We start from the raw sequence: 54,531 nt of genomic DNA on the forward strand, positions 1-54,531 counted from the left end.
CTGAATGGTGCAGATATGTTCGTATCAGCCCAAGAATCAGCGACCTTGTCGGCACGAATGGCCCGCGCGACACGGCGGAATTCTGGTTGCAAAAGCAATACAGGCTGAATGTGATGCCTGGACCGCTGCGACGACCGCCCGAAACGCAGGCACAAGGCCCGATTTTGATGGCCAATCCCTGCGCTGCGCGGCACTGTTGTGCCATGTTAGCGCCCTTCACGTGCAATTTACCTTTTCTTGACGGTTGCGGCAGAAATCCGCCTCTGCTACACCGCTTCAAAATTCAGGCGCATGCATAAGTATGCGCCTTGGGATGCTCTTGTGTCGTGCGTTGAAGATGCGCTGCGGTACGGGGCTTATTTCGGAAGGGATGACGTGTCAGAATCAGCTTCGATCTCCTCCGGCATTGCTGCCCGCTACGCCACCGCTCTTTTTGAGTTGGCGAAGGAAAGCAAGAGCCTCAAGGCGTTGGAGGGCGACATTGATGCCCTTGATGCCGCCTTGCACAGCTCTGCCGACCTGAGGGCCTTGATTGCCTCGCCGGTTTATAGCCGCGACGATCAGGCGGGTGCGATTGCCGCGATTGCAAACAAGATGGGTTTATCAACCCTGATGGGCAACACATTGGCATTGATGGCGTCAAAGCGCCGTCTCTTTGTGCTGCCGCACCTGACCAGCATTGTGCATGATTTGATCAGCAGTGAGAAAGGCGAGGTGACCGCCGAGGTTACATCCGCCGCCAAGCTGAGCGCTGCACAGGCCAAAGAACTCGCCGCGACGCTGAAAGCGCGTGTCGGCAAGGATGTGAAACTGAAAACCGCTGTCGATGAATCCCTCATCGGTGGTCTGATCGTCAAGCTGGGCTCCACCATGATCGACACCTCGGTCAAGGCGCAGCTCGCGGCACTCCAGAATGCAATGAAAGAGGTCGGATAAATGGGTATCCAAGCAGCTGAAATTTCTGCGATCCTGAAGGACCAGATCAAGAACTTCGGCAAGGATGCCGAAGTTTCCGAGGTCGGTCGGGTTTTGAGCGTTGGCGATGGTATCGCCCGCGTTCACGGGCTGGACAAGGTTCAGGCCGGTGAGATGGTCGAATTCCCCGGTGGTATCCGCGGCATGGCCTTGAACCTTGAAGTTGATAACGTCGGTATCGTTATTTTCGGCGATGACCGTTCGATCAAGGAAGGCGACACGGTAAAACGTACCAAGTCCATCGTGGACGTTCCGGTGGGCGATGAGCTGCTGGGCCGCGTTGTTGACGGCTTGGGCAACCCGATTGACGGCAAAGGCCCGCTTGGCACAACCAAGCGCGCGATTGCGGACGTGAAGGCGCCCGGCATCATTCCGCGCCAGTCGGTGCATGAGCCGATGGCAACCGGCCTGAAATCGGTGGACGCGATGATTCCGGTTGGCCGTGGCCAGCGCGAGTTGATCATTGGCGACCGTCAGACCGGCAAAACCGCGATTGCGCTTGATACCATTCTGAACCAGCAGTCCTATAACAAGGCCGCTGGCGATGATGAAAGCAAGAAGCTGTATTGCGTTTATGTGGCGATTGGGCAAAAGCGCTCGACCGTGGCGCAGTTGGTGAAGAAGCTGGAAGAAACCGGCGCGATTGCCTATACAATCGTGGTGGCTGCAACCGCATCCGACCCGGCACCGATGCAGTTCTTGGCACCCTATGCCGCGACCTCGATTGCCGAGTATTTCCGTGACAATGGCCGCCATGCCCTGATCATCTATGATGACTTGTCCAAGCAGGCTGTGTCTTATCGTCAGATGTCGTTGTTGCTGCGCCGCCCACCAGGGCGCGAGGCCTATCCGGGCGACGTTTTCTATCTGCACTCCCGCCTGTTGGAGCGGTCGTCGAAACTCAACGCCGATCATGGTTCGGGTTCGCTGACGGCGCTGCCGATCATTGAAACCCAGGGCGGCGACGTTTCGGCGTTTATTCCGACCAACGTGATTTCGATCACCGACGGCCAGATTTTCCTTGAGACAGAACTGTTCTATCAGGGCATTCGTCCGGCTGTGAACACCGGTCTGTCGGTGTCGCGGGTTGGGTCTTCGGCGCAAACGGATGCGATGAAATCGGTTGCTGGCCCGGTAAAGCTGGAATTGGCGCAATACCGCGAAATGGCGGCCTTTGCACAGTTTGGGTCCGACCTTGATGCCTCGACCCAGGCTTTGCTGAACCGTGGCGCGCGTTTGACCGAATTGATGAAGCAGCCACAATATTCGCCGCTGACCGGCGCGGAAATTGTTTGCGTCATCTTCGCAGGCACCAAGGGCTACCTGGACAAGATCCCGGTCAATTCCGTGGGCCGCTATGAGGCGGGCTTGCTCAAGCATTTGCGTTCCAACCATGCAGATCTGTTGGCCGATATCACCAACAATGACCGCAAGGTGAAGGGCGAGCTTGAAGACAAGATCAAAGCCGCGCTGAACGCTTATGCCAAAGATTTCGCCTAAAGGGGTAGGTCAATGCCGAGCCTAAAGGACTTAAAAAACAAGATCACGAGTATCAAGAATACTCGCAAGATCACCAAAGCCATGCAGATGGTTGCTGCGGCAAAACTTCGCCGCGCGCAGGAAGCTGCCGAAGCGGGTCGGCCCTATGCCGAACGGATGAACGCCGTTATGGCGGGGTTATCGGCCTCGGTCGCCACCTCTGACTCTGCGCCCCGACTGCTTGCCGGGACGGGGAGCGACAAGGTGCATCTGCTGGTGGTGATGACGGCCGAACGCGGGCTTTGCGGCGGCTTCAACTCTACCATCGTGCGGCTTGCACGGGTAAAGGCGAACGAACTGCTGGCGCAAGGCAAGACGGTCAAGATTTTGACCGTCGGCAAAAAAGGCCGGGAACAGTTGCGGCGCGACCTTGGGGCGCATCTGATTGGTCACGTTGACCTGTCAGAGGTGAAACGGGTGGGCTATGCCCAGGCGCAGATGATCTCCAAGGATATTCTTGCGCGCTTTGACGCGGGCGAGTTTGACGTGGCAACGATCTTCTTCAACCGCTTCCAGTCGGTGATCAGCCAGGTTCCGACCGCACAGCAGGTCATCCCCGCGAAATATGACGCGGTAGAGGCCGGAGGCGCGACCGCTTTGTACGATTACGAGCCGTCAGAGGAAGGCATCCTTGCCGATCTTTTGCCGCGCGGTGTGGCGACGCAAGTTTTCACCGCTTTGCTTGAAAACGGGGCCTCGGAACAGGGTGCCCGGATGAGTGCGATGGACAACGCGACCCGCAACGCAGGCGATATGATCGACAAATATACGACGATCTACAACCGCTCGCGTCAGGCTGCGATCACCAAAGAACTTATCGAAATCATCTCGGGCGCTGAGGCGCTCTGACCCGCTTAACGGAGATTTGACACATGGCGAAAGCACCAACAAAGGCCGCAGGCAAGATTACGCAGGTAATCGGCGCGGTTGTGGACGTGCAGTTTGAGGGTGACCTGCCGGCCATTCTGAACGCACTTGAAACAACCAACAACGGCAAGAAACTGATCCTCGAAGTGGCGCAGCACCTTGGCGAAAGCACTGTTCGCACCATTGCGATGGACGCGACCGAAGGCTTGGTTCGTGGCGAAGGCGTGACCGATACCGGCGCACCGATTTCGGTTCCGGTTGGATCGGCCACTTTGGGCCGTATCATGAACGTAACCGGCGATCCGGTTGACGAAAAAGGCCCGGTCAACTCGAAAGAGCGCCGCTCGATCCATGGTGAGGCGCCCAGCTTTGCCGAGCAGTCGACCGAAACCCAGATCCTTGTGACCGGCATCAAGGTTATCGACCTGTTGGCACCCTATACCAAGGGCGGCAAAATTGGTCTGTTTGGTGGTGCGGGCGTTGGCAAGACCGTTTTGATCATGGAATTGATCAACAACATCGCCAAAGTACACTCGGGCGTGTCGGTGTTTGCGGGCGTGGGCGAGCGGACGCGGGAAGGCAACGACCTGTATCACGAGATGATCGAATCGGGCGTTATCGTTCCCGATGATCTGGAAAAGTCGAAAATCGCGCTGGTTTATGGCCAGATGAACGAGCCTCCTGGCGCGCGTATGCGGGTGGCTTTGTCGGGCTTGACGCTGGCCGAGCAGTTCCGTGACGATACGGGTTCGGACGTTTTGTTCTTTGTTGACAACATCTTCCGCTTTACCCAAGCGGGTTCGGAAGTGTCGGCGCTGCTGGGTCGTATTCCATCCGCCGTGGGCTATCAGCCGACGCTGGCAACCGACATGGGCGCGATGCAGGAACGCATCACCTCGACCAAGAACGGCTCGATCACCTCGGTTCAGGCCGTCTATGTTCCTGCCGATGACCTTACCGACCCTGCACCGGCGACATCCTTTGCCCACTTGGACGCGACGACAGTTCTCGACCGCTCGATCTCGGAAAAAGGGATCTATCCGGCTGTGGATCCGCTGGGTTCCACCTCGCGTCTGCTTGACCCGCTGATCATCGGCGAAGAGCATTACAGCGTGGCGACATCTGTCCAGCAGATTTTGCAGCGCTACAAGTCGTTGCAGGATATCATCGCGATTTTGGGTATGGACGAATTGTCGGAAGATGACAAAGTTGCCGTGGCCCGTGCGCGCAAGATCGAGCGTTTCCTGAGCCAGCCGTTTGACGTGGCCAAGGTATTTACCGGCGCAGACGGCAAGCAGGTGCCTTTGGAAGAAACCATTGCCTCGTTCAAGGCGGTTGTGGCCGGTGAATATGACCATCTGCCAGAAGCGGCCTTCTATATGGTTGGTGGCATTGAAGAAGTGATCGCCAAAGCGCAGCGTCTTGCTGCGGCTGCGGCATAAGGGGGCAACATGGCCGCGACTGTGCAATTCGATCTTGTGTCACCGGAAAAGCGGCTTGCCTCATTTCAGGCGACCGAGGTGCAAATTCCGGGCGCTAATGGCGATCTGACGGCGATGGAGGGGCATGCCCCCACCATCACCACCCTGCGTCCGGGGATTTTGAAAGCGATTGGCGCTGATACGACCTTGGCATTTGCTGTAACCGGCGGTTTTGCCGAGATTACGGCAGCGGGCGTCTCTGTACTTGCCGAGCAGGCTATTGCTGTCGATGATTTGTCTGGCACCATGCTGGACGCGATGATCGAACAGGCCCGCGAATTGGCATCTATGGCGCTGCCCGAGGACAAGGATGCCGCAGAAAAACTGGTCCAGGATATGATGGTTTTGCGCAATCACCAAGCGCATTAAGAAAATCATGTAAACGCAAGACGGCCCCGAAGTTTTCGGGGCCGTTTTCATTCCAGGCGGTATTTTTTCAATACCTGCAAAATTATGCCTTTTTTCACGGTTAAAAGATATTGCGTGAGTTGGCTTGGGTCATGAATTATGATTCCTAGATATTTAGATTAACAGCTTGTACACGCGCGGGGGGATCAAGCTGAAAATGGGGCATTTGGCTATGAAACGATTTTCTGCTCATACGATGGGTGTTCAGCAGGGCTCACGCGTATTGTTCTCTGATTTTGCGGATGGTGGCGCAATGTGGACCGGGCAGGGCCCCCGCGAAAGCCGCTATCGTGTACAATTTCCCGAGACGTTTATGGGCGAGCCAGCGGTCACCGTGTCAATTTCGATGTGGGATATGGACCAAAAAAGCAATTCCCGTGCCGATATTTCGACCCAAGAGGTCACAGCCGAGGGGTTTTACCTGGTTTTCAAAACCTGGGGCGACACGCGGGTCGCACGGATCCGGGCGGATTGGATGGCGATTGGCCGGGTAAAAGATGAGGATGATTGGGATCTGTATTAAGCAGAAAAAGCGGGGGGCGGTGGATGATCAGCCACCGCCGGTTTGCGCCTCAGCTGCGATACATGCCTTCATAAATCGGGCTTAGGGTTTCGGTTTCGAAAAGCGATGAGACCGAGGTACCGTTCCAGATGTTGAGAATTGCCTGCGCAAATATCGGTGCGGTCGGGACGATGCGGATGTTCTTGCAGGTCTTCACGGCCTCTGAAGGTGCGATGGAATCGGTGATTACCAGTGATTTCATCACGGAATTGGTCACACGCTCTACGGCCGGGCCGGACATCACACCATGGGTGATATAGGCGTGAACCTCGGAGGCGCCGTTTTCCATCAGCACTTCGGCGGCTTTGCACAGGGTTCCTGCCGTGTCGCACATATCGTCGACGATGATGCATTTCTTGCCTGCCACGTCGCCAATGATCGTCATTTCGGCGACTTCGCCTGCCTTTTCACGGCGTTTATCGACGATGGATAGCGGCGCGCTGATGCGTTTGGCCAGTTCCCGCGCACGGGCAACGCCGCCGACATCGGGCGACACCACCATCATATCCGACATGCAGCCGTTGAACTGCGCCATGATGTCCAGTGCGAAAATCGGCGAGGCGTAGAGGTTATCCACGGGAATATCAAAAAATCCCTGGATTTGCGCCGCGTGCAGATCCAGCGTCAGAACCCGTTCAATCCCGGCTTCTACCATCATATTCGCGACAAGTTTGGCCGAAATAGGGGTGCGGGCCTTGGTGCGCCGATCTTGGCGGGCATAGCCGAAATAGGGAATCACAGCCGTGATGCGGGCCGCAGATGACCGGCGCAGCGCATCGGTCATGATCAGCAATTCCATCAGGTTGTCATTGGCAGGGTTGGACGTGGGCTGGATGATGAACATATCCTCGCCGCGCACATTTTCAAAAACCTCGACGAAAATCTCACCATCGTTGAAGCGTTCTACCCGCGCGTCGACCAGCCCCACGCTCATACCCCGGTGTAGCGACATCCGCCGGGCAATGGCAGTGGCCAAGGGCATGTTCGCATTGCCGGAAATCAACTTGGGTTCATTGAGGGTGGCCATGGGGATGTCCTTTGAGCGGTGATCTGGTGGGATTCGGGCTGGCGTTGACACCGCTTACCATCGGGCTAGGGTCTTGAAAACCGTGCTCGGCAGGAGAAGCAGTAAAATGACCCGGATTGACTATTACTTTGCCACGATTTCACCATTTGTTTACCTTGCGGGGACTAGGCTGGAAAAGATCGCAGCCAGGCATGGCGCGCAGATCATCTACAAACCGCTAGATGGCCCGGCGCTGTTTTCGCGTATGGGCCGCCCGGCACAGGTGCATCCGGCGCGGGGCGAGTATGCGGCACAGGACCGGAGGCGGCAGGCAAAGAAACTGGGGGTCAAGATTTCGGAACGGCCTGCGTATTTCCCAACCAATCGCGCGCCATCGGCCTATGCCGTGATCGCAGCGCAGGCGGCGGGTGGCGGCGATATGGGCGCCTTGGTGCAAGCCCTGGCCCGCGCCTGCTGGCTGGAAGATCGCAATGTCGCCGAGGATGATGTGATTCGCGCGGCGCTGAATGAGGCGGGGTTTGATCCGGGCTTGGCAGATAGCGGGCTGTTGGCTGGGGCCGAAACCTATGCGGCCAATCTGGAGGAGGCGGTGGCGCGTGGCGTTATCGGCGTGCCGTTTTATATCCTGGGCGAGGAAAAGTTCTGGGGGCAGGACCGGCTTGAGGATCTGGATCAGTATTTGTCGGGTAAGCTGTAATGGCTGAAGGTGTTTTTGGCGGGGTTGCGACGCATTATCGGGTGTTCGGTTCGGGCGCAGCGCAGGCATTGGCCTTGCATTGTTCGCTGGCGCATCAAGGGGCCTGGGCAGGGCTGGCGCAGGATTTGCCGGGGCTGACGATTACCGCGCCGGATTTGCTGGGCCATGGCCGCAGTTCGGATTGGGATGGGCTGAGCGATTTTCATAGCCTTGCGACGCGACAAGCGATGGGTTTGCTTGCGGCGATGCCAAGCGGGCCAGTGCATTTGATCGGCCACAGTTTCGGTGCGACCGTGGCCTTGCGGATGGGCTTGGAGGACCCAGGGCGGATTGCCAGCCTGACCCTGTTTGAACCAGTGCTGTTTTCTGCGGCGCGGGCTGCGGGTGGGCCTGCCTTTGCCGCGCATATGGCAGCGCATGACAGCTTTGCCAAGGCGCTGCTGTCCCGCGACAATGCGGCGGCTGCCGAGGCGTTTCAGGCGATCTGGGGCCGGGACACGCCCTTTGACAGCCTGCCGACTGCGCAACGGCAGTATATCATCCAGCGGATTCCGCTGATCGCCGCGCAGAACGCAGTCTTGGTCGAGGATGTGGCAGGCATCTTGGCCTATGGCCGGTTGGAAGGGCTGGGCGTGCCGGTCTTGTTGGTCGAAGGTGCAGACTCGCCGCCGGTCATTGATGCGATCAACACCGAGCTGTCGCGGCGGCTGCCGCAAGTGACGCGGGCGGTGGTTGCGGGGGCGGGGCATATGCTGCCGATAACCCATGCCGCCGAATGTGCTGCGGTGATGCGGCCCTTTCTTGCGCGCGCCACCGATGGCGTGCCGGGCTGACTGGGCCCTATCCGCGGAAGGCGGCAAGCAGGGCGTCCACCTCCTCGGGGGGTGTGCACCAGGCGGTGACAAGGCGGCAGTCGCCACCGCCCATAGCGTAATAGACGGCCCCGGCGGCCTTGGCGCGGGCGTGGGCGGCATCGGACAGCCGGGCAAAGACTATATTGGCCTGAACCGGGTGCAGCAGCGCTGCCCCCTCTGTTTTGCCAAGCCCTGCCGCCAGGCGGGCGGCCATTGCGTTGGAATGACGCGCCAATTCCAGCCAGTAGCCGTTTTCCAGCCATGCCTCCATCTGCGCCGCAACATAGCGCATTTTTGAGGTGAGATGGCCCGCGCGTTTGCGGCGCAACTCCAGCTCCCATGACTTTTCGGGGTCGAAAAGCACGATAGCCTCGGCGCCCAGAAGCCCGTTTTTGGTGCCCCCCAGCGACAGCACATCTACCCCCGCGCGCCATGTCATATCGGCGGGGCTGGCATTGGTGGCGGCCAAGGCATTGGCAAACCGCGCCCCATCCAGATGGGTAACAAGACCCTTGGACCGGGCAAGAGCCGCAAGGGCGGTAATTTCCGCCACGCTATAGGTGGTTCCGGCCTCGGTCACATTGGTCAGGCTAAGCGCCGAAGGTTGTACCGAATGAACCGAGCCGCCGGATTGGGCCAGCGCCTGTTCAAGCGCCGCGGGCGTGATCTTGCCGTGGTCGCCGTCGATCAGCAGCAGCTTTGCACCGCCCGAAAAGAACTCGGGTGCGCCACATTCATCCTCATTGATATGGGCGTGGCGGTGGCAAACTATGGCACCGTAGGGGGGCGTATAAAGCGCCAGCGCCAAAGAATTTGCGGCGGTTCCCGTGGTGACCAGATGAACCTCGGCTGTGGGCGCCTCAAACAGATCACGGATCTGGTCGCGCAGCCGGGTCATGGGCAGATCGGCCCCGTAGGACAGGGTTTGGCCGGTGTTTGCGCGCAGCAGCGCATCCATGATCGGCTGCGGCACAGGCGCACCGTTGTCAGAGGCGAAGAACATCAGGGCCGCTCCTTGATAATATAGTTTTCCCAGTCATCCTCGGATACCGAGGTTTCCGGCACAGTCCACCCACGGACCGAGGCCCCTTCGATATGGACGGTTTCGGGGTCACCCGAGATCAGCGGGTGCCAATCGGGCAGCGGCTTGCCTTCGTGAACCAGACGATAGGCGCAGGTTTGCGGTAGCCAATAGGCGATTTTCTCTAGCTTTTTGGGGGTAAGCTGCACACATTCAGGCACGAACTGGTGCCGAATGGCATAGTTTGTACAACGGCAGGTGTCGCCATCCAACAGCCGACAGGCAACGCGGGTGAACGCAACTTCGCCATCGTCTTCATATTCGATCTTGTTCAGGCAGCATTTGCCGCAGCCATCACAAAGCGCCTCCCATTCGGCGCCCGACATCTTTTTCAACGGAACTGTTTCCCAATAGCGCGGGCGCAAGCCGGTTGCTGGCGCGATCGGGGGAAGTTTTTCGCTCATGGTGCGGCCTCAAGAATTTGGCGGGCCCGATCACAATCGGCATGCATTTGCGTGATGAGGGCGTCGAGGCTGTCAAATTTTTCTTCACCGCGCAGCCATTCGACGAAGGCGATGGAAAGATGTTGGCCATAAAGATCGCCCTTGAAATCCAGCAGGTAGGTTTCAAGGTTGGGGCGGTTTTCGCCAAACATCGGGCGGGTGCCAAGATTGGCGGCACCAAGGTAATGGCCTTTTTGCGGCCCGGTAAGGATATCGGCATAAACTGCGTAGACGCCATTTCGGGGCAGGTGCAACCCGGTCACATCCATATTGGCGGTCGGAAAGCCCATCTGGCGGCCGCGCTTTGCGCCATGGATTATTTCGGCGTCGATACGGTGCCAGTGGCCGAGCATATGGCGCGCGGCCTTGGTATCGCCTTGGGAAAGGGCCGCGCGGATGCGGGTAGACGAAATCTCGGCCCCATCGACCTGCATCAGATCGGCAAGATGAACGGTAATGCCATGGGCCGCGCAGAGCGTCTTGAGATCAGCAGCGCTGCCGGTGCGGCCTTTGCCAAAGCAGAAATCCGCGCCTACAGTAACATGCGAGACGCCGAGCCCCTGCGACAACACCTCGGACACGAAACCTTCCGGCGTCAGGCCGGCGAGGGTTGCATTGAACGGAAGTTCGAACAGCGTTTGCACCCCGAGTTTGGCAAGGCGGTTGGCGCGGCCTTCGGCATTCATCAAACGGAAGGGGCCGGAGGTGGGCGCGAAATAGCTGCGGGGGTGGGGTTCAAACGTAATGATGCCCAAGGGGCCATGCGTGGCCGCCAGCGCAATAACATGCTGGTGACCAAGGTGAACACCGTCAAAATTGCCCATGGCAACAGAGGCACCGCGGCGGTTTGGGGGGATCCCTTGCCAGTGTTGATAGATCTGCATGCCCGTCCTTACGGGCACTGCCCGATGTCAATCAAACTTGCGGCTGGGCGCCAGAACCAGCGCTTCGCCCTTCAAGACAACGGTATCGCCCACAGCGCAGTGGGTTTCAAGGGTGACACGGCGGCGGCCAATATCAATTGCGGTGACTTTCACCTGCGCAAACACCCGGTCGCCGGGGCGCACGGGTGCCATGAACTTCAGGGATTGCGCCAGATAGACCGTGCCATGGCCGGGAAGCTGTTCGCCAATCACCGCTGAAATGAGGCCCGCAGTCAGCATGCCATGCGCGATGCGGCCTTCAAAAATCGTATCACGGGCATAGGCATCATCGAGATGGACCGGATTGCGATCGGTCGAGATCTCGGCAAACAATTCTATATCGTGGTCGGTCACAGTTTTCGTGAGGTGGCGGCACATTCCGATTTCGATATCTTCGATGCAAATGGTCCCGCGTGGATGATTGTCAAGCATGGCCGAATCCCCCCTGGTTCACCGAGGAATGCATAGCAAATGCTGCAATGCGGCGCAATCGGGCCGGTAATTTATTTTCCTTTTATGTGCGGATGGGGTAATTTTATTACGCAACAGATTAGCGTAACATACCCATCACATAGGTCGGGTTACGCTGTTCGGCCAAAAGCCAAGCTGTCAATGCGGTCTTGTCCAATGCATCGGCGGTGCCGAACTGACCGGCATTCAAGCCCTCGGTCAGGAACAGGCTATCAAGATTTTCCTGCATAGCCCCGAGGATGTCGGTGTTGATTCCATCACCAATGCAGAGGATGTCTTCATCTGCCATATGGCCCTTCAACGCCGTCAGACGGCGGCGTGCAAGGTCATAAATCGGGGGATGTGGCTTGCCGAAATACAGCACCTCGCCGCCCATCTCCTCGTAAAGGGCTGCCAAAGCACCGGCGCAATAGATGCGCTTGTCGCCGTAATCGACGACGATATCAGGATTGGCGCAGAGCATCTTCAACCCGTTGGTCTTGGCCAGCAAAAAGGCTGCACGGTAGTCATCGGGGGTATCATCGAATTCGGAATTGGGGCCGGTGCAAATGATACCCTCCGCTTCGGCTAGCGGGACAAGATCAATGGGGTTGGCCGCAGCCATATCGGCCAGGATCGGGTCGGCGAATTCATCAAAGAACGGCTGATCCTTGGGCATCGGGCCGATGTGATGAACCTTGTGGCCCGCCGCCGCTGACAAAAAGGCGTATTGCGTGGCATCGCCCGAGGTTATCACCTCATCATAGGCATCGCGCGGCACCCCGATACGGTCAAGCTGCGTAAGGACGCTGGGCTTGGGGCGGGGGGCGTTGGAGACAAGGATGACGGTGCCGCCGTTTGCGCGAAAGGCCTGAAGGGCGGCAACAGCACCGGGAAAAGGTTTCACACCATCATGCACACAGCCCCAAAGATCGCAGTATACGGCGCGGTAGCGGGAGGCGATTTCAGCGAAGGTTGTGATGATCTGGGGCATGGGGCCAAGTTTCCATTGTGAAGCGTAGGGGCCGCGAATTTTCGTCGAAAATTCAGATTTTTCGACGAAAAATCGAGGGCCCTTACGGTTGGGGTCAGAGTTTCAGGGCGGGGATGATCTGCTTTTTACGGCTCATCACGCCCGGCAGGACTACGGTATCGCCAGTGACGGTGACGTCAAACGAGGCTTCGGCCATTTGGCGCACCAGATCATTGGGCACCAAAAGCGTGGCTTCTTCTTGCAAGATATCCACCACAAACAGCAGCACCTGGTCGGCGCCATCTTGTTTTGCTACATCATCCATCGCGGCCATCAGACTGGCTTTGCGATCCAGCACCACTTTCGGGGCGGTGGTTTCCAGCACCGAGATTCTCAGGTTTTTGCCCGAAACAGTGTATTCCTTGCTGTCCATGCGCAGCAATTCCGCATCAGAAAAGGCCGAGACATCCGATTTCGCGGTAAAAAGCGCGGCTGCGTGGTCAGGAATGGAGGTCCCCAGATCAGCGGCCAGCTTTTCGGCAACAGCGCGGTCATGCGGGGTGGTGGTCGGGCTGCGGAATTGCAGCGTATCGGACAGAATACAGGACAGCATTGCCCCCTTGATACCGCGCGGAGCGCGCGCAACGGCATCGCCCATCAGGTCATGCATGATCGTGGCGGTGCAGGCCAAGGGGCGGATGGTGATATCAATCGGCGATTTTGTCTTGAGCCCGCCAACCAGCATATGGTGGTCGATAATGCCCACCACATTCGCCTCATGGATTGAGGCAGGCAGTTCGGCAGGGTTGTTGGTGTCCACGATCCAGCAGGTATCTGTAGTTGAAACATCGGTGATGATGTCGGGCTTTGTCAGGCCCCAGTGCTTCAGCATGAAAGCGGCTTCGGTATTGGGCTCGCCCAAAAGCACCGGCTTGGCCGGGGTTCCGCTGATGTCAGACAGATACCAAGCCCAGATGATGGGCGAGCCAGTGCTGTCAGTGTCGGGTGATTTGTGGCCGAAGACGAGTATGGTCATTGCGCGAAAACCTGTAGGATGATTGATTTACCGCCTTATACGGGGGGGCGAAGGGAATGTCACGCGGGGGGGCCTGCTTATTGGTCGGGCAGTGGGGTAACCGCAAATCCGCGCGCCGTGAGCAGCGCCAGCACCCCATCCTTGCCCGATAAATGCAGTGCGCCGAATGCAGCAAAGGCGGGGCCGTCCTGCAATGCGGCCTCAATCCTCGGGATCCATGCGATATTTCGGTCGACCATCAACGCCGTTTCAGTCTGGGCGAAATCGGCATCGGTTTTCTCGGGCGTGGCACCGGGGGCTTGATTGGCAATGAGGCGCGAAAACTCCCAGATCAGGCGGCTTTCGCCTGCAAAGAAGGCGTCTGCGGTTGTGGCAAGAAAATCGGCGGATTGCTGTTCCACCAGTAAAGCGTTTCGGATCATCAGGATTTGTTCATCAGCGCTCAGCCCGTCAAACAGCCCCAGCGCGGTATCAAAAGGTTCCAAAGCGGTGACGGGAATGGTGCGTTCGGTTGCCGCAGCGATAAGGCGTTTGTCCAACCCGCCCCCTTGCGCGGCCAGTTGCAGGGCGCAGGGCGGAATGGCCAGCATCATCGACACGAACCAAGGCCGCAGTTTTTCGGCGATTGTACTGGGGATGCCGCGCTGTAAAAGCGCGTCGGTCAACTGCGTCCATTCCTCGGGCGACAGCATGTGCTGGAGGCCAGACCCAGCCATATCCATCATCGCAGCGGGGTCTTTGGCAAGCTTTTGTTGCAGTTCCGCTTCTTCCTTTGGGCCCGCTTCAACCAGCAGCGTCCTGGATTGGGCAAGGTAGGGCAAGAGCCGTTGCATAAGCGCATCATGGCGCGGATCATCAAGGTGGAAAGTGCCCGACAGAAAAAGCGTCTCATTGCCGCGTGTTGCCTGCCACAGGTTTCCGGTGGCATTGGGTTGGGCGTGGGCCGCGGCCAGCAGCGTTTGGCGGTCACTTGCCGGCAGCGCATCAATCAGGTTCTCGCCGACACATTGCGCCTGCGCCGTCGCAAAAAACATGCCAAAACCCATGCCGGCCACAAGCCCGACAGCCTGCCGTGCGATAGAACGAAATTTCATGACCAAGGTGCCTTTTATGATCAATGCGCTGCAGCAAGCTGCCATGACCGGCTGCGCGCGCCAAGGGGGCAAATGGCGGCATGGTTTCTTTTGGGATTTTCGCAAATTGCGTAGATCTGATGCTTGACAGACTGATCTGACATGCCTACCTCAGGCTCGTTAGCACTCGACCCGGTTGAGTGCTGATCGAAATCAACCTGGAACCAAAGGGAGTGTTCTCAGATGGCATTTAAACCGCTGCATGACCGAGTACTGGTTCGCCGCATCGAAGGCGAAGACAAAACCAAGGGCGGCCTGATCATCCCCGACACCGCCAAGGAAAAGCCCGCTGAAGGCGAAATCATCGCCGTGGGCGAAGGCGCACGCAAAGACAGCGGCGAGCTGATCGCGCCCGGCGTCAAGGTGGGCGACCGCGTTCTGTTCGGCAAATGGTCGGGCACAGAAGTGACGCTGGAAGGCAAAGAACTTCTGATCATGAAAGAAGGCGACATCATGGGGATCATCGGCTGAGGCCGATAGCGCAGAACTGTGCACAAGCACAATCTGCGCATCCTTGTTTCGCTTAAACAACTGAAATTCAAGACAAACTGGAGCAAGCAAAATGGCTGCTAAGGACGTCAAATTTGATACCGATGCCCGTGACCGTATGTTGCGCGGCGTCAACATCCTTGCCAATGCGGTAAAGGTGACTTTGGGCCCGAAAGGCCGCAACGTTGTGATCGACAAATCTTTTGGCGCGCCGCGCATCACCAAAGACGGTGTAACGGTTGCCAAGGAAATCGAACTGTCCGACAAGTTCGAAAACATGGGCGCGCAGATGGTCAAGGAAGTTGCTTCCCGGACCAATGATGAGGCTGGCGACGGCACCACCACGGCGACCGTTCTTGCACAAGCGATCATCATCGAAGGCCTGAAGGCTGTTGCCGCCGGCATGAACCCGATGGACCTGAAGCGCGGCATCGACACGGCCACCGCCAAAGTCGTTGAGGCGATCAAAGCTGCGGCACGTCCGGTTTCGGATTCGGCCGAAGTTGCACAGGTTGGCACCATCTCAGCCAATGGCGAGGCCGAAATTGGCCGTCAGATCGCCGATGCGATGCAGAAGGTTGGCAACGAGGGTGTGATCACCGTCGAAGAAAACAAGGGTCTGGAAACAGAAACCGAAGTCGTCGAAGGCATGCAGTTCGACCGTGGTTACCTGTCGCCCTATTTCGTCACCAATGCTGACAAGATGCTTGTCGATCTGGAAGACGTGATGATCTTGTTGCACGAGAAGAAACTGTCTTCGTTGCAGCCAATGGTTCCCTTGTTGGAGCAGGTTATCCAAAGCCAGAAGCCGTTGCTGATCATCTCGGAAGATGTTGAAGGCGAAGCCCTTGCGACTTTGGTCGTGAACAAGCTGCGCGGCGGATTGAAAATTGCGGCTGTCAAGGCACCGGGCTTTGGCGATCGTCGCAAGGCAATGCTGCAGGACATCGCGATTCTGACCGGTGGTCAGGTGATCTCTGATGATCTGGGCATGAAGCTGGAAAACGTTGGCATGGACATGCTTGGCCGCGCCAAGAAAGTGACCATCACCAAAGACACCACAACCATCATTGATGGCGCTGGCGAAAAGGCCGAGATCGAAGCACGCGTTGCCCAGATCCGTACCCAGATCGAAGAAACCACCAGCGACTATGACAAAGAGAAACTGCAAGAGCGTGTGGCCAAACTGGCCGGCGGTGTTGCTGTGATCCGCGTCGGTGGCATGTCTGAAATCGAAGTGAAAGAGCGTAAAGACCGCGTTGATGACGCGCTGAACGCAACCCGTGCTGCTGTGCAGGAAGGTGTTGTTGTCGGCGGTGGCGTGGCGCTGGTTCAGGCTGGCAAAGTGCTGATCGGTCTTGAAGGCGCCAATGCCGACCAGACCCGTGGCATTGCAATCATCCGCAAGGCACTGGAAGCACCGCTGCGTCAGATCGCGCAGAACGCTGGTGTTGATGGTTCGGTTGTGGCTGGCAAAGTGCGCGAGTCGAATGACCCCAAGTTTGGCTATAACGCCCAGACCGACGAATATGGCGACATGTTCAAGTTTGGTGTTATCGACCCGGCCAAGGTTGTGCGTCACGCGTTGCAAGATGCAGCCTCGGTTGCATCGCTGTTGATCACCACCGAAGCGATGATCGCTGACAAGCCGTCGAAAGACGGCGCTGGCGGCGGCGGCATGGGTGACATGGGCGGCATGGGCGGCATGGGCGGTATGGGCGGCATGATGTAATTTCATGCTTGCATGAAATGATCAGGCCCATCCGTGGGACAATTGGAAAAGGGCACCTTTGCGGGTGCCCTTTTTCGCTTTTTGCGATGCGTTGCGCCAACCTGGTTCGGTTATTGGGGCGGCCAAGGTGCCATAAAACATTTTACCTTAAATCTGACCCACATATCGCCGCCTGAAATCAAAGATTTCAACGCGTTATGCGATAGGCGTGTTTCAAGTTACAGGCCAAACGCATCAGGTAGTCTTGCCAGGATAAAGCCGGGCGGTTGCGCAGTGTCAAATCGGGCAATGGGGGCGCTGTTTTTGGCCATCAGGGCGCTGCGGTCGGCGCAACTGTCAAGGTGCCAAGGGAAATCTCGATCGCCTCAGTCAGGGGCAGATCGGGTTTGAACGCGCCTTTGCGCAGAAACAGCACGGTTTGCGCAATAACCAAGGGGTTCAACATCATGAAAGTATGGGTGACGGGCAGGGTGATATGGGCCGTCATGCCATCAAGTCTGGAGCTTTCAACCGAAACCTTGCCATCATCCGGCCCGTCGATCAGCGCTGATGAGGCAGGATTTCAGGCTGCGGTTCCCCGCGATGATGCCCAAGGGGTAATCAGGGGCCGGCAGTTGGTTGGGAAAAGATGTCGCATCGGTGCCAAGCTGTACGCCCGCGGGCCCGTTGAGCCATTGATACAGCGACAGATCCTCCAGCAGATCGACCAGTTCCGAGCCATGATTTGGCGGGGCCAACATCACCACCCGGCCCAGGTTTTCAGGGCGGTAGCGGGCCAAATAGGCGCGGGTAAGGATGCCGCCCATGGAATGGGTGACAAAATGCGTGCGTGCCGTGCCGCAAGAGGCCACGGCGGGGATGACATTTTCTTCGACCAATGTGGAAATGGGGGCATCCGTTGAAGGGTAGCCTTGATTGATCACATGAAAGCCCTGAAAGCCAAGCGATGTCTCCATCGCCAGCAAAGAGCTTTCGCTGCGGGCCAGCCCGTGCAAAAGCACAACACAATCAGGTGTTTGTGCGGCAAGGGGCAGGGGGGCAAGCAGGGCAAGCAGGGCGAATATCTTCATGTGGTTCAAGCTAGGCATCGCGGCGCGGTTTGCAATGGGTATCGCAGGCTTTGGGCTGGACAATTCTGCCGGGGCTTGCAAGCTTGGGCCATGAAACCGCGCTTTCCTCGAATGGCCGTCAGGGCCTTGATCTTGCAACACAACCGGTTGCTGCTGGTGAATGCCTATGGGGGCGGTGTGTCTGATCTGTGGTGCGCGCCGGGGGGAGGGGTGAACCTTGGCCAAAGCCTGCCCGAAAATCTGATCCGTGAGGTGCATGAGGAAACCGGGCTGACCGTGGCCGTCGGTGCGCCTGTTTTGGTGAATGAGTTCCATGCGCCTGATCGCGGGTTTCATCAGGTTGATATCTATTTTCGCTGTGACATCGTTGCAGGCGCGTTGGATGGCGCGTGGCGTGATCCCGAAGGTATTGTGACAGAGCGGCGGTTTTTCAGCCGCGAGGATCTGGCCGGGATAAGGTTCAAGCCGGATAGTTTGCCCGAGGCTGCCTGGGCTGGACCGACGCAAGGGGCTGCGATGCTGTATGACCCGCTAGAGGTGATTGTGCAATGAGCCGGGCCTTTGTGAAAGAGGATGGGCCGGACAATGCGCCCTTGCCTGATCTGCCGATCAGCCCCTATCCAAACTATGTGACGCCGCGCGGTTTTGCACAGCTGCAGGCCCGTTTGGCCGAGGCGCAGACGCGGCTGGCGGGGTTGCGTGCACGGATGGACCGGCTGGACCGATTGCCAGAGGCGGCGGCCGAGCGTGACATCCGCTATGTCGAGGCGCGGTTGAAATCGGCATTGTTGATGACGTCTGAAGGGCGAGGCTGCGAAGAAGTTGTGTTTGGTCACCGCGTCAGCGTCGTGGATGAGGGCGGAGCCAAGACCGCCTATACGATCGTTGGTGAGGATGAGGCCGACGCAGCCACCGGCCATATTGCGCCCCAATCACCCTTGGCGCGGGCGCTTTTGGGCACGCAACCCGGCGATGTGGTGGCTTGGCGCAGACCGGCGGGTGTGGTGGAACTGGAAGTGCTTGCGATTGCGTGGCCATGATGGAAAACCTGTCTATTTGCTCTTTTGTTCAGGGCAAGACTGGGGCCGATAGGTTCGATTTGTTCAAGCACCGCAGGTCATTGAGTTGAAAAAGAGCAGCGATCCCATCGCGTTTCAAGTAGAAGTCGAAACGCGATGGCCAGCCTTGACAAAATGCCGGAGCATCCGGGGTTTGGCATGGCGCAGCCCGCTTGGGCGCGTCGATCGGCTTGGCCGCGCATCTGGTCTGCGAATTTGCCCGAAAGCTGTTACAGGCCGCGCGTGATCCGGTTCACATGGCCCATCTTGCGGCCCGCCCGCGCTGCGGGCTTGCCGTACATATGCAGCGCCGTGTTCTTTTCGGCCAACAAGGCGGGCAAGCGATCAATATCATTCCCGATCAGGTTTTCCATTGTAACATCGGCAAAGCGTGACCCGTCGCCCAAAGGCAGGCCGGCAATCGCGCGGATATGCTGTTCAAACTGATCGACAGCGCAGCCATTTTGTGTCCAATGCCCGGAATTATGCACCCGTGGCGCGATTTCATTCACGATCAAACCCTGCGGGGTGATGAACAGCTCAACCCCCAGAACGCCGACATAATCCAGCGCGTTCAGGATGCGCGCCGCCAATAATACGGCGTCGGTGCGCTGGCTTGGCGACAGTTTTGCCGGGACCGTGGTGCTGTGCAAGATGCCATTGCGATGCACGTTCTGGCCCGGATCATAGGCCGAGACTGAGCCGTCAAGCCCGCGCGCCGCGATCACCGAAACCTCATGCGAGAAGTCGATGAAACCTTCCAGCACGGCATCGGCCCCGGCCATCGCAGCCAAACCCGCCGCTGCATCGCCCTGCGCCATGATCCGCGCTTGGCCCTTGCCATCATAGCCCAGCCGTGTGGTTTTCAAGATCGCCGGGCAGCCGATGCTGGCAATCGCAGCCTGCAAATCTGCCATTGTGCTGACGGCGGCATAGGGGGCAACGGTCAGGCCAAGGCCGGTTAAAAAATCTTTTTCGTGAATCCGATCCTGACTGATCGCCAAAGCCCGCCTGCCGGGGCGAATCGGGCGCTGTGCCTCCAGCACATCCAGCGCTGAGGTCGGGATATTCTCAAACTCATAGGTGATGATATCAACCGCCTGCGCAAACGCGTTCAGCGCGGCGGTGTCTTCATAGCTGGCAGTGGTGACGGCATGCGCCACATCACCCGCAGGCGGGTTTGCCCCTGGTTCAAAAATATGCGTCCGATAGCCAAGCCGCGCCGCCGCGACCGACAACATGCGGCCAAGCTGGCCACCGCCCAGAATACCAATTGTAGAGCCGAAAGGCAGAAGATCACTCATCGCGCGGCTCCTGGGGGATAGAGGCAGACAGGGCGGCGCGCCAGGCATCAAGCCGCGCGGCAAGGGCGGAATCATTCAGCGCCAGAATGCCTGCGGCCATCAACCCCGCATTTGCGGCCCCGGCAGCGCCAATCGCCATGGTGGCAACCGGATAGCCGCGCGGCATTTGCAAGATGGAATAGAGGCTATCAACCCCTGAAAGGGCGCGGGTTTGCACCGGCACACCGATCACGGGAATACGCGTCTTTGACGCCATCATGCCGGGCAGATGTGCCGCCCCGCCCGCGCCCGCGATAATCACCTTCAGCCCGCGTTCTGCGGCCGTTTTGCCATAATCCCAAAGCCGGTCGGGCGTGCGATGTGCCGAAACGATCCTTGCCTCATAGGGAATTTCAAGCGCGTCCAACAGCGTTGCCGCCTCTTTCATGGTTGGCCAGTCCGACTGGCTGCCCATGATAAGCCCCACTTCAATGGTCATACCGCCAGCCCCCTTATGCCGCCTGTGGAAAGCGCGCACTATAACGGTGAAAGATGCAGGAGCAAGGCAGAATGGAGCAAAGCCCAAGCCCGGTGCGTTTCGTGTGAAAAAAGCTGGATAGGCCTATCGCCGGCCGCTTGGCCCCGTTGGAAGGCTGGCTATGTAAGCATTCTTGGTGGGTTAGGCGATGATGTCGGGAATCAGTTCATCCTCAATCTTCACGATCTGCTCTTTCAGGCCAAGCTTTTGCCTTTTCAGACGGCGCAGCATTAGCTGGTCCGGGTTCACGCGGGCCTCAATTGCCAAAATGGCCTCGTCGAGATCGCGATGCTCACGTTGCAGCACGGCCAGACGAATGCGGAGCATTTCGTCAAAATTCAGTTCAGAAGATACGTTCATATGGGTGTGATCACTGAGTTGGTTATTCCATTGCTGGTGACACTATAGCGCAGATCAGGAAGAATTGTGCGAAAACTGTTGGCAGATGCAAAGGGTCGCACCTCTTGCAGCGCTGTGCGATGCCCCCCATATTCATGCTGTGCGGGTGCCTGTGATCTGGGGCCCGGAATGACTGAACTGTCGCTTTGTAAAGGACAATTCCGATGACGAAACTAAGCTTTGGGGCGCATCCCCATCTACTGGGCTTTGAACAACTGGAGAGGCTGGTTGAACGGACCGCCAAAACCGCAGCCGAGGGCTATCCGCCTTTCAACATAGAGGCGGTGTCGGACAATGATTATCGCATCACGCTGGCCGTCGCAGGGTTTCGTGATGCCGACCTGAGCATCACAGTCGAGAATCGCCAGTTGGTTGTGCGGGGCCGTCAGGCCGAGGATGACACCGAGCGGCTATTCTTGCATCGCGGAATTGCGGCGCGCGCGTTTCAGCGTTCGTTCGTTTTGGCCGAAGGGGTGGAGGTGGCCCGCGCCGGGTTGGAGCATGGCCTGCTGCACATTGATCTTCGTCGTGCGCTGCCGGATGTCGTTGTGCAAACTATCCCGATTGATCGTCGTTAAGAAGGAAAGGAAACGCCATGGATACGCCTTTCGAAAAACTGCGACTTGCGGGTGACAAGATTGTTTATGTGCGCGCGGTCGAGGTTGCCGACCTGCCGCGAGAGCTGCGCGAACAGGCCGAGGGTTTGACCCGGATTTATGCCGTGCATCGCGGCAATGGCGATCGGCTGGCGCTGGTTGCCGATAAGACCCTGGCCTTTGCTTTGGCCCGCCAACATGATCTGGCCCCGGTAAGCGTGCATTAAAGCAGGCAACTGGCCGAGGTTTGCGCCTCGGCCTTTTGTGTTTCAATCCAGTTCAGCCAGAAACCGTTCGGCATCCAGCGCCGCCATGCAGCCCATACCCGCCGACGTGACGGCTTGCCTGTAGACGTGGTCGGTCAGGTCGCCAGCCGCAAACACACCGGGAATAGAGGTCAGCGTGGTGCCCGGCTTTACCTTGACATAGCCGCCGTTGTGCAATTCAAGCTGATCCTTGACAAGCTCTGAAGCTGGGGCGTGGCCGATGGCAACAAAGAAACCGGTGCAGGGAATATCGGTAACCTCGCCGGTGTTCACGTTTTTGGCCCGCACTGCAGTCACCCCCAATGGGCTTTCATCGCCCAGCACTTCCTCGACCGAATGGTTCCAGAGCATTTCAATCTTGGGGTTCTTGAACAGCCGGTTTTGCAAGATCTTTTCGGCACGCAAGAAGTCGCGGCGATGGATCAGCGTTACTTTGCTGGCGAAATTGGTCAGGAACAGGGCTTCTTCAACGGCGGTATTGCCACCGCCGATCACGACAACCTCTTTGCCGCGGTAAAAGAAGCCGTCGCAGGTGGCGCAGGCTGAAACGCCAAAGCCCTTGAACTTTTCTTCCGATGGCAGGCCCAGCCATTTGGCTTGTGCGCCAGTGGCCAAAATAACCGCATCGGCGGTGAAGGTGGTGCCGCTGTCGGCTTGCGCGGTGAAGGGGCGTTTTGATAGATCGAGGCTGGAAATATAATCCGAGACAACCTCGGCACCCATTGCCTTTGCATGGTCTTCCATCCGCACCATCAGGTCGGGGCCCTGAACCTGGGTATCGCCGGGCCAGTTTTCAACCTCGGTCGTGATGGTCAACTGCCCACCGGGCTGCAAGCCCTGAACCAGAATCGGGTTTGTCATGGCACGGGCGGCATAGATGGCGGCGGTATAGCCTGCCGGACCCGAGCCGATGATCAGGATTTTGCTGTGACGCGTTTCGGCCATGATGTCCCCCAAAGGAATTGCTTTGCTACCCATATAGAGGCTGAGGGCAGGGGCGAAAACCCCCCAAGCCGCCGCAGGAGGGAGATGACAATAACTTGCGCAATGTTGAAATATTATTGCGCAAACCGGGTGGAAAACATATGGTCCGCAGCGAAACGCTGCAACATAAAGGAACGAAATGTATGGCTGGCTCGAAACTGGATTTGATCGACCGCCAGATCCTTGCAGAATTGCAGGCAGATGGGCGCATGACCAATGTGGAATTGGCAAAACGTGTTGGTATTTCCGCCCCACCCTGTTTGCGCCGCGTGCGCACCTTGGAAGAGGCGGGCTATATCAAAGGGTATCACGCCAATATTGATGCGCGTGAAATGGGCTTTGAGGTGCAGGTCTTTGCCATGGTGCGCCTGCATAGCCAGGCCGAAGGTGATCTTTCGGCCTTTGAGGCGCGTTGCCGTGCTTGGCCGTTGGTGCGCGAATGTCACATGCTGAACGGCGAGATTGATTTTATTCTGAAATGCGTCGCGCCGGATCTTTCGACATTTCAAAGCTTTCTGACCGGTGATTTGTTGAAAGCCGAAAACGTGGCCAGCGTGAAAACCAGCCTGGTGATCCGTGGCGCCAAGGATGAGCCGGGTGTCCCGTTTGAGGTTTTGGAAGAACGGCTGAACCGGAATGCCTGAGGGCCTGCAAGGCCGTGTTCGGCACTGGGCTACCGCCAAAAACGGATAGTCCGGCGCAGGCGACAAGCAGCCAGCTTAAATGATCGTTCAATACAAAAAAACGGCCCCTTGATGACACGCCAGAGGAGCATGTCAGGGCCGCCTTTTTTGAAACCTGGCCGTTTTGACGGGAAGGGTGCCTTGGGCCTTGATGCCCTATGGTCTTACCGCTCTTGCCGCCCGAACCTCCGTATCGCGACACGCTTTGGCGCGTCACCCTTGGAAAATGGCGTAATTGAGGCGGGTTGTCAAAGTTTATTCTTAGTTTAACGGATTGTTGACGACAATCGCGGTGCTACTTTGGCATTGTTGCCACAACAGCATAGAAGGTGGCGGGGCCGAGGCTGGAACCTGGGGAACGCCCTGCATTTGATTCGGGCTATGGCTTTCGGTGGCTGTGCGCGTTGGGAATAAGCATGGCAGCCTTGCTGGGGAAAAAGACCGGATCGCGCTTTGACCATGATTTGAAACCAGCCTGGCGCGTGATATGTTGAAAGGGCTGACCTCAGGCAAAGCCCTGCAAGCCACCTTGGCGGGTCTTTGAAACGGATGGCACAGGTGTTGGGGCCACACCCAATTTGAAGGCCGCCGTTCTGCGGCGGTTGCTATGCTGAAAGGGCAAGGCTGGATGCGCGCCTTTGCTTGCGATGATGATGGATGTAAGCCAGCGGTGCTTGGTCATGGTCTGCTCCTGATTATTTGGTTTTATGCGTTGGCGACGGTGGGCGTGATCAAGGCGATTGTGGCAGGGCAATGGGGCGTAGATGGGGCAAGATTTGCCTTACTTTGAAAATATCGGCATTGGGGCTGGCCAGGATAGGGTGTTGCGAAACACATTGCGGCCATTTGCGAGGTCAGTGGCTTGTATGCCCCGCCTTGCCGTCAATCGGTATCAGATGGCAGGCAAGGGGCGCGACCGAAACAAGATGAAATTCGGGATTCTCCGCGCATGGAGCGATGGAAACTGGCAATGGATGGCGTCGTGCCGCTGTGGCACCCTGGCCTGATTATAACCGGATCACCGAGATCAACCGCCCGTAATCCGCCTCACCCAGATGCGTGGTGCGACGGTATGAAAAAAATCGGTCGGGGTCGGCATAGGTACAGTGGTGGGTCCATTCGGTATGGCCAATCCCCGCAGCCCGTAACCGGGCAAGGCCGAAAGCCGGCAGGTCAAACAGCGTGCGATCGCCCTTTCCGGCAGCAAAGAATCGGGCGTGTTCGGGAGAGTCGTCGATGAAGGCTTCGACAAATTCCGGGCCTACCTCATAGGCCGCTTGCGAAATGCAGGGGCCAATAACGGCGGTTGTGTGGGCGCGATTGGCCCCCAATGCCTCCATAGCGGCCAAGGTTGCCTCCAGCACGCCATCCTTGACACCGCGCCACCCGGCATGTGCGGCCCCGATAACACCTGCCGCCGGGTCAGCAAACAGCACCGGCTGGCAATCGGCGGTCAGAATACCCAGCACCAGCCCCGGTGTTGCCGTCACCATCGCATCAGCATGCGGGCGGTTTTCCAGCGGCGCGGTCAGGGTGACAACTTTGGCGGAATGCACCTGATGCAGGGTTTGCAGATGCTCTGGTGCCACCTCCAGCGCTGCCGCCACACGGGCGCGGTTGATGGCAACCGCCTCGGACAGATCGGTGCTGCCGGGCCCGCAGTTGAGCCCTTGAAAGATGCCCGAAGACGCACCGCCTTTGCGGGTAAAAAACCCGTGGCGAACAGGGGCAAGCGCGTCAGCCGTCAGAATCTCAAGCATGTCAGTCAAACCCCGGTGGCGCTGGGCTGTGGGCGGCGTAAAGGGCCAGCGCTTTGAACAAACTTCCCATTTCCTCGGGCCGGGTCAAGCGTTGTGTGGCCGCGAGGTGGTTTTCCAGGGATGCCCCCGTCAGATTGCGGGATAGACGTTCGGCCCGCGCGCCGATGCCCAGACGCGCCAGCAGCGCGCCTTGGTCCGTAAGGCCCGTGGCGAGCGCGGGGTGTGCCGCCTGTGCCAGCGCTTCAAAATCCACATGCGCTGTCAGGTCGGCGTGGCCCGCTGCGGCAAAAGGGTCGGCAAAGCTGTGATTGCGCAGCGCTTGCAGCGTGTCGCCCCTGGACCGCCAGTTGCCATAGTCGATGATCAGCGCGGCACCGCCATGGGCGGTTATCTGCGCCCCGATTCGCGCCAAAATTGGCGTGGCCTCGGGCCTTGTTTCAACCACATCGCCGGGCTTGGTGTCATCCAGCCGATGGGCCAGGGCAGGCAAGGCCAGCGGGGCGGCATAGCCCTTTGCCAGCGCGCCTTGCGCCACCCCGACAATGGTTTCGCACCAGCCGTCGATATGGCGGGTAAATTGGCGGATCGGCAGGGCATCAAAAAACTCATTGGCGATCAGGAAAAGTGGGGCGTCATCCGGCAGGGCTTCAATGCTGTCGGCCCAAGTCACCGAAAAACCGGCGAGGGCGACTTGCTGTGCGTTGCGCAGGCTGGGCGAGGCCTCGACCAGATGCAAGCCTGCGGCGGCATGAAACCCCGGCACGGCGCGGGTGGCCCGCAACAGGTCGGCCATCAGCGTGCCCCGACCGGGGCCGAGTTCGGCGAGGATGAAACGGGGCGGTGCACCCTGATCAACCCAGGCCTGCGCAAGGCAAAGGCCCAAAAGCTCTCCGAACATCTGGCTGATTTCGGGCGCGGTGACAAAATCGCCTGCCCGGCCCAGCGGGTCGCGGGTGGTATAATAGCCATGCGCGGGGTGCAGCAGGCATGTCGCCATATAATCGGCCAGCGCTATGGGGCCCGAAGCGGCTATCCGGGCTTTCAGCAGGGTTTCAAGCGCAGTTTCGGATGTGGAATCAGGCTTTGGCACGGCGCGCCCACCAGATCAGGGCCAGCCCCACGACAATCATCGGCATTGAAAGGGTTTGCCCCATCGTCAGCCCATATCCGCCCATATGAAACGCCAGCCCAAGCGGGTTGCCCTGGCTGACAAACTGCGCATCGGGCTGGCGAAAAAACTCTACCAAGAACCGCGCCGCACCGTAACCGGCAAAGAACAGGCCCATGATCTGGCCCGGACAGCGCAGCCAATTGCGCGCATAAACCAGCCACAGCAAGGCGGCGCCCAGCAACAGCCCCTCTAACCCCGCCTCATAAAGCTGGCTGGGGTGGCGGGCGCAAACGCCCAGCACATCGGGGCAATATTGCGCAGCATCGCCGGGAAATGCGACGCCCCAGGGCATGTCTGTCGGGCGGCCCCAAAGTTCGGCATTGATGAAGTTCGCGATCCGGCCCAGCAGCAGGCCGGGCGGGGTTGCAAGCGCCAAAAGATCGGCTGCGGGCAAGAGCGGAATTTTTTCGGACTTGAAGAACAGGTAGGCTGCCACCACAACGCCAAGAAATCCGCCATGAAACGACATGCCCCCCTGCCAGACTTTCAAAACCTCAAACGGATGCGCAAGATAGTAGCCGGGCTGATAAAACAGCACGAACCCAAGCCGGCCACCCAATATCACCCCCGCAATCACCCAAGTCAGCAGGCGTTCCACCTGCTCAGACGTCATCGGTGGGGTGCCCGCCCATAACCGCGGCGTGGCAATGGCATGCAAGACCAGCCGCCAGCCGATAACCAGCCCTGCGATATAGGCCAGCGCATACCAACGCAGCGCAAAGGTCATGCCGCCAAAGCTGATCGAGAAAAGCTCGGGCGAGAGATTGGGAAAGGCGATATAGCCTTGCATTGCGAAATCCTTTTACGGCCGGATAGCCCCGGTTGGCGCTGTGGTTTCAGGGGAAGCCAGGGCCTCGGTTCGGTGTGGCAGGTTGTCGGGTGCGGGGGCGGTGATGTCAACCAATTCGCTGTGTGCCGCTTGCCCCGGCGGCGATGCATCGCCATATAGGAAACAGAGATGAACAATGATCCCGGCATCACCAAGGAGGCCCCAATGCAGACCCGCAACAAGTTTTTTGACGACGTGTCGCAACTGATGACCAATGCGATGGGCGTGGCACAAGGTGCCAAGACCGAGGCCGAAACCGCGATGAACAGCATGGTCGACCGCTGGCTTGCCGCCCGTGATTTCGTGACCCGCGAAGAATTTGACGCCGTGCGGGCGATGGCGCAAAAAGCACGCGAAGAAAACGAGGCGCTGTCGGCGCGTCTGGCAGCATTGGAAGCCAAATCCAGCTAAGCTGTTCGCGCTTGGCATTGGGCCAAACTGTATTGAAAATCGCTGAACCCTGTGTCGCTGGGATCGACTATGCAAACCGATGCGCGCCCCCTTGTGAATGATCCGCTGGTGAACGCCCCTTTCGTGATTGGTTGTGACGGCGGTGGCACAGGTTGCCGGGTTGTTGTGGCCGATGCCTCGGGGCGGGTTTTGGCGCAGGCCCAGGGGGGGCCGGCAAATGTGACCTCGGATTTCGCGCTGGCGATTGTGAACCTGCGGGCAGCGTTGACAGGGGCCGCCGCGCAACTGGGCCTGGGCCTGCAAGACCTGTTGGGCGGCGTTGCGCATTTTGGCCTTGCCGGCATGCAGACGCCGCAAGACGCTGCACGGGTTGCGGCCGAGTTTCCCTTTGCACGGGTTTGCGTGACCGAAGACAGGCAGATCGCGGTTGCGGGCGCTTTGGGCACTGCGGACGGGGTTTTGTTCGCCCTGGGCACGGGTACGATTATCGCCGCGCAGCGTAGGGGCCAAACGATGCGGATTGGCGGCTGGGGCCTGCAGCTTTCTGATGATGCGTCGGGTGCCTGGCTGGGGCGGGGTTTGCTGCAACGGGTGGTGCTGGCCCATGATGGGATGGCCGGGTTCAGCCCGCTTGCATCGGCTTGTTTCAAGGGGTTCGGGGATGACCCAAGGGCGCTGGTGGCTTTTGCCGCCACGGCTCGGCCCGCCGATTATGCGCGTTTTGCCCCTGAAATAATCGCCGCAGCGCAGGCTGGCGATGCGGTGGGGCTGGCGCTTATGCAGCAAGGGGCGGCCTATTTGGCCCGTGCGCTGGATGTATTGGGGTTTGCGCCGCCCGATGTGCTGTGCCTGTCTGGTGGCGTAGCCCCGCATTACGCGCCCTATTTGCCCGAGCATGCGCAAAAGGCGATCATTGCGCCTTTGGGGCAAGGCGCTGATGGGGCGCTGCGTTTGGCCTTGAATTTGACGGCACGGCCCTGACGGCGCAAGGCCGAACGGCAGGGTATGGGGGCTGCAGCCTGTTCGCAGATCCGGCGGTCAGGCGCCGGGCGCGCCGGTGTACGTTATCGGAAACCGAGATTATTTCCAACCGATACCGTCTTGCACAGTTGACTCGCCCCCTGAAACCATGGCCCCTGTAATCTGGTATGGTACTTCTGGCGCGCTCAGAATTCAGAGAGGACATCATGGCTAGACTTTCAGGGAAACGGGCCTTTGTAACGGCCGCAGGGCAGGGTATTGGCCGCGCCGCAGCGCTGGCGATGGCGCGCGAGGGGGCGCAGGTGATCGCAACCGATATAAACCCCGACAGCTTGGCCAGTTTGGCTGCCGAAGGCGTGGAAACCCATCTGTTTGACGTGCGTGATCCGGCTGCGGTTTCAGCAATGGCGGCACAGGTTGGCGCGGTAGAGGTCTTGTTCAATTGCGCGGGCTTTGTTGCCCATGGCACCATTTTGGACTGTGACGAGGATCAGTGGGCCTTTAGCGTTGATCTGAATATGACCGCGATGTACCGCATCACCCGCGCCTTCTTGCCTGCGATGCTGGCCAATGGCGGCGGCTCGATTATCAATATGTCCTCGGTCGCCTCGTCGATTATCGCTGCGCCAAACAGGTTTGTGTATGGCGCGACCAAGGCGGCGGTAATCGGGATGACCAAGGCGATTGCCGCCGATTTCATCACGCAGGGCATCCGCTGCAATGCCATTTGCCCCGGCACCATCGACAGCCCCTCGCTGGAACAGCGCATGCGCGATCTGGGGGCGGGCGATTATGCGGTTGGCCGGGCCGCCTTTATTGCGCGTCAACCCACGGGCCGCCTTGGCACTCCGGATGAGATTGCCAATCTGGTGGTGTATCTGGCGTCAGATGACAGCAGCCTGACCACCGGCGCCGCCCATGTGATTGATGGCGGTTGGACAAATACATAACGGAAAGGAACCAAGATGAAACTTTTGCGTCACGGCCCACGCGGCCAGGAAAAGCCGGGAATTTTGGCGGCGGATGGCACGATCCGCGATCTGTCGGCCCATGTGAACGACATTGGCGGGGGGGCGCTTTCGGATGCGGCCTTGGCCAATCTGGCCAAGATTGATACCGCGGCGCTGCCGGTCGTGGATGCGGGCACCCGGCTGGGGGCCTGTGTGGCGGGGACCGGCAAGTTTATTTGCATCGGGCTGAACTATGCCGATCATGCCGCCGAAAGCGGGCTTGCCGTGCCGCCAGAGCCAGTGATCTTCATGAAGGCGACCAGCGCGATTTGCGGCCCGAATGATCCGGTGATCATTCCGCGCGGGTCGCAAAAGACCGATTGGGAAGTAGAGCTTGGGGTGATCATCGGCACCAAGTGCAAATATGTCAGCGAGGCGGAGGCGCTGAATTATGTCGCGGGTTACTGCGTTTCCAATGATGTGTCGGAGCGGGCGTTTCAGACCGAGCGGGCGGGGCAATGGACCAAGGGCAAATCTTGCGATAACTTTGGCCAGATCGGGCCCTATCTGGTCACGCGGGATGAGGTTGCAGACCCGCAAAACCTTGCCATGTGGCTGACCGTGAATGGCAAAAAGATGCAGGACGGCTCTACCAGGACCATGGTTTACGGGGTGGCGCATGTGGTGGCCTATCTCAGCCAGTTCATGACGCTTCATCCCGGCGATGTGATTTCAACCGGCACCCCGCCCGGCGTGGGTATGGGGATGAAGCCGCCGCAATATCTGCAACCGGGTGATGTGGTCGAACTGGCGATTGAGGGTCTGGGGCAGCAACGTCAGGATGTGATTGCGGACCAGGCCTGAGATGCCCTGAAGCGTTCCGCCTTGACCCTACTCACATATCTCTGCCTGAAAATCAAATATTTCAACGTGTTGTGTGACAGGCCCTGTTTCAAGTTCAAGGCGAAACGCCATATTCGAAGCCAATATCGCACGGCGGCACAGCAAAGGCTTTGCCGCCGCAAACCCCCTTGGGTTTGCGGCCGGGCCCAACCTTGAGGCGATGGGGCCTGCAAGGCCCGTCAACGAATGGCGGGAGCAGCCCCTAGCGATCTTTACGCCGCATGTTGGCTTTGAAATCAGACAAGCGAAACGCACCGATCAGGGCACCGATGCCGAAATAGCTGACGATTCCGGCGATCACCAGCGCAAGCAACGCCAGATAGCGCAGCCCTTGCTGCGCAAGATAGGGTTGCAACAGCAGGGACAGGCCCCAAAGGCAGGCCCCCATCGCCAGCGAGGCGATGATGATGCGTGGCACGCGGTTGCGCAGGCGGGCATCAAATTGCGCGGCGGGACCCATTTTTCGTGCGCCATGCCAAAGCTGAAAAAGCATGACCCATGCCGATAGCGTGGTCGCCCATGCCGCCGCTGCAAAGCCGATCAGCGGCACCATTCCGACCGCGATACCCAGGTTCACAACCATCGAGATCACCGCGAAATAGAAGGGCCGGCGCGTGTCTTCGCGCGCGTAATACAGCGGTTGCAGCACCTTTTGCAGCACAAACGCGGGCAGGCCGAGCCCATAAATCGCCAAGGCAAGGGCGGTTGGCGCGGTGTCGCTTGCGTCAAACGCGCCGCGTTCAAACAGCACGGAAATCAGCGGGTAGGCGATGACCATCAGCGCCACAGCCGAGGGCAATGTCAGCGCCAACGCAAATTCAGTGCCACGGTTATAGCTGCTTTGTCCGCCTGCCTCATCCCCCGCCCGCAAGCGACGCGACAGATCGGGCAGCAACACCGTGCCGATTGCGATACCCACAACCCCCAGCGGTAACTGATACAGCCGGTCGGCATAGGTCAGCCACGCCACGGCACCTTCGGTAAACGAGGCCACCTGCCGCCCCACCAGCAGGTTGATCTGCACCACGCCACCTGCCAGCACCGCAGGCGCGGCGATCATCGCCAGGCGCTTCAGCTCTGGCGTTATCCGCGGCCAGCGCGGCACCAGCGTAAACCCAGCCTGCCGCGCCCACCACCATGCAAAGGAAAACTGGGCAACGCCGGTTACCGGCACCGTCCAGGCCAGCGTCAGCCCCATGTCCCAGCCCCGATAATCGGCCAAAAACATCGCGGCGATAAAGATCAGGTTCAGCAAGACCGGCACAAAAGACGCTTCGGTAAAGCGGCCCATCGTGGTCAGCACCCCTGACAACAGCGCAACCAATGAGATGAACAGGATATAGACAAAGGTGATGCGACCGTAATCCACCGCCAGATCAAACCGCGCATCCCCGACAAACCCCGAGGCCATCAGCCAGACCAGCCACGGCATCGCCAGCGTACCGATCAAGGAAAACACGACCAGCATCGCAGCCAGCGCCGAAAACGCATCACGGGCAAAGCCGTGCGGATCATCCCCCGCCTCCAGCTTTTTGGCAAACAGCGGCACGAAGGCCATGTTGAACGCGCCTTCCGCGAAAAAGCGGCGGAACATGTTGGGTAAGGAGAAGGCAATCAAAAACGCCTCGGCGACCGGGCCGGTGCCCAAATAGGCCGCCATCATCACATCACGGGCAAAACCCACGCCACGACTTGCCAATGTCCAGCCGCCCACGGTCAGGAAGCCAGAGACCAGTTTGATCGGCTTCATGCCTTTGCCCTTTCGGTGCCGTCGATAATGGCCTGGCGTAGTTTACGTTCCAGCGCGTCTTGTTTGGCTTTGGTGTGCAGCTTCAACCCGAACATATCCTTGACATAGAAACTGTCGACAACCTGCGCGCCAAAGGTCGCGATAACTGCGCTGGCAATATAGATATTGTTCGCCGCCAATGTGCGCGTCAGGTCATACAGCAGGCCGGGGCGGTCACGGGTATCAACTTCGATGATCGTGTAAATCTCGGACCCTTCGTTGTCGAAGGTGATATGGGTCGGAAAACGGAACTCGCGCTCGCGCTTTTTTACCTTGTCGCGGTCGGCCAACGCGTCGCGGGCCACGACCTCGCCTCTCAGGGTTTTGTCGATGATTGAACGCAGGCGGGGCAGGCGGCTGGCCTCATACGGGTGCCCCTCGGAATCCTGTACCCAGAATACGGCGGTGGCCCAGCCATCCTTGGAGGTATAGGTACGCGCATCCACCACATTCGCACCAACAAGGGCCAAGGCACCGGCCAGCCGCGAAAAGATGCCGGGATGATCGGCCAGCGCAAAGGCGGCGCGGGTGGCGTCACGGTCGGCATCAGGGTGCAGGTCTATGCGGATTTCATCCTCGGTGATGCCATGCAACAATTTGGCAAATACGACTTGAGTTTCGGTGGACAGGCCTTGCCAATAGGCTGGATAATGGCGGGCAAGTTCGGCGCGCACCTCTTTTGTTTCCCAGTCGGCCAGCTTTTCTTTCAGCAGTTTCTTGGCGGCATCGGCGCGGTTTTCGCGGTTCAGCGTTTCCAGCCCGCCTTCCAGCGCCGTCGTCGTATCGCGATAAAGCTGCCGCAGCAGCATCGCTTTCCAGTTGTTCCAGGTGCCAGGCCCGACACCGCGAATATCGCAGACGGTCAGCACACACAGCAGGTCCAGCCGCTTGCGGGTTTTCACCAGTTTGGCAAAGTCGCGCACGGTGCGCGGGTCTGACAGATCGCGCTTTTGCGCCACATCCGACATCAGCAGATGATAGCGCACCAGCCATTCCACGGTTTCACATTCCTCGGGGTTCAGGCCAAGGCGGGGGGCAACCCGGCGCGAGATCTGGGCGCCCAGGATAGAGTGGTCTTCGGGGCGGCCCTTGCCGATATCATGCAACAACAGGGCAATATAGATCACCTTGCGATTCACCCCTGCATTCAAGATGCCAGAGGCGACGGGCAATTCTTCGACCAGCTCACCGCGCTCAATCTGCGCAAGAGTTCGAGATGCATTGGATCGTATGCTCATCTACCGTGTAGTGGTGGTAGACGTTGAATTGCATCATTGCCACGATCGCCTCAAATTCAGGGATAATGGCCGAAAGCACGCCCAATTCGTTCATCCGGCGAAGCGAGCGTTCGGGGTTGCCGTGTTTGAGCAAGAGATCGTGAAAAATGCGCAGGGCTTCGCGGTTGGTGCGCAGATCCTCATCAATCAAATGCAGATTGGCGGTGATGGCGCGCATGGCAACAGGGTGGATCAGATAGCCAGTGCGCAGCGCCTCTTCGAAAATCCGCAGCAGGTTCAGGGGGGCGGCTGCAAGATCGGCGCCAGTGCCGAACACGATGCGGCCCTGTTCCAGCGCAAAGCCATATTTCAGCTTTTTGCGGCGACGAAAAAGGCCGATCAGCCTTGGTTCGGATTTGGCGTGCCTTGCCTCTAGCTGTGTCAGGAAAATGCGGGTCAGTTCGCCAACGCGGGTGGCATGACGAAAATAATCTTGCATGAAATGCTCGACCCCGCGGCGCCCGGCACTGTCGGCATAGCCCATGCGGGCGGCCACTTCGACTTGCAGATCAAAGGTAAGCCGATCCATCGCCCGCCGTGTGATGTAATGCAAATGACAGCGTACATCCCAAAGAAAATTTTCGGCGACAGCAAAGAGGTCGTATTCGTCCTGGGTCAGCAGTCCGGCCCTGACCAAACCCGAGGCGGATTGGACCTCATGCAGGTATTTCCCGATCCAATACAGGGTTTGCAGATCGCGCAGCCCGCCCTTGCCCTCTTTGACATTTGGCTCCAGCACATAGCGTTGGCCGCCTTGGCGTTTGTGCCGCTGGGTGCGTTCGGCAAGTTTCGCCTCAATGAATTCCGGGCCGGTTTTACGGAAAAGATCGGACCAGAGGCGGGTGCGCAGGTCGCGGGCCAGGGGTTCATCCCCGGCCAGAAAACGGCGTTCCAGCAAGGCGGTGCGGATGGTGATATCTTCTTGCGCCAGCCGTATGCAATCATCGACTGTGCGGGTTGAATGGCCGACCTTCAGCTTAAGATCCCACAGGATATAGAGCATTGATTCGATAACCAATTCCGCCCATGGCGTGACCTTGTACGGGGTCAGAAACAGCAAGTCGACATCGGAATAGGGGGCCATTTCGGCGCGCCCATAGCCGCCAACCGCAACCACCGCGATACGTTCGGCCTCGGTTGGGTTGGCGACAGGGTGCAAATGAGTGGTTGCCACCAGTAATACAGTGCTGACAATGCGGTCGGTCAGCCAGGCATTGGCGCGTATCAACTCGCGCGCGGCATGGGGCTTGGCGCGGAATGCCGCCTCCAGCCGGGTATCGGCCGCGGCAAGGGCGGCGGCCAGATGGCGCACTGCAATCGCGCGGGCCTCGCGCCCGGCGGCCTGGTCGGTGGTGGCGATATCCGTTGCGATCTGGTCCAGCACTGCCGGGGCATCCATGATCTGATCTGGTGACAGGATCAAATCGTGAAAGCCAAGCTGCGGCAGGCTGGGAAACGGGATACCCGCCGATGGTTCGGCGGGTAGGGTTGGGGCCGCTTTGGTGCTGGGCATATATACTAGATCCGTATGAAAGCGGCGGTTTGAAAACGGGCCGGGCTTAGAACCCGGCACCGCCAAAGCTGCGAGGGGCGGCATCAATTACAACCACCTGATTGTTGCGGATCTGGGCAATCGCAAGCCCGCGTTCATTGGTGCCATCGCTGCGCAGCCGGAAAATGCCGTTGACACCAACAAAGCCAGACCCTTGGGTCAGGGCTTGCGCTGTCAGCGCGCCGGCATTGCCGCGCTTGACCAAGGCCCCAATCGCGGCAATCCCATCATAGGCAAGCCCCGAAATCGGATGCGGAGCCTCGCCGAAGGCGGCTTGATAACGGGCCTGATATTGCTGGTAAAGCGCTGGGTCAGGCATGGCAAACCACCCCCCCTGCACACCGGGCAGGCCAAGGGTTGCCGTCGGAATATCCCAGCGGGTCAGGCCGATAAACTGTGCCACCGATGGATCAATCCGGTTGTCTCGCAGCAACTGGGTCAGCAGCGGCAGCGCGCCAGCGGTATCGGCAGTCATAAACACCGCCTGGGCCCCGGAACTGCGCACCTGGCTTGCGATCTCGGGGGCGGCATTGATGATGCCATTTTGCGAAAACTCATAGCCGACGCGGGCGACCACTGATCCGCCGGCATTGGCAACACCGCGTTCAATTGCCACTCGCCCGATTTCACCGGCAGCCGTGCGGTCATTCACGACCATGACGCTGCGCTTGCCCTGACTGACAGCAAAGGAAGCAAGCCGGTTGGCGGTATTTTGAAAGGTTGGGCCAAGCACAAAGACATTGCCACCGGCAATATCGGTATTATTGGAAAAGGACAGCACATTGACCCCGCGCGAGGCAACGGCAACGCCCGCCGCATTGGCGTTTTGGGCAAAAACCGGACCGAGGATGATCCTGGCCCCTGCATCCACCGCCTGGATGGCCGCCGCTTGCGCCCCCGCAGGCTTGCCGCCGGTGCTGTAGACGCGCAGGTCAATCTTTACATTGCCAAGATCCGCAATGGCGAGCCTGGCCGCGTTTTCCAGCGACCGTGCAAGCAGTTCATCCCCCGCAGAGCCCGATCCCCCTGGCACCAAAAGAGCAACCGGCACCGGGGCCGAGGTGTCAATTGACGGCCCGCCCCCGCCGACCGCAACAGGCTGACAACCCGCCAGGGCCAGGACAGCGGCCCCGGCCGCAGGTATCGCCAAGCGCGTCAATGACTTGCGGGCAGCATTTAAAAACGACAACATATGGGTCCCTCATTCCGGTGGTACTGCGGTCGCGTTGATCCTATGCGTTCCGGGGAATGAAGTAAACTTTCTAAGGGAGTGGCGCGATGGAGGCTGAGCGAACAGAGGCGGATGAGGTGACGCGGTCTGCGGCCGGGTTTCGTCCCGACCCGCGCCCTTTGGCACCGGGGCTGTATTTTGTGTCTACCCCGATCGGGGCGGCGCGCGATATCACCTTGCGGGGGTTGGATATTCTGGCGAAAGCAGATGTGCTTGCCGCCGAGGACACCCGGACATTGAAACACCTGATGGAGATTCATGGTGTGGCGCTGGGGGGGCGGCATATCTTTGCGTATCATGATCACAATGGCGAGATGATGCGCCCCAAATTGCTGCGGGCATTGGCCGAGGGTAAATCGGTGGCCTATGCGTCCGAGGCCGGAACACCTTTGGTTGCAGATCCCGGTTTTCAACTGGGGAGAGCCGTGATCGCAGAAGGATTGCCCGTTCTGGCCGCCCCCGGTGCCTCGGCGGTGCTGGCAGCGCTGACGGTTTCAGGCTTGCCAAGCGATCGTTTCTTGTTCGCAGGCTTTCCGCCCGCCCAGGCAGGAGCCCGGGCGCGCATGCTGGAAGAGCTGAAAAATACCCCGGCGACGTTGATATTCTACGAATCTCCCAAAAGGATTCACCGAATCTTAGCTGAACTGAACGAGGCTTGGGGAAATGAACGAGAGGCAGTGGTTTGCCGCGAATTGACGAAGCGGTTCGAAGAGGTGTCTCGAGGGACCTTGGGCAGCTTGGCTGCTGAATTTGAAGGGCGTACGGTAAAAGGCGAAGTCGTGCTTTTGGTCGGGCGCGCGATTTTTGCGCCTCCGACCGCCGAATTGGTTGAAAGCTGTCTGCGGGGGTATTTGGTCGATATGTCAGTAAAGGATGCGGCGGCGGCGGTGGCGGTTGAACTGGGCCTGCCCAAGCGCGATGTTTATCAATTGGCGTTGAAGCTGGCAAAGGAGGAGGGGAAATGAGCGGATTGACATCTTATCATGCGGGGCTTGCAGCCGAAACCTCGGTGCAGCGGCATTATGCCGATGCGGGTGGGGTTTTGGCCGCCTCGCGTTGGCGTGGAAAATCAGGGGAAATTGATCTCGTCATGCGAGAGGGGGCGGCGGTGGTTTTCATTGAAGTCAAGAAAGCTGCAACCCATGCCGAAGCCGCTTTGCGTCTGACATCCCGCCAAATGGCCCGGATTTACGCTTCGGCGGCAGAGTTTTTGGCGGGTGAACCCGCAGGCCAGAACACCGAAAGCCGTTTTGATGTGGCATTGGTCGATTCCTACGGGCGTATTGAAGTATTGGAAAACGCCTTTATCGGGTGAAGAAAACTTGTGAAGGCGCGGCACATGCGGCAAGTAGGGGCATTACATAAGGGGATGCGCCATGGGCCTGAAAGTTGCTTTGCAGATGGATCCGATCGGATCTGTGAATATTGACGCTGATAGTACCTTTCGGGTCGCGATTGAGGCGCAGGCGCGTGGGCATTCGCTTTTTTTCTACACGCCGGATAAATTGGCCTACCGAGAAGGGCGTGTCATTGCCCGCGGGTTCCCGATTGAGGTGCGGCGTGAGCAGGGGAACCACGTTACCTATGGGGCCGAGGTTGACGTTGATCTGGCCGATTTTGACGTTGTTTGGCTGCGGCAAGACCCGCCGTTTGACATGGGCTATATCACCTCGACGCATCTGCTGGATATGATCCACCCAAAGACTCTGGTGGTGAATGATCCGTTTTGGGTGCGGAATTTTCCTGAAAAGCTGTTGGTTCTGCGTTTTCCAGATTTAACGCCACCGACGATGATCGCGCGGGATTTGCAGATGATACGGTCGTTCAAAGCGGAGCATGAAGATATTATCCTCAAGCCGCTTTACGGGAACGGAGGGGCGGGGGTTTTTCGGCTTGGGCGGGATGACCGCAACCTGTCATCTTTGCATGAACTGTTTTCCAGTATCAACCGAGAGCCTTTGATCGCGCAGAAGTTTTTGCCTGCGGTATCCAAGGGTGACAAGCGGGTGATTTTGGTGGATGGCGAACCAGTTGGGGCAATCAACCGCGTCCCACAGCCGGGCGAAACGCGGTCCAATATGCATGTTGGCGGTCGCGCCGAGAAGGTGGAGTTGACCGCGAGGGATCGAGAGATTTGCGACCGCATCGGGCCTACGCTGCGCGACAATGGCCAGATTTTTGTCGGCATTGATGTGATCGGGGACTGGTTGACCGAGATCAACGTAACCTCGCCCACTGGTATTCAGGAATTGGAGCGGTTTGATGGCACGAACACCGCCGCCAGGATTTGGGATGTGATTGAAGCCAAACGGGCATAGGCCCAATCGGCTACCGCTATCGGCCGCTTTGCCGCGATGCTTTTGAAGCTGGCTGGCATGCAAGGGGCGGGAGTTTTAGGCGGTGAAAGCTTCGGCCACTTTCAGGTCTCTTTCGTGCCGATGGCGAGGCGGAAGCTGACCGCTTCGGCAACATGCGGGCTATGGACATTTGCCGAATGGTCCAGATCGGCGATGGTACGGGCGACACGCAGCACGCGATGATAGCCACGGGCTGAAAGGCCAAAGCGTTCTGCGACGCGGGTCAACAGCGCCTTGCCGGCGGCATCGGGGGTGGCGATTTGTTCCAGTAACGCGCCTTCGGCCTCGGCATTCACGCGCACACCGTCTGCACCTGAGAACCGTTTGGTCTGAATGGCGCGGGCATCGGCGACGCGGGCGGCGATAGTGGCCGAGCTTTCACCGGTGCTGGGCAGATCGAGGTCGGAAAAGGCCACCGGTGGCACCTCGACCCGCAAATCAAATCGGTCCATCAGCGGGCCGGAAATGCGGCCAAGATAATCTTCACCACAGAGGGGGACACGGGCGCAGGCGCGGGCGGGGTCGGCCAAATAGCCGCATTTGCAGGGGTTTGCCGCGGCGATCAACAAGAAACGGCAGGGATAGCGGACATGGGCATTGGCGCGTGCAACCACAATCTCGCCAGTCTCTATCGGTTGGCGCAGGGTTTCCAGCACCGGACGGGAGAATTCTGGAAACTCGTCCATGAACAACACACCGTTATGTGCAAGGCTGATCTGCCCCGGTTTTGCGCCACGCCCACCACCCACAATGGCCGCCATCGACGCGGTGTGATGCGGTTCGCAGAACGGGCGTTGGCGTGAAATGCCGCCCTCTGAAAGCAGCCCCGCCAGCGAATGGATCATGGAGGTTTCAAGCGCCTCAACGGCGGAAAGCGGTGGCAAGATGCTGGGCAGGCGCGCGGCAAGCATGGATTTTCCAGAGCCGGGAGAGCCAACCATCAGCAAATGGTGCCGCCCTGCTGCTGCAATCTCCAGCGCACGCTTGGCGCGTTCCTGGCCCTTCACATCGGCAAAATCGCGGCTGTGGGTTTCGGGTTTCACCTCGCCCGCTTCGGCGGGGGTAATCGGGGCCTGGCCGGTGTAATGACGTACGACTTCGTCCAGGGTCGCGGCACCCAGAACCTGGGTTGCGCCGACCCAGGCCGCCTCGGCGCCGCAGGCACGGGGGCAGAGCAGGCTGCGGCCCTCTTCGGCGGCGGCCATGGCGGCGGGCAGGGCCCCGATGACCGGCACCAAGCGCCCATCCAGTGACAATTCCCCCAGTGCCACAGTGTTTTCCACCACATCGCGCGGGATGATTTCCAGCGCGGCAAGCAAAGCCATCGCGATGGGCAAGTCGAAATGGGAGCCCTCTTTGGGCAGGTCGGCTGGCGACAGGTTGACCGTGATGCGTTTGGACGGCAGGGCGATGGACATCGAGGCCAGCGCGGCGCGGACGCGTTCGCGGGCCTCGGATACGGCTTTGTCGGGCAGGCCGACGATGGCAAAACTTGGCAGGCCGGGGGCCAGGGCGCATTGAACCTCGACGATTCGCGCCTCTACCCCTTCAAAGGCCACTGTAAAGGCCCGTGCGACCATTGCTGCAACTCCTGTTAACCTTGATTAATCAGTAGGGGAGCAATGGTTTACGAAGTGTAAATTGTTCTGCGAATTGTCGCAGGCCGTGAAATTCTGGCCAGGCTTTGGGGCGGCCACGGGGGGGCGTGGCAAAGGGCGTTGTAAAGGGCGTGGCAAAACCCCGGCTGCGCGCTCTGCCCTTGGGACAGCGCGGCTACAGCGTTCCGCCTTGGGCCTGAAGCACATATCGCTGCCTGAAATCATGGATTTCAATGTGTTATGTGATAGGCCTTGTTTCAAATCCACGGCGAATCCACGGCGAAGCGCTCTATCCATCGCGTAAGGTGATGGCGGGGAACCTTTTTGAGTGTGGTTCGTTGTGATCCAACAGGTCTGATCCTGCGTATCATGGGGGAAAGCAAAAAGTTAACGATGATTTTGAAGGGGGGGTCTTGGATGGCACAAGCTGCGTATAGTGATCAAACCATGTCACGCCAGGCGATGAAGGCGGAATTATTGGATGCCGAGACGGAATTGCGGCTGGCCTATGCGTGGCGTGACCAGCGCGATGAGGCGGCCTTGCATCGGCTGATAACAGCCTACATGCGGCTTGCAATCAGCATGGCATCGAAATTTCGCCGCTACGGCGCGCCGATGAATGACCTGATCCAAGAGGCATCCTTGGGCCTTATGAAAGCGGCGGACAAGTTTGACCCTGATCGCGGTGTGCGGTTTTCGACCTATGCGGTGTGGTGGATAAAGGCCAGCATCCAGGATTATGTGATGAGAAACTGGTCGATGGTGCGAACAGGATCGACCAGCAGCCAGAAGGCGCTGTTTTTCAATCTGCGTCGCGTGCAGGCCAAGATAGAGCGTGAGGCAAATCAGCGCGGCGAGGCGCTTGATGGGCATCAGTTGCGCGCGATGATTGCCAGCGAAATAGGGGTGCCGTTGCAGGATGTCGAGATGATGGATGGTCGGCTTTCCGGGTCTGACCTTTCGCTGAATGCCACCCAATCGGCCGAGGATGAGGGCCGCGAATGGATTGACGCGCTGGAAGATGAGGGTGTGCAGGCGGCAGATCTGGTTGAAAACAGCCATGATACCGCGCATCTGCGCAGTTGGCTTGTCAAGGCGATGGGCGATCTGACCCCGCGCGAACGCTTTATCGTGACCGAACGCAAATTGCGGGATGAGGGGCGCACGCTTGAGTCCCTGGGTGTGGAGCTTGGTTTGTCAAAAGAGCGTATCCGCCAGTTGGAGGCTGCCGCTTTCATCAAGTTGCGCCGGAGCCTTGAAACGCGCACCCAAGAGGTGCATCATTTCTTGTGATGAAAAGATTCAGCTTCTTGTTGGCGATGGTGGTCCCGTTTTTGGGCAGTTCTGCGCATGGGCAACAGGTCGGGCTGATGGATTTGCCTGCAACCGCCCCCGGTCAAATTGTGATTATCGGTGAAGTGCATGACAACCCGACGCATCACGTTACCCAAGCGGAATTGATCGCGCGTTGGCGACCTGCGGCAGTGGTGTTTGAAATGCTGACGCCCGAACAGGCAAAATCTGTCGAAGCAGTGGATCGTAAAGATCAGGTGGCAATGGCGGGTGCTTTGCACTGGGACGGCTCGGGTTGGCCTGATTACAGTCTGTATCATCCGGTTTTTGCGGCCTCGGGCACTGCGCGCCTATATGGCGCTGCACTGCCCCGGACAGAGGTGCGGCGCGCAATGAAGGAAGGGGCTGCCGCAGTTTTCGGGCCAGACTCGGCGCGTTTCGGTCTTGCAACGCCGCTGCCCCAAGCCGAGCAATCGGCCCGCGAAGCCGATCAATTGGCCGCGCATTGCGATGCTCTTCCCGCCAACTTGCTGCCGGGTATGGTTGAGGCGCAGCGCCTGCGTGATGCAGGTTTTGCCCGAACCACGCTGACCGCGCTGCATGAGACGGGCGGCCCGGTTGTCGTGATCACCGGCACCGGCCATGCCGACAGGCTGCGGGGCATTCCCGCCGCCCTTGCCACGGCGGCCCCTGACGTCACGGTTTTCAGCATCGGTCAAATGGAAGGTGCGCCCGGCACCGCCCCCCCCTTCGACCGTTGGATCATCACCGCCCCAACCCCGCGTGAAGACCCCTGTGCGGCTTTTGCAAAACCCTAGCCAAACCCAGCCCGTGAATGGGGCAAAGGCGTAAAAGCCTGCGCTTGCGCTTTTGCCCCCTGTCTCTTGCCAATACCGCGGCGAAAGCCGTTCACCTTGCCGCGAAATGGCGCTAGAGTGATTTGGATATTTGCAAGGACGGACCCCCATGCTGGTTGGCAAACGCATTCTTCTTATCATCGGCGGTGGCATTGCGGCGTTCAAATCGCTTGATCTGATCCGCCGTTTGCGTGAACGCGGTGCCAGCGTGACGCCGGTTCTGACCCAGGCGGGCGCGCAATTTGTTACGCCGCTGTCGGTTTCAGCCCTTAGCGGGTCAAAACTGTATCGCGATCTGTTTGACCTGACGGATGAGGCGGAGATGGGGCATATCCAGCTGTCACGCTTGGCAGATCTGATTGTGGTGGCCCCGGCAACGGCGGATCTGATGGCGAAGATGGCGCAGGGCCGCGCTGATGATCTGGCATCGACGCTGCTTTTGGCGACGGATACGCCGGTTCTGATCGCGCCTGCGATGAATGTGCGGATGTGGCAGCATGCCGCGACCCAGCGCAATCTGGCCACGCTGCGCGGCGATGGTATTCGGTTTGTCGGCCCGAATGAGGGCGATATGGCTTGCGGTGAATTCGGGCCGGGGCGCATGGCGGAACCCATGGAAATTGTTGCGGCAATCGAGGCGGGCATTGGGGCGACGCAGGCCGGAGGGCCGCTGACCGGCAAGCATGTTCTGGTAACCTCTGGCCCCACGCATGAGCCGATTGACCCGGTGCGCTATATCGCAAATCGGTCTTCGGGCGCGCAGGGCAGCGCCTTGGCGGCAGCGCTGCGCGATATGGGGGCGCAGGTGACCTTTATCACTGGCCCGGCCAGCGTCGCGCCGCCAGATGGGGTTACGCTGCGCCCGGTCGAAACCGCCGCGCAAATGTACGCCGCCGTCAAGGCGGCTTTGCCCGCCGATGCCGCGGTTTTTGCCGCCGCCGTGGCTGATTGGCGGGTGGCAAATGCGGCAGAGTCAAAAATGAAAAAGGATGGGTCCGGCAAGGCCCCAGCCCTGGAATTTGCCGAGAACCCCGATATTCTGGCAAGCATTTCCCAAATGAAGGCGGGGCGGCCCGGCCTTGTCGTGGGCTTTGCCGCCGAGACAGAGGATGTGATCGCGCATGCAAGCGCGAAGCGCCTGCGCAAAGGCTGTGATTGGATCGTTGCCAATGATGTCTCGCCGGCAACCGGTATCATGGGGGGGGCTGAAAATGCCGTGACGGTGATTTCGGCTGCAGGGGCGGAAAGCTGGCCCCGCATGACCAAGGTCGAGGTCGCACAGCGATTGGCGGCGCGCATCGCACAGGCGCTGGCCGGGTGATGTAATCTTGGCAAGACAGGTTGCCTGCGGCAAAAATATATCAGGGAATGGGTGAATGAAAATGGGGCGAGGATGACTCCGGTCTTGCAATTCATGTGGGAAGATTGGGCAGACCGGGCGTTTGGCCTGCCACGTTATGAAACCGAAGGGGCTGCAGGGGCTGATATTCGCGCAAATCTGCGGCCCGAGGATCGGGCGGCAGGTATCACCCTAGCCCCGATGGCGCGGCTGATTGTGGCGACCGGGCTGCGGGTTGCGATACCGAAGGGCTATGAAATGCAGATCAGGCCGCGTTCTGGTTTGGCGTTGAAGCACGGCATTAGCCTGCCCAACACGCCAGGCACGATTGACAGCGATTATCGCGGGCCTTTGGGGGTTGCGTTGATCAACCTTGGCACCGCTGCTTATCTGATTTCGCATGGTGACCGGATTGCGCAAATGGTGATTGCCCCGGTGGTGCAAGCGCGGTTCGAAGCCGTCGAGGCGCTGTCGGCAACAACGCGGGGGGCCGGAGGATTCGGCTCTACAGGGCGATCATGATCGGAATTTTGGGCTTTTTGGTGCTGGCTGTTGCCGTTGGTGGGCGCTATCTGCCTGCCAGGCCGGGGATGGCGCTTGCGGTTTTCTGGTGGGCGATTCTGGTATTGGCCCATTCACCGCTGGTTGCGCATCCCAACGGTGCGGCAGCCCTTTTGGGTGGTAATTTCACCGCCTGGCTTTTGGCTGGGATGTTGGCGGTGCCCGTGATCGGCTATCGCTTTGGCTTGCAGGCCTTGCGCCGCAAGATTGCCGCCAAAACGCTGGCACCAGCCAGGCCAGGGGCGTTTCAGCCGGTCGAGCTGGAGCGGTACGCGCGTCATATCATGTTGCGAGAGATTGGCGGGCAGGGCCAGCGCAAGCTGAAGGACGCCAGCGTTTTGGTGGTCGGCGCGGGCGGTTTGGGCAGCCCGGCGCTGCTTTATCTCGCGGCATCGGGCGTTGGGCGCATTGGGGTGATTGACCCGGATGTGGTCGAAAACTCCAATCTGCAACGGCAGATCATCCATACGGATGGGCGTATCGGCATGCCAAAGGTTCATTCGGCGGTGGCGGCAATGGCGGCGTTGAACCCGTTTTTGGACCTGCGGGCCTATGCCCGGCGGGTGGATGCCGAGGCCGGGGGTTTGTTTGCCGACTATGATCTGATCCTTGACGGTACCGATAATCTTGACACACGCTATCTGGTCAATCGTTTGGCTGTTGCGGCTGGCAAACCCCTGATTGCGGCGGCAATAACGCAATGGGAAGGGCAGATCAGCCTTTATGATCCCGCACAGGGTGGCCCTTGTTTTGAATGTATTTTCCCCAATCGCCCGGCCCCCGGAATGGTGCCAACCTGTGCCGAGGCCGGCGTTGCCGCCCCGCTGCCGGGGGTGCTTGGCGCCATGATGGCGATGGAGGCGGTGAAATATGTGACAGGCGCCGGGCAAAATCTGCGGGGACGCTTGATGATTTATGACGGGCTCTATACCGAGGCACGCGTGATCGGCACCAAACCGCGCGAGGGTTGCAAGGTTTGCGGCGCAAGTCGATGACATGTTTATACCAAGTTCGTTCCTACCGTCTGGGGGGATCGCTGTAGTGCCAATCTGCTGACGCACTGGACATTCCCGACCCTGAAGCTAACCTGTCGCAACGCCTTCAAACCGGAGCCTGATACATGAAACTCACCGCCACCTTCGGCCTTTTGGCCCTTCTTGCGATGCCTGCCTTTGCGGCTGAACTGCCCGATCTGGGTGGGAAAGAGATTGTCGTCGTCACCGAAAACGCCTATCCGCCCCTGCAATTCATGCAAGACGGTGTGGCGATGGGGTGGGAATATGATGCGCTGGCCGAGATCGCCAAGCGGCTGAACCTGAAAGTTGGCTATGAAAACATCAGTTGGGATGCGATGATCCCGGCTGTTTCAGAAGGCCAGTTCGACATGGGCATGACCGGGATCACAATTCGCGATGATCGCAAGGAAAAGGTTGATTTTTCTGATGCTTATATGCGCTCTGAAATGGTCATGCTGGTGCGCGGCGATGAGAACCGCTTCACCGATGCCGCAAGTTTTGCCGCCAATCCCGATCTGCTGATGGCCGCACAGCCCGGCACCACCCCGTTTTATGTGGGCGTCTATGAGGTGCTGGACGGAAATGAGGCCAACCCCCGCATCAAGATGTTTGAAACCTTTGGCGCGGGTGTGCAGGCCTTGCGCAATGGCGATGTGGACCTGTCGCTGACCGATAGCACGGGCGGGGCTGGCTATGTTGCGGCCAGCGACGGCAAATTGAAGATCGTTGGCGATACTTTGGGGGCCGAGGATTTCGGATTTATTTTCCCCAAAGGGTCGGCGCTTGTGGCCCCGATCAATGCCGCGATTGCTGCCATGCGGGCTGATGGCACGATGGATGCGCTGAATACCAAGTGGTTCGTAGATTTCAAGGTTGGCGGCTGACGCGGCTGTATCGTGCGGCGTGTGCGTAAATCAGAGCAGGATTTTCCGTGGTGGCTGCTGACCCTTGTGGGGATCGGCAGCTATCTTTTTTGGCGTGTCCTGTCGGATGATCTTTACGCGCAGGTGTTGCAAACCCTGTCCAAGGGCATCGGCATAACGCTGTTTGTTACGATCATAGGCTTTGGCATGGCGGCAAGCCTTGGCCTGCTTTTGGCGCTGGCCGCCGGGTCGCGGCTTTTGGTGATCCGGCAGGTGGCGCGGTTTTATATTGAGGTGGTGCGCGGCGTTCCGATCATTGTTTTGCTGCTTTATGTCGCCTTTGCGCTGGCCCCGGCTTTGGTAGAGTTGTGGAACTGGATCGCGGCCCAACTGGGCCTGAACCCGGTGCGCAACCGCGATTTTTCGCTGCTGTGGCGCGCGATTATTGCGCTGACCATCGCTTATTCCGCCTTTCTGGCCGAGGTGTTTCGGGCAGGCCTTGCTGCCGTCGATCAGGGCCAGATAGAGGCGGCCGAGGCGCTGGGCCTCAATCGCTGGCACAGGTTTCGATTTGTGATATTTCCGCAGGCATTTCGGGTGATTTTGCCGCCTTTGGGCAATGATTTTGTTGCAATGGTGAAAGACAGCTCGCTGGTATCGGTGCTGGGCGTGGCTGATATCACGCAATTGGGCAAGGTGACGGCGGCAGGAAACTTTCGCTATTTTGAGACGTATAATGTGGTGGCGCTGGTTTATCTGACCATGACGATCACCCTGTCACTGGGCTTGCGCAAGCTGGAAACACGGATGCGGCGGGGGCATGATCGTTAAACCGGGCTAATCCTCCAACAACAGGTAAAGCGCCAGAATGGTCATCGCCACACCCGCCAGAATACCAAAGGGCGGCAGCCCGCGCCCAAGGGCGATTTCCCACAAGATCACCCAGCAAGGGGTCAGGTAAGTATAGGCCATGACCTTGGCTGAGGGCAGGCGCAGCGTGGCATATTGCACCAGCACAAAAGTAATCGCACTGGCCGCGATAGAGACATAGGCCAGCGTTACCCACACAATCGCGGGCAGGGCGGCCCAATCGGTCGCGATCAGCGCGGGCCAGGACCACAGCGCAAGGATAAGCGTGCCCGCGACCATCATGCCAAAGGTAAACACAATCGCAGGCTCGCCCCGGTTCAGTTTGCGGACCATGGGGGCATAAAGCGCATGGGCAACGCAGCCCCAGAAATAGATAATCTCACCCTTGCCGATGCGAAACTGTAGCAGCGCCTGCCAATCGGCGCGAAAAATCACCCAGGCGGCCCCGGCAGCCCCGATGGCCAGCGCCAGCGCCATGCGCGGCGTGGTGATCTGGCGCAGCAACAGCCAGCCAAAGCCTGCGGCCAACATTGGCGTAAGGGTGAACACCGCCGATGCAGACACGGGGGCGGCGGTTTTCAACCCTTCAAACATCATCACAAAGTAAATCGCCAGCAAGGCCCCAAGCACCAGATAGCGCCACGGGGCGGCAAGGGCGCGTCGCGGAATGCCGGTGGTGACCAGGGCTGCGCTGCCTACAATCACGCCGGCAAAGACAAAGCGCAGCGTGGTCAGTGCTGCGGGGTCCACAAAGGGGGCCGCCATGGAGCCGAGCGAGAATGACCCCGCGACCAAGGCCGAAAAGGCCAGCATGGCAAGATGCCCGCGCAGGCTTTGTGCGCGCGGGGTGGGGACGGATGCGGTCACAAGGTTTGCCATTCCTGGGCGGCCTCTTTCAGGCAGGCCAGAAAACGCTGCACCTTGAGCGTGCGATGCAGGTCGACATGGGTGACCAGCCACAGGTTTGATGACCATTCCGGGCGGGGCGGCATTACCTCGATCAACTCGGGGTATTGGGGTGCGGCGATGCGCGGTATGAAGCCAAGCCCGGCACCCGCACAAATGGCGTCATAAATCGGGGCCGGTTCGGCGGCGCGAAAGCCAAGCGCCGCGGGCGGGACCAGGGTGCGCAGCCAGTGATTGTAGGGCGCCCGGCTTTCGGCATTATCGTTGACGACAAAGTGATGGGCGGCCAGTTCGGCATCGGTTTTGGGCAGGCCGTGGGCGGCGGCATAGCTGGGCGCTGCGTAAAGCCCGTGATGCAGGACCATGAAGGGCTGCACCACATAATCCGGCTCGGATGGGGCCGCACCGGCCCTAACCGCCACATGCGCCTCGCCAAAGTCAAGCCGGAACAGGCGCTGGCCTGTCAGAAAGCGCAGGATGAGGCTGGGATATTCTGCCCCAAACGCCACCATGACGCCCGATAACTGCCGGCTGATTTCGGCAATGGATGTGACGATCAATTCGCCGCTGACCGCTTCGCCATGGCCCTTGATGCGGTTGGCCAATTGCGCAAACTGATCTTCGGTCGTCTGTGCTACAGCCAAAAGGTCGCGCCCGGCCTCGGTGGCAGTATAGCCGCGCGCGTGCCGTTGAAACAGTTTTTCGCCCAGTCGTTTTTCCAGGCTGTCAATATGGCGGATGACGGTTGCATGATGCACGCCCAGCACCTCGGCTGCGCCCGAAACCGTGCCCAGACGGGCAACCTGATAGGCTGTCTTGATCTCGTCCCAATTGTCCATCTCCTGCGCTCCTGTCGATGCGCGGCGCTGCCGGGCTGTTTGGCACAGCTTACTGCCTTGTCACACAAGGGAAAAGCCGCTTTGGTGCATTTGTGTGAAATGGTCGGTAAGCGTGTCTTTGGGCTGTTTGGCGGGGCGCAGACTTGACGCAGGCTTGACTCTGCACCGCTCTGGGCCTATCAGCGCCTCAATTCCCGGAAGTGCATTGCTTCCGGTCCCTAGGCTTTTGCCGGGATCGCCATCCGTCAGCGCGTTGCGCCCACGGGTGCCGCCTTGCATTGGCTTTTTCGCCGCCGGTTGCTATATCGGCCTTTTGCAACAGCCTTTGGAGGGCAGCCCATGTTCGAGACTCTATCAGAACGCCTTGGCGGTGTCTTTGATCGGCTGACCAAACAAGGCGCGCTGTCAAGCGCCGATGTTGAAACTGCCCTGCGTGAAGTGCGCGTGGCGCTGCTGGAGGCGGATGTCTCGCTGGCCGTAGCGCGCGACTTTGTGAAAAAGGTTCAGGCCAAGGCGACAGGCCAGCAGGTCACCAAATCCGTTACGCCGGGGCAGCAGGTTGTCAAGATTGTCCATGATGAGCTGATCAAGGTTCTTGCCGGTGAGGGAGAGCCGGAACCGCTGAAAATCGACAATCCGCCTGCGACCATCCTGATGGTGGGTTTGCAGGGGTCAGGCAAGACGACCACGACCGCCAAACTGGCCAAGCGGATGAAAGAGCGGATGGGCAAGCGGGTGCTGCTTGCATCGCTGGATACCAACCGACCCGCCGCGATGGAACAGCTGGCGATTTTGGCGGCGCAGGTGGGTGTGGACAGCCTGCCGATCGTCAAGGGCGAATCGGCGGTGCAAATCGCCAAGCGCGCCAAGATTCAGGCGTCAATGGGCGGCTATGATGTGGTGTTCCTTGATACCGCTGGCCGTTTGCACATTGACCAGGTGTTGATGGATGAAATTCAGGCGGTACGCGATATTGCACAGCCGCGCGAAACCTTGCTGGTGGTTGACGGGCTGACCGGGCAAGACGCGGTGAACGTCGCTACCGAATTTGACGGCAAGGTCGGAATTTCCGGCGTTGTGCTGACGCGGATGGACGGCGACGGGCGCGGTGGCGCGGCGCTGTCGATGCGGGCCGTCACCGGCAAGCCGATTCGTTTTGTCGGTCTTGGCGAAAAGATGGACGCGCTGGAGACGTTCGAGGCCGAACGTGTCGCGGGCCGTATCCTGGGCATGGGCGACATCGTGGCGCTGGTGGAACGCGCGCAAGAGACGTTTGAAGCCGAGGCGGCCGAACGCATGGCCAAGCGCTTTGCCAAGGGGTTGTTCAACATGAACGACCTCAAGGGTCAGCTGGAACAGATGCTGAAAATGGGTGGAATGCAGGGCCTGATGGGCATGATGCCGGGCATGGGCAAAATGGCAAAACAGGCCGAAGCGGCGGGTTTTGACGATCTCATGCTGCGCCGCCAGATTGCGCTGATCAATTCGATGACCAAGAAAGAACGCGCCAACCCGGATTTGCTGGCGGCCAGCCGCAAGAAGCGGATTGCGGCGGGGGCAGGGCTTGAGGTTCAGGAATTGAACCGTTTGCTGAAACAGCACAAGCAAATGGCCGATATGATGAAAAAGATGGGCAAGGGGGGAGGCATGAAAGCGGCCATCAAGCAGATGATGGGCGGCAAAGGCATGCCGGACCCGTCTAAAATGACGCCCGAGCAGATGGAGGAGGCCGCGCGCGGTATGAAGCAGGGGCTTGGTATGGGGCGCGGTGGTTTTCCGGGGATGGGGGGCGGCATGTCACTGCCGCCGGGCCTGTCTGGCCTGATGAAGAAAAAGTAAGCGGGGAAACGAATGAACACGGACACAACCCGCGCACAGGTGCTATTGAAAGAACACCGCGACAGCATTGACCGGCTGGACGCTATTTTGGTTTATACACTTGCCGAGCGCTTTAAACAGACGCAGGCGGTGGGCAAGCTGAAAGCTGAACATGACCTGCCACCAAGCGACCCCAGCCGCGAAACACGCCAGATAGAGCGGCTGGAGTGGTTATCGAAAGAGGCCGATCTTGACCCGGCATTTGCCAAGAAATTCCTGACCTTCATCATTTCCGAAGTCATCAGGCATCACGAACAACTACAGAAATAACCAAAAAACGATGCGCTGACGCACATCTTACCCAGACCCTTAAGGAGACTACACAATGTCCATGAAAATCCGTCTTGCCCGTGGTGGTTCCAAGAAGCGCCCACATTATTCGATCGTCGCTACCGACAGCCGCATGCCACGCGATGGCCGCTTTCTTGAAAAGCTGGGCACCTATAACCCGCTGTTGGCCAAGGATTCCGAAGATCGCGTGAAAATGAACGCAGAGCGTGTGCAGTATTGGCTGAGCCAGGGCGCACAGCCGACCGACCGCGTTGCCCGCTTTCTTGAAGCTGCTGGCCTGCGCGAAAAGAAAGTGCGCAACAACCCGAAAGCGGCTGTTCCCGGCAAGCGCATGACCGAATTGACCGCCAAGAAAGCCGCTCGTGATGCGGCGCCTGCTGCGGCTGACGCGGAATAATCGGACCGGCCCGTGCAAGGCCAGTATGACAAGGCCTTTCAGGCCGAGTTGCGCGACCTGATGCAGTGGCGGCGCGATGTGCGTCGCTTTCGCACCGACGCGGTAGAGGCAGCGGTTCTGGACCGCTGCCTTTATGCGTTCTCGCTGGCCCCATCCGTGGGCCTGTCAGAGCCGTGGCGCGTGATTTCGGTGGAAAGCCCCGAGGCGCGGGCAAAGGTTCTGGCCAATTTTGAGAGGGCGAATGCCGATGCGCTGGCGGGCTATACCTCTGAAAAAGCCAGGCTTTACGCAGATCTGAAGTTGTCGGGCATGCGCGAGGCCCCGGTGCAATTGGCCGTGTTCAGCGATGATGCAACGGCCAAGGGGGCTGGGCTTGGCGCGCAGTCGATGCCCGAAACCCGGGCCTATTCGGTGGTGGGCGCCATCACGCTGTTCTGGCTGGCGGCACGGGCCGAAGGGCTGGGCATTGGCTGGGTGTCCATCATCGACCCGGTGCAAATGGCACAAGATCTGGATGTTCCGCGCGATTGGCGCCTGATAGGCTATCTTTGTGTTGGCTGGCCCGAGGCCGAAGCGAACACCCCGGAATTGGAACGTGCAGGCTGGGAAAAGCGCAGCCCTGCCCTGTGTGTGGAGCGGCGATAATGACAAGCACTGATCTTGAGAATCGGCTATGTGTGGGGGCTATTTCCGGCTCTTTTGGGGTGAAGGGCGAGGTGCGGCTGAAAAGCTTTTGTGCCGAGCCGACAGCGATTGCCGATTACGGCCCGCTGTTCACCGAAGATGGCAAACGCAGTTTCAACGTCACGCTGACGCGGCCTGTGGCCGGCGGGCTTGGGGCGCGCCTGACCGGCGTTGCGACCAAGGAAGAGGCGGACGCGTTGCGCGGCACCAGCCTTTTTGTGTCGCGCGACAAGCTGCCAAACCTGCCGGATGATGAATATTACTATGCCGACCTGATCGGGCTGGAGGCGCGTGATACCGGCGGTGTTGTATTGGGCACGGTGATGGCGGTGCACAACCACGGCGCGGGGGATTTGCTGGAGGTGGGCGGCGGCGGTGCCGAGTCGGTTCTGCTGCCCTTTACAATGGCAACCGTACCGACCGTCGATCTGACGGCGCGGCGCGTTGTTATCAATTTGCCCGAGGGGCTGGACTAACGCTGACTGACGGGTAAGCCTTATCTTGCGACAGATCGGGGGCAGGGTGCAAAACCGGTTGCGAATGTTGATGGCGGCGACGGCGCTTTTGTATTTCGGGCCTTTGCTTGCGGGGCTTGGCGGCTTTGGCTGGGCCGTCGTTCCGGTGTTTGCGGCAATTTTTCTGCTTTGGCTGGTGATTGTCCGGCCGCAGGACTTTCCCCGAACCCTGGCCGATTGGGCAGGCCCCGAGGCGCTGATCGGCTTTGCGGCGCGGGCGGCGATGCAAGTGCTTTTGGTTCTGGTGTGTTTTGGCCTGGGGCGTGGTATTGGCGGCGTGTTGGGTAGCGTGCCAACGCTTCCGCTTATGCTGCCAATCGCCATCTCATTTCTGTCGATCCCCTTGGCCCGGCTTGTCTGGGACCCGTGGAAGGCGCAGGCAATGGACCATCTTTTGGCGGATGCCCTGGCGCAAATCGAAAACGGCGCAGCGACAGGCGCTGGCCGCGAGCGTGCCTATGCCGAAACTGTTACCCTGCCGTTGAACGGTTTGGCCCATGATGTCAGCGAGGCAGACTTGGAAAGACATCTTTCTGGCTTGCGCGCGCTGGTGGACGAAACGGCGATTTTTGACGTGCTGTTGGCACGGGTAAAGGCTGGCGTTGCCTCGGTCGCAGGCAAACGGGCGCTGATGCTCATGGGGTCAAATGCCGCGATTGTGGAACGCATGGCAAGGCCGGATGTGCCTGTGTGCGTGATGCAAGCCCTTGGCTCCGAGCCTGAAATAATAGCGCGTATGGCAGAAAGGCTGATCATTGCTTTGCGCCAAGACCCGGATATCTGGGCGGATTGCCCGAATCTTGGCTTTCTGGAAGGGCTTCGGGTGCAACTACCCACAGCCGAAAGTGCCATTTTGGCGCTGCAAGCGGAAATCAAGGCGCAAGCCCCGCATGACTGAGCGCTTTGCGATGGGCCCTTTTCGGCCCGGCTTGAACCGGATAAGGACCGCAATATGATTGATGATGCCACCCCACCCAAAAAGCAGAAATCTCATGGCCGCCTCTCGGTGCAGGCCAGTTTGACGCCGCGCGATTTGATGGCCGATATGCGCGTGGCGGGCGCGTGGCGGGCCAAGGTGATTACCCTGTTTCCCGATGCGTTTCCGGGCGTGTTGGGCCTGTCGCTGACGGGCAAGGCGCTGGACCTTGGGCTGTGGGCGCTGGAAACCGTTGATCTGCGCGGCTTTGGCATTGGCAAACACAAGAATGTCGATGATACGCCAGCAGGCGGTGGCGCTGGTATGGTGTTGCGCGCCGATGTGGTGGGGGCCGCATTGGATGCGGCAGCGGTTGGCACGCCGGGCCGCGCCGATTGGCCCGTGATTTACCTTAGCCCCCGTGGCAAACCCTTTGATCAGGCGATGGCACACCGATTCGCGGCCGGGCAGGGAATGACCCTGCTTTGCGGCCGGTTTGAGGGCGTGGATGAGCGGGTTTTGCAGCATTACGGTGTTGAGGAAGTGTCTTTGGGTGATTTTGTCCTGACCGGGGGCGAGATTGCCGCAACGGCCTTGCTTGATGCAACGGTGCGGCTTATACCGCGCGTGCTTGGGAATCAAACATCCACCGAAGAGGAAAGCTTTTCGGATGGGCTTTTGGAATTTCCACAGTTTACGAAACCCAGCCGTTGGAACGGGCTTGAGATACCGGAGATACTTCAATCCGGCCATCACGGGAATATCGCCAACTGGCGGCAGGCTATGGCCGAAAGGCTGACAAAGGAACGCAGGCCTGATCTCTGGCGGGCTTACTGTGCAAGGCATGGTAGGGACCCGGTTGAAGACCAAGAGCAATAGGGCGGCATCATCTTCGCGGGAAAACCGTGAGCAAAATGGAAGGATCAGGTATGAACCTGCTCGCACAGCTA

Annotated in this window: 61 protein-coding genes and 1 pseudogene (2 of these 62 only partly in view); 38 read left to right on the forward strand and 24 right to left on the reverse strand. The window is 59.2% G+C overall.

Annotated features, from left to right (window positions below; all coding sequences use genetic code 11):
* The 7 genes from VDP61_RS05645 to VDP61_RS05675 form a co-directional block, all read left to right on the forward strand.
* On the forward strand, positions 1-4 hold the 3' portion of the coding sequence (locus VDP61_RS05645; protein ID WP_323005961.1) for a methyltransferase domain-containing protein. The gene continues 770 nt to the left of window position 1, outside the view; the window shows 4 of its 774 coding nt (coding positions 771-774); its start codon lies beyond the left edge, outside the window; the stop codon is at positions 2-4.
* Between the two features lie 371 nt (positions 5-375).
* On the forward strand, positions 376-936 hold the full coding sequence (locus VDP61_RS05650) for a F0F1 ATP synthase subunit delta (RefSeq protein WP_323006044.1): 561 nt from the start codon (positions 376-378) through the stop codon (positions 934-936).
* Positions 937-2,475, forward strand: a complete 1,539-nt coding sequence (gene atpA / locus VDP61_RS05655) for a F0F1 ATP synthase subunit alpha (RefSeq protein WP_323005962.1) — start codon at positions 937-939, stop codon at positions 2,473-2,475.
* Between the two features lie 12 nt (positions 2,476-2,487).
* The gene (locus tag VDP61_RS05660; RefSeq protein ID WP_323005963.1) at positions 2,488-3,363 is read left to right on the forward strand and encodes a F0F1 ATP synthase subunit gamma; all 876 of its coding nucleotides are present in this window, start codon (positions 2,488-2,490) and stop codon (positions 3,361-3,363) included.
* 23 nt (positions 3,364-3,386) lie between these two features.
* Positions 3,387-4,823 carry a F0F1 ATP synthase subunit beta gene (atpD, locus tag VDP61_RS05665; protein WP_323005964.1) on the forward strand — a complete coding sequence of 479 codons (1,437 nt, stop codon included), beginning with the start codon at positions 3,387-3,389 and terminating at the stop codon, positions 4,821-4,823.
* Between the two features lie 9 nt (positions 4,824-4,832).
* Positions 4,833-5,231 (forward strand): F0F1 ATP synthase subunit epsilon, encoded by a 399-nt coding sequence (locus tag VDP61_RS05670; protein WP_323005965.1) that lies wholly within the window; start codon positions 4,833-4,835, stop codon positions 5,229-5,231.
* Positions 5,232-5,442: 211 nt separating this feature from the next.
* The gene (locus tag VDP61_RS05675) at positions 5,443-5,793 is read left to right on the forward strand and encodes an H-type lectin domain-containing protein (protein WP_323005966.1); all 351 of its coding nucleotides are present in this window, start codon (positions 5,443-5,445) and stop codon (positions 5,791-5,793) included.
* A 49-nt stretch (positions 5,794-5,842) separates the two neighbouring features.
* Here VDP61_RS05675 and VDP61_RS05680 read toward each other — a convergent pair whose 3' ends face one another.
* Entirely contained in the window at positions 5,843-6,859 is a 1,017-nt protein-coding gene (locus VDP61_RS05680) for a ribose-phosphate pyrophosphokinase (protein ID WP_323005967.1), read from the reverse strand.
* A 106-nt stretch (positions 6,860-6,965) separates the two neighbouring features.
* On the opposite strand from VDP61_RS05680, the gene VDP61_RS05685 reads away from it, so the two are divergent.
* Complete coding sequence (locus VDP61_RS05685; protein ID WP_323005968.1) at positions 6,966-7,556, forward strand: 2-hydroxychromene-2-carboxylate isomerase; 591 nt, start codon at positions 6,966-6,968, stop codon at positions 7,554-7,556.
* Positions 7,556-8,389, forward strand: a complete 834-nt coding sequence (locus tag VDP61_RS05690) for an alpha/beta hydrolase (RefSeq protein ID WP_323005969.1) — start codon at positions 7,556-7,558, stop codon at positions 8,387-8,389. Before VDP61_RS05685 ends, VDP61_RS05690 begins: the two co-directional genes overlap by 1 nt.
* A 7-nt stretch (positions 8,390-8,396) precedes the next feature.
* Here VDP61_RS05690 and VDP61_RS05695 read toward each other — a convergent pair whose 3' ends face one another.
* The 7 genes from VDP61_RS05695 to VDP61_RS05725 all read right to left on the reverse strand — a co-directional run bounded on the left by VDP61_RS05695 (position 8,397) and on the right by VDP61_RS05725 (position 14,410).
* A complete protein-coding gene (locus tag VDP61_RS05695; RefSeq protein WP_323005970.1) occupies positions 8,397-9,413 on the reverse strand; it encodes a low specificity L-threonine aldolase in 1,017 nt (338 codons plus the stop codon).
* Positions 9,413-9,895, reverse strand: a complete 483-nt coding sequence (locus tag VDP61_RS05700; RefSeq protein WP_323005971.1) for a YcgN family cysteine cluster protein — start codon at positions 9,893-9,895, stop codon at positions 9,413-9,415. Before VDP61_RS05700 ends, VDP61_RS05695 begins: the two co-directional genes overlap by 1 nt.
* Positions 9,892-10,818, reverse strand: coding sequence for a bifunctional riboflavin kinase/FAD synthetase (locus tag VDP61_RS05705; protein WP_323005972.1), 927 nt, complete (start codon positions 10,816-10,818; stop codon positions 9,892-9,894). The genes VDP61_RS05700 and VDP61_RS05705 overlap by 4 nt, the downstream gene beginning before the upstream one ends.
* A 27-nt stretch (positions 10,819-10,845) precedes the next feature.
* Positions 10,846-11,289: a MaoC family dehydratase gene (locus VDP61_RS05710; RefSeq protein ID WP_323005973.1), complete on the reverse strand. Its 444-nt coding sequence runs from the start codon at positions 11,287-11,289 to the stop codon at positions 10,846-10,848.
* A gap of 118 nt (positions 11,290-11,407) precedes the next feature.
* Positions 11,408-12,301: a TIGR01459 family HAD-type hydrolase gene (locus VDP61_RS05715; protein ID WP_323005974.1), complete on the reverse strand. Its 894-nt coding sequence runs from the start codon at positions 12,299-12,301 to the stop codon at positions 11,408-11,410.
* A gap of 94 nt (positions 12,302-12,395) precedes the next feature.
* On the reverse strand, positions 12,396-13,316 hold the full coding sequence (locus VDP61_RS05720; RefSeq protein WP_323005975.1) for a manganese-dependent inorganic pyrophosphatase: 921 nt from the start codon (positions 13,314-13,316) through the stop codon (positions 12,396-12,398).
* A 77-nt stretch (positions 13,317-13,393) separates the two neighbouring features.
* On the reverse strand, positions 13,394-14,410 hold the full coding sequence (locus VDP61_RS05725) for a TraB/GumN family protein (protein ID WP_323005976.1): 1,017 nt from the start codon (positions 14,408-14,410) through the stop codon (positions 13,394-13,396).
* A 222-nt stretch (positions 14,411-14,632) separates the two neighbouring features.
* On the opposite strand from VDP61_RS05725, the gene VDP61_RS05730 reads away from it, so the two are divergent.
* Both VDP61_RS05730 and groL read left to right on the forward strand, forming a co-directional pair.
* On the forward strand, positions 14,633-14,920 hold the full coding sequence (locus VDP61_RS05730) for a co-chaperone GroES (protein ID WP_323005977.1): 288 nt from the start codon (positions 14,633-14,635) through the stop codon (positions 14,918-14,920).
* A 91-nt stretch (positions 14,921-15,011) separates the two neighbouring features.
* Positions 15,012-16,670 carry a chaperonin GroEL gene (gene groL / locus VDP61_RS05735; protein ID WP_323005978.1) on the forward strand — a complete coding sequence of 553 codons (1,659 nt, stop codon included), beginning with the start codon at positions 15,012-15,014 and terminating at the stop codon, positions 16,668-16,670.
* A 310-nt stretch (positions 16,671-16,980) separates the two neighbouring features.
* Here groL and VDP61_RS05740 read toward each other — a convergent pair whose 3' ends face one another.
* Both VDP61_RS05740 and VDP61_RS05745 read right to left on the reverse strand, forming a co-directional pair.
* Entirely contained in the window at positions 16,981-17,157 is a 177-nt protein-coding gene (locus VDP61_RS05740) for a hypothetical protein (RefSeq protein ID WP_323005979.1), read from the reverse strand.
* Positions 17,158-17,194: 37 nt separating this feature from the next.
* Positions 17,195-17,740 carry an esterase/lipase family protein gene (locus VDP61_RS05745; RefSeq protein ID WP_323005980.1) on the reverse strand — a complete coding sequence of 182 codons (546 nt, stop codon included), beginning with the start codon at positions 17,738-17,740 and terminating at the stop codon, positions 17,195-17,197.
* Positions 17,741-17,830: 90 nt separating this feature from the next.
* Here VDP61_RS05745 and VDP61_RS05750 point away from each other — a divergent pair, with 90 nt between their 5' ends.
* Positions 17,831-18,292 carry an NUDIX domain-containing protein gene (locus VDP61_RS05750; RefSeq protein ID WP_323005981.1) on the forward strand — a complete coding sequence of 154 codons (462 nt, stop codon included), beginning with the start codon at positions 17,831-17,833 and terminating at the stop codon, positions 18,290-18,292.
* On the forward strand, positions 18,289-18,780 hold the full coding sequence (locus tag VDP61_RS05755; RefSeq protein ID WP_323005982.1) for a GreA/GreB family elongation factor: 492 nt from the start codon (positions 18,289-18,291) through the stop codon (positions 18,778-18,780). Before VDP61_RS05750 ends, VDP61_RS05755 begins: the two co-directional genes overlap by 4 nt.
* 248 nt (positions 18,781-19,028) lie before the next feature.
* Here the strand turns inward: VDP61_RS05755 and VDP61_RS05760 are convergent, their stop codons facing one another.
* The 3 genes from VDP61_RS05760 to VDP61_RS05770 form a co-directional block, all read right to left on the reverse strand.
* Positions 19,029-20,102, reverse strand: a complete 1,074-nt coding sequence (locus VDP61_RS05760) for a 5-(carboxyamino)imidazole ribonucleotide synthase (protein ID WP_323005983.1) — start codon at positions 20,100-20,102, stop codon at positions 19,029-19,031.
* Positions 20,095-20,580 carry a 5-(carboxyamino)imidazole ribonucleotide mutase gene (gene purE, locus VDP61_RS05765; RefSeq protein WP_323005984.1) on the reverse strand — a complete coding sequence of 162 codons (486 nt, stop codon included), beginning with the start codon at positions 20,578-20,580 and terminating at the stop codon, positions 20,095-20,097. Before purE ends, VDP61_RS05760 begins: the two co-directional genes overlap by 8 nt.
* 180 nt (positions 20,581-20,760) lie before the next feature.
* Complete coding sequence (locus VDP61_RS05770; protein ID WP_323005985.1) at positions 20,761-20,979, reverse strand: YdcH family protein; 219 nt, start codon at positions 20,977-20,979, stop codon at positions 20,761-20,763.
* Positions 20,980-21,182: 203 nt separating this feature from the next.
* Here VDP61_RS05770 and VDP61_RS05775 point away from each other — a divergent pair, with 203 nt between their 5' ends.
* Positions 21,183-21,596 carry an Hsp20 family protein gene (locus tag VDP61_RS05775; RefSeq protein ID WP_323005986.1) on the forward strand — a complete coding sequence of 138 codons (414 nt, stop codon included), beginning with the start codon at positions 21,183-21,185 and terminating at the stop codon, positions 21,594-21,596.
* Positions 21,597-21,613: 17 nt separating this feature from the next.
* A complete protein-coding gene (locus tag VDP61_RS05780) occupies positions 21,614-21,841 on the forward strand; it encodes a DUF1150 family protein (protein WP_323005987.1) in 228 nt (75 codons plus the stop codon).
* Positions 21,842-21,883: 42 nt separating this feature from the next.
* Here VDP61_RS05780 and trxB read toward each other — a convergent pair whose 3' ends face one another.
* Complete coding sequence (gene trxB, locus VDP61_RS05785; protein ID WP_323005988.1) at positions 21,884-22,825, reverse strand: thioredoxin-disulfide reductase; 942 nt, start codon at positions 22,823-22,825, stop codon at positions 21,884-21,886.
* A gap of 182 nt (positions 22,826-23,007) precedes the next feature.
* Between trxB and VDP61_RS05790 the strand changes: the two genes are divergently transcribed.
* Positions 23,008-23,508, forward strand: a complete 501-nt coding sequence (locus VDP61_RS05790; RefSeq protein ID WP_323005989.1) for an Lrp/AsnC family transcriptional regulator — start codon at positions 23,008-23,010, stop codon at positions 23,506-23,508.
* Positions 23,509-24,052: 544 nt separating this feature from the next.
* Here the strand turns inward: VDP61_RS05790 and VDP61_RS05795 are convergent.
* From VDP61_RS05795 to lgt, 4 genes are all read right to left on the reverse strand, one after another.
* Positions 24,053-24,229, reverse strand: a complete 177-nt coding sequence (locus tag VDP61_RS05795; RefSeq protein WP_323005990.1) for a hypothetical protein — start codon at positions 24,227-24,229, stop codon at positions 24,053-24,055.
* Positions 24,230-24,554: 325 nt separating this feature from the next.
* Positions 24,555-25,307: a peptidoglycan editing factor PgeF gene (gene pgeF / locus VDP61_RS05800; RefSeq protein WP_323005991.1), complete on the reverse strand. Its 753-nt coding sequence runs from the start codon at positions 25,305-25,307 to the stop codon at positions 24,555-24,557.
* 1 nt (position 25,308) lies between these two features.
* On the reverse strand, positions 25,309-26,397 hold the full coding sequence (locus tag VDP61_RS05805; protein WP_323005992.1) for a class I SAM-dependent methyltransferase: 1,089 nt from the start codon (positions 26,395-26,397) through the stop codon (positions 25,309-25,311).
* On the reverse strand, positions 26,384-27,268 hold the full coding sequence (gene lgt / locus VDP61_RS05810; RefSeq protein ID WP_323005993.1) for a prolipoprotein diacylglyceryl transferase: 885 nt from the start codon (positions 27,266-27,268) through the stop codon (positions 26,384-26,386). The genes VDP61_RS05805 and lgt overlap by 14 nt, the downstream gene beginning before the upstream one ends.
* A 204-nt stretch (positions 27,269-27,472) precedes the next feature.
* On the opposite strand from lgt, the gene VDP61_RS05815 reads away from it, so the two are divergent.
* The 4 genes from VDP61_RS05815 to VDP61_RS05830 all read left to right on the forward strand — a co-directional run bounded on the left by VDP61_RS05815 (position 27,473) and on the right by VDP61_RS05830 (position 30,513).
* A complete protein-coding gene (locus tag VDP61_RS05815) occupies positions 27,473-27,718 on the forward strand; it encodes an accessory factor UbiK family protein (RefSeq protein WP_323006045.1) in 246 nt (81 codons plus the stop codon).
* Positions 27,719-27,787: 69 nt separating this feature from the next.
* Positions 27,788-28,699: a BadF/BadG/BcrA/BcrD ATPase family protein gene (locus tag VDP61_RS05820; RefSeq protein ID WP_323005994.1), complete on the forward strand. Its 912-nt coding sequence runs from the start codon at positions 27,788-27,790 to the stop codon at positions 28,697-28,699.
* Between the two features lie 203 nt (positions 28,700-28,902).
* Positions 28,903-29,649 (forward strand): SDR family oxidoreductase, encoded by a 747-nt coding sequence (locus VDP61_RS05825; RefSeq protein WP_323006046.1) that lies wholly within the window; start codon positions 28,903-28,905, stop codon positions 29,647-29,649.
* A 15-nt stretch (positions 29,650-29,664) separates the two neighbouring features.
* Positions 29,665-30,513 carry a fumarylacetoacetate hydrolase family protein gene (locus VDP61_RS05830; RefSeq protein ID WP_323005995.1) on the forward strand — a complete coding sequence of 283 codons (849 nt, stop codon included), beginning with the start codon at positions 29,665-29,667 and terminating at the stop codon, positions 30,511-30,513.
* A 241-nt stretch (positions 30,514-30,754) separates the two neighbouring features.
* On the opposite strand, the gene murJ is transcribed toward VDP61_RS05830, so the two are convergent.
* The 3 genes and pseudogenes from murJ to VDP61_RS05845 all read right to left on the reverse strand — a co-directional run bounded on the left by murJ (position 30,755) and on the right by VDP61_RS05845 (position 36,362).
* Positions 30,755-32,302, reverse strand: a complete 1,548-nt coding sequence (gene murJ, locus VDP61_RS05835) for a murein biosynthesis integral membrane protein MurJ (RefSeq protein WP_323005996.1) — start codon at positions 32,300-32,302, stop codon at positions 30,755-30,757.
* Positions 32,299-35,017: pseudogene (locus VDP61_RS05840) on the reverse strand ([protein-PII] uridylyltransferase). Before VDP61_RS05840 ends, murJ begins: the two are co-directional and overlap by 4 nt.
* 160 nt (positions 35,018-35,177) lie before the next feature.
* Positions 35,178-36,362 carry a penicillin-binding protein activator gene (locus VDP61_RS05845; RefSeq protein ID WP_323005997.1) on the reverse strand — a complete coding sequence of 395 codons (1,185 nt, stop codon included), beginning with the start codon at positions 36,360-36,362 and terminating at the stop codon, positions 35,178-35,180.
* Positions 36,363-36,448: 86 nt separating this feature from the next.
* On the opposite strand from VDP61_RS05845, the gene rsmI reads away from it, so the two are divergent.
* From rsmI to gshB, 3 genes are all read left to right on the forward strand, one after another.
* Positions 36,449-37,366 (forward strand): 16S rRNA (cytidine(1402)-2'-O)-methyltransferase, encoded by a 918-nt coding sequence (gene rsmI, locus VDP61_RS05850; protein ID WP_323005998.1) that lies wholly within the window; start codon positions 36,449-36,451, stop codon positions 37,364-37,366.
* The gene (locus tag VDP61_RS05855; protein ID WP_323005999.1) at positions 37,363-37,716 is read left to right on the forward strand and encodes a YraN family protein; all 354 of its coding nucleotides are present in this window, start codon (positions 37,363-37,365) and stop codon (positions 37,714-37,716) included. Before rsmI ends, VDP61_RS05855 begins: the two co-directional genes overlap by 4 nt.
* Before the next feature lie 61 nt (positions 37,717-37,777).
* Positions 37,778-38,719 carry a glutathione synthase gene (gshB, locus tag VDP61_RS05860; RefSeq protein WP_323006000.1) on the forward strand — a complete coding sequence of 314 codons (942 nt, stop codon included), beginning with the start codon at positions 37,778-37,780 and terminating at the stop codon, positions 38,717-38,719.
* A 101-nt stretch (positions 38,720-38,820) separates the two neighbouring features.
* Here gshB and VDP61_RS05865 read toward each other — a convergent pair whose 3' ends face one another.
* Positions 38,821-40,338, reverse strand: coding sequence for a YifB family Mg chelatase-like AAA ATPase (locus VDP61_RS05865; RefSeq protein ID WP_323006001.1), 1,518 nt, complete (start codon positions 40,336-40,338; stop codon positions 38,821-38,823).
* 435 nt (positions 40,339-40,773) lie between these two features.
* On the opposite strand from VDP61_RS05865, the gene VDP61_RS05870 reads away from it, so the two are divergent.
* From VDP61_RS05870 to VDP61_RS05900, 7 genes are all read left to right on the forward strand, one after another.
* The gene (locus VDP61_RS05870; protein ID WP_323006002.1) at positions 40,774-41,649 is read left to right on the forward strand and encodes an RNA polymerase factor sigma-32; all 876 of its coding nucleotides are present in this window, start codon (positions 40,774-40,776) and stop codon (positions 41,647-41,649) included.
* On the forward strand, positions 41,649-42,467 hold the full coding sequence (locus tag VDP61_RS05875; RefSeq protein WP_323006003.1) for a ChaN family lipoprotein: 819 nt from the start codon (positions 41,649-41,651) through the stop codon (positions 42,465-42,467). Before VDP61_RS05870 ends, VDP61_RS05875 begins: the two co-directional genes overlap by 1 nt.
* 148 nt (positions 42,468-42,615) lie before the next feature.
* Complete coding sequence (gene coaBC, locus VDP61_RS05880) at positions 42,616-43,827, forward strand: bifunctional phosphopantothenoylcysteine decarboxylase/phosphopantothenate--cysteine ligase CoaBC (RefSeq protein WP_323006004.1); 1,212 nt, start codon at positions 42,616-42,618, stop codon at positions 43,825-43,827.
* Positions 43,828-43,899: 72 nt separating this feature from the next.
* Complete coding sequence (dut, locus tag VDP61_RS05885; protein ID WP_323006005.1) at positions 43,900-44,367, forward strand: dUTP diphosphatase; 468 nt, start codon at positions 43,900-43,902, stop codon at positions 44,365-44,367.
* Positions 44,364-45,401 carry a HesA/MoeB/ThiF family protein gene (locus tag VDP61_RS05890; RefSeq protein WP_416236491.1) on the forward strand — a complete coding sequence of 346 codons (1,038 nt, stop codon included), beginning with the start codon at positions 44,364-44,366 and terminating at the stop codon, positions 45,399-45,401. The genes dut and VDP61_RS05890 overlap by 4 nt, the downstream gene beginning before the upstream one ends.
* 125 nt (positions 45,402-45,526) lie before the next feature.
* Positions 45,527-46,306, forward strand: coding sequence for a transporter substrate-binding domain-containing protein (locus VDP61_RS05895; RefSeq protein WP_323006006.1), 780 nt, complete (start codon positions 45,527-45,529; stop codon positions 46,304-46,306).
* Positions 46,307-46,318: 12 nt separating this feature from the next.
* Positions 46,319-47,116 (forward strand): amino acid ABC transporter permease, encoded by a 798-nt coding sequence (locus tag VDP61_RS05900; RefSeq protein ID WP_323006007.1) that lies wholly within the window; start codon positions 46,319-46,321, stop codon positions 47,114-47,116.
* Positions 47,117-47,122: 6 nt separating this feature from the next.
* Here VDP61_RS05900 and VDP61_RS05905 read toward each other — a convergent pair whose 3' ends face one another.
* Both VDP61_RS05905 and VDP61_RS05910 read right to left on the reverse strand, forming a co-directional pair.
* Positions 47,123-48,034 (reverse strand): DMT family transporter, encoded by a 912-nt coding sequence (locus tag VDP61_RS05905; RefSeq protein WP_323006008.1) that lies wholly within the window; start codon positions 48,032-48,034, stop codon positions 47,123-47,125.
* The gene (locus tag VDP61_RS05910; RefSeq protein ID WP_323006009.1) at positions 48,019-48,900 is read right to left on the reverse strand and encodes a LysR family transcriptional regulator; all 882 of its coding nucleotides are present in this window, start codon (positions 48,898-48,900) and stop codon (positions 48,019-48,021) included. Before VDP61_RS05910 ends, VDP61_RS05905 begins: the two co-directional genes overlap by 16 nt.
* 339 nt (positions 48,901-49,239) lie before the next feature.
* On the opposite strand from VDP61_RS05910, the gene ffh reads away from it, so the two are divergent.
* The 8 genes in view from ffh to rplS are tightly spaced (at most 55 nt apart) and all read left to right on the forward strand, a layout consistent with a single transcriptional unit that may run on beyond the window.
* Entirely contained in the window at positions 49,240-50,739 is a 1,500-nt protein-coding gene (gene ffh / locus VDP61_RS05915) for a signal recognition particle protein (protein ID WP_323006010.1), read from the forward strand.
* Positions 50,740-50,751: 12 nt separating this feature from the next.
* Positions 50,752-51,048 carry a chorismate mutase gene (locus tag VDP61_RS05920; protein WP_323006011.1) on the forward strand — a complete coding sequence of 99 codons (297 nt, stop codon included), beginning with the start codon at positions 50,752-50,754 and terminating at the stop codon, positions 51,046-51,048.
* Positions 51,049-51,103: 55 nt separating this feature from the next.
* Positions 51,104-51,466 carry a 30S ribosomal protein S16 gene (rpsP, locus tag VDP61_RS05925; RefSeq protein WP_323006012.1) on the forward strand — a complete coding sequence of 121 codons (363 nt, stop codon included), beginning with the start codon at positions 51,104-51,106 and terminating at the stop codon, positions 51,464-51,466.
* Between the two features lie 12 nt (positions 51,467-51,478).
* Positions 51,479-52,111 (forward strand): 5,6-dimethylbenzimidazole synthase, encoded by a 633-nt coding sequence (bluB, locus tag VDP61_RS05930; RefSeq protein ID WP_323006013.1) that lies wholly within the window; start codon positions 51,479-51,481, stop codon positions 52,109-52,111.
* Positions 52,111-52,626, forward strand: coding sequence for a ribosome maturation factor RimM (rimM, locus tag VDP61_RS05935; RefSeq protein WP_323006014.1), 516 nt, complete (start codon positions 52,111-52,113; stop codon positions 52,624-52,626). The genes bluB and rimM overlap by 1 nt, the downstream gene beginning before the upstream one ends.
* 46 nt (positions 52,627-52,672) lie before the next feature.
* Positions 52,673-53,563 carry a hypothetical protein gene (locus VDP61_RS05940; RefSeq protein ID WP_323006015.1) on the forward strand — a complete coding sequence of 297 codons (891 nt, stop codon included), beginning with the start codon at positions 52,673-52,675 and terminating at the stop codon, positions 53,561-53,563.
* 54 nt (positions 53,564-53,617) lie between these two features.
* Positions 53,618-54,460, forward strand: coding sequence for a tRNA (guanosine(37)-N1)-methyltransferase TrmD (gene trmD, locus VDP61_RS05945; RefSeq protein WP_323006016.1), 843 nt, complete (start codon positions 53,618-53,620; stop codon positions 54,458-54,460).
* 50 nt (positions 54,461-54,510) lie between these two features.
* Positions 54,511-54,531 carry the 5' end (the start) of a 50S ribosomal protein L19 gene (rplS, locus tag VDP61_RS05950; protein ID WP_323006017.1) on the forward strand. It continues 354 nt past the right edge of the window, so 21 of the gene's 375 nt are visible here — the first part of the coding sequence; its start codon is at positions 54,511-54,513; its stop codon lies beyond the right edge, outside the window.

The sequence above is a fragment of the Pseudorhodobacter sp. genome, from assembly GCF_034675685.1.
Taxonomy (GTDB): domain Bacteria; phylum Pseudomonadota; class Alphaproteobacteria; order Rhodobacterales; family Rhodobacteraceae; genus Pseudorhodobacter.

Coding starts and splice junctions, on each gene's coding strand:
- VDP61_RS05680 (WP_323005967.1), bottom strand. CDS start 6,859: ATGGCCACCCTCAATGAACCCAAGTTGATTTCCGGCAATGCGAACATG.
- VDP61_RS05700 (WP_323005971.1), bottom strand. CDS start 9,895: ATGAGCGAAAAACTTCCCCCGATCGCGCCAGCAACCGGCTTGCGCCCG.
- VDP61_RS05790 (WP_323005989.1), top strand. CDS start 23,008: ATGGCTGGCTCGAAACTGGATTTGATCGACCGCCAGATCCTTGCAGAA.
- VDP61_RS05830 (WP_323005995.1), top strand. CDS start 29,665: ATGAAACTTTTGCGTCACGGCCCACGCGGCCAGGAAAAGCCGGGAATT.
- VDP61_RS05690 (WP_323005969.1), top strand. CDS start 7,556: ATGGCTGAAGGTGTTTTTGGCGGGGTTGCGACGCATTATCGGGTGTTC.
- VDP61_RS05750 (WP_323005981.1), top strand. CDS start 17,831: ATGAAACCGCGCTTTCCTCGAATGGCCGTCAGGGCCTTGATCTTGCAA.
- VDP61_RS05675 (WP_323005966.1), top strand. CDS start 5,443: ATGAAACGATTTTCTGCTCATACGATGGGTGTTCAGCAGGGCTCACGC.
- VDP61_RS05705 (WP_323005972.1), bottom strand. CDS start 10,818: ATGCAGATCTATCAACACTGGCAAGGGATCCCCCCAAACCGCCGCGGT.
- VDP61_RS05725 (WP_323005976.1), bottom strand. CDS start 14,410: ATGAAATTTCGTTCTATCGCACGGCAGGCTGTCGGGCTTGTGGCCGGC.
- VDP61_RS05685 (WP_323005968.1), top strand. CDS start 6,966: ATGACCCGGATTGACTATTACTTTGCCACGATTTCACCATTTGTTTAC.
- VDP61_RS05740 (WP_323005979.1), bottom strand. CDS start 17,157: ATGACGGCCCATATCACCCTGCCCGTCACCCATACTTTCATGATGTTG.
- VDP61_RS05845 (WP_323005997.1), bottom strand. CDS start 36,362: ATGTTGTCGTTTTTAAATGCTGCCCGCAAGTCATTGACGCGCTTGGCG.
- VDP61_RS05780 (WP_323005987.1), top strand. CDS start 21,614: ATGGATACGCCTTTCGAAAAACTGCGACTTGCGGGTGACAAGATTGTT.
- VDP61_RS05760 (WP_323005983.1), bottom strand. CDS start 20,102: ATGAGTGATCTTCTGCCTTTCGGCTCTACAATTGGTATTCTGGGCGGT.
- VDP61_RS05660 (WP_323005963.1), top strand. CDS start 2,488: ATGCCGAGCCTAAAGGACTTAAAAAACAAGATCACGAGTATCAAGAAT.
- VDP61_RS05920 (WP_323006011.1), top strand. CDS start 50,752: ATGAACACGGACACAACCCGCGCACAGGTGCTATTGAAAGAACACCGC.
- dut (WP_323006005.1), top strand. CDS start 43,900: ATGACTCCGGTCTTGCAATTCATGTGGGAAGATTGGGCAGACCGGGCG.
- VDP61_RS05720 (WP_323005975.1), bottom strand. CDS start 13,316: ATGACCATACTCGTCTTCGGCCACAAATCACCCGACACTGACAGCACT.
- VDP61_RS05855 (WP_323005999.1), top strand. CDS start 37,363: ATGAGCGGATTGACATCTTATCATGCGGGGCTTGCAGCCGAAACCTCG.
- pgeF (WP_323005991.1), bottom strand. CDS start 25,307: ATGCTTGAGATTCTGACGGCTGACGCGCTTGCCCCTGTTCGCCACGGG.
- lgt (WP_323005993.1), bottom strand. CDS start 27,268: ATGCAAGGCTATATCGCCTTTCCCAATCTCTCGCCCGAGCTTTTCTCG.
- rpsP (WP_323006012.1), top strand. CDS start 51,104: ATGTCCATGAAAATCCGTCTTGCCCGTGGTGGTTCCAAGAAGCGCCCA.
- coaBC (WP_323006004.1), top strand. CDS start 42,616: ATGCTGGTTGGCAAACGCATTCTTCTTATCATCGGCGGTGGCATTGCG.
- VDP61_RS05695 (WP_323005970.1), bottom strand. CDS start 9,413: ATGTTCTTCGCCTCTGACAACGGTGCGCCTGTGCCGCAGCCGATCATG.
- rimM (WP_323006014.1), top strand. CDS start 52,111: ATGACAAGCACTGATCTTGAGAATCGGCTATGTGTGGGGGCTATTTCC.
- VDP61_RS05890 (WP_416236491.1), top strand. CDS start 44,364: ATGATCGGAATTTTGGGCTTTTTGGTGCTGGCTGTTGCCGTTGGTGGG.
- rsmI (WP_323005998.1), top strand. CDS start 36,449: ATGGAGGCTGAGCGAACAGAGGCGGATGAGGTGACGCGGTCTGCGGCC.
- VDP61_RS05775 (WP_323005986.1), top strand. CDS start 21,183: ATGACGAAACTAAGCTTTGGGGCGCATCCCCATCTACTGGGCTTTGAA.
- VDP61_RS05905 (WP_323006008.1), bottom strand. CDS start 48,034: ATGGCAAACCTTGTGACCGCATCCGTCCCCACCCCGCGCGCACAAAGC.
- murJ (WP_323005996.1), bottom strand. CDS start 32,302: ATGAAGCCGATCAAACTGGTCTCTGGCTTCCTGACCGTGGGCGGCTGG.
- ffh (WP_323006010.1), top strand. CDS start 49,240: ATGTTCGAGACTCTATCAGAACGCCTTGGCGGTGTCTTTGATCGGCTG.
- atpA (WP_323005962.1), top strand. CDS start 937: ATGGGTATCCAAGCAGCTGAAATTTCTGCGATCCTGAAGGACCAGATC.
- VDP61_RS05895 (WP_323006006.1), top strand. CDS start 45,527: ATGAAACTCACCGCCACCTTCGGCCTTTTGGCCCTTCTTGCGATGCCT.
- groL (WP_323005978.1), top strand. CDS start 15,012: ATGGCTGCTAAGGACGTCAAATTTGATACCGATGCCCGTGACCGTATG.
- VDP61_RS05770 (WP_323005985.1), bottom strand. CDS start 20,979: ATGAACGTATCTTCTGAACTGAATTTTGACGAAATGCTCCGCATTCGT.
- VDP61_RS05710 (WP_323005973.1), bottom strand. CDS start 11,289: ATGCTTGACAATCATCCACGCGGGACCATTTGCATCGAAGATATCGAA.
- purE (WP_323005984.1), bottom strand. CDS start 20,580: ATGACCATTGAAGTGGGGCTTATCATGGGCAGCCAGTCGGACTGGCCA.
- trxB (WP_323005988.1), bottom strand. CDS start 22,825: ATGGCCGAAACGCGTCACAGCAAAATCCTGATCATCGGCTCGGGTCCG.
- VDP61_RS05745 (WP_323005980.1), bottom strand. CDS start 17,740: ATGAAGATATTCGCCCTGCTTGCCCTGCTTGCCCCCCTGCCCCTTGCC.
- VDP61_RS05715 (WP_323005974.1), bottom strand. CDS start 12,301: ATGCCCCAGATCATCACAACCTTCGCTGAAATCGCCTCCCGCTACCGC.
- VDP61_RS05730 (WP_323005977.1), top strand. CDS start 14,633: ATGGCATTTAAACCGCTGCATGACCGAGTACTGGTTCGCCGCATCGAA.
- atpD (WP_323005964.1), top strand. CDS start 3,387: ATGGCGAAAGCACCAACAAAGGCCGCAGGCAAGATTACGCAGGTAATC.
- VDP61_RS05870 (WP_323006002.1), top strand. CDS start 40,774: ATGGCACAAGCTGCGTATAGTGATCAAACCATGTCACGCCAGGCGATG.
- VDP61_RS05670 (WP_323005965.1), top strand. CDS start 4,833: ATGGCCGCGACTGTGCAATTCGATCTTGTGTCACCGGAAAAGCGGCTT.
- VDP61_RS05795 (WP_323005990.1), bottom strand. CDS start 24,229: ATGACCAAGCACCGCTGGCTTACATCCATCATCATCGCAAGCAAAGGC.
- VDP61_RS05815 (WP_323006045.1), top strand. CDS start 27,473: ATGCAGACCCGCAACAAGTTTTTTGACGACGTGTCGCAACTGATGACC.
- gshB (WP_323006000.1), top strand. CDS start 37,778: ATGGGCCTGAAAGTTGCTTTGCAGATGGATCCGATCGGATCTGTGAAT.
- VDP61_RS05910 (WP_323006009.1), bottom strand. CDS start 48,900: ATGGACAATTGGGACGAGATCAAGACAGCCTATCAGGTTGCCCGTCTG.
- VDP61_RS05820 (WP_323005994.1), top strand. CDS start 27,788: ATGCAAACCGATGCGCGCCCCCTTGTGAATGATCCGCTGGTGAACGCC.
- VDP61_RS05875 (WP_323006003.1), top strand. CDS start 41,649: ATGAAAAGATTCAGCTTCTTGTTGGCGATGGTGGTCCCGTTTTTGGGC.
- trmD (WP_323006016.1), top strand. CDS start 53,618: ATGATTGATGATGCCACCCCACCCAAAAAGCAGAAATCTCATGGCCGC.
- VDP61_RS05755 (WP_323005982.1), top strand. CDS start 18,289: ATGAGCCGGGCCTTTGTGAAAGAGGATGGGCCGGACAATGCGCCCTTG.
- VDP61_RS05865 (WP_323006001.1), bottom strand. CDS start 40,338: ATGGTCGCACGGGCCTTTACAGTGGCCTTTGAAGGGGTAGAGGCGCGA.